Raw genomic sequence first — 57,671 nt, 5'->3', positions numbered from 1 at the left:
ACTTAATTGCCCAATTAAATCCTAGTGTTGAGTCACGGGATTTGATGAAATTAATTAATGAAAAGATGAAGTAGGAGGAGAAAAATGGCTTGGTGGCAAATATTACTGCTTACTTTGTATGCAGGATTAGAAATTTTAGATGAATTGCAAATTTATTCATCATTAAACACACCAGTTGGTGCTGGATTGATCGCCGGTCTGATCATGGGAGATCTGCCTACCGGTTTGTTTATCGGCGCGTCAATGCAGTTGACAGTTTTAGGTATCGGTACTTTTGGTGGTGCTTCAAGAATTGACGCTACTACCGGTACAGTTTTGGCAACAGCATTTTCAACTAGTATTAAAGGTATGAGTCCTCAAACAGCTATTTCTTCAATTGCTGTTCCAGTTGCTGCTATTATGATTGAATTGGACGTTTTGGCAAGATTTGCAAACACTTACTTTTCACACAGAATTGATCACTTGATTGATCAAGATAAGATTAACTATAAGGCAGTTGAAAGAAATGTTTTATATGGTGCAATTCCATGGTCACTTTCACGTGCAGTTCCTGTCTTTATTGCATTAGCCTTTGGACAAGGATTGGTACAACAAATTGCAAATGCCTTAAATGGAGACTTGTTGTGGCTGGGTAATGGTTTAACTGTTGCTGGTGCTACATTACCAGCTGTTGGTTTTGCTGTTTTGCTTCGGTACTTACCAGTTAAGAGACATGCAGCATATTTGATACTTGGCTTTACAATTACGACTTTGTTCTCAGTTTTGTTTAGTGGAATGCAAGCTTTGGGTACAGGCCTGTCGGCTGTTAACAAAGGTTTCACCACTATTTTCAATGGCTTGCCAATGCTTGCTATTGCAATGTTAGGATTAGCTCTTGCAATCTTACATTACAAGAATATTCCTATAAATAAAGGTACTGCTCAAGTACAGAGTACTGAAAGTCAAAGTAATGATACAAGTTCAAGCTCTGATGATGATGAAGGAGAGATTACTGATGACGAACTCTAAACCAAAATATAAATTAACTGATCAAGACTTTAATCAAATTAACCGCAGATCTTTGTTTGGCTACCAGTTAGGTTGGAACTACGAAAGAATGCAGAATAGTGGTTACTTGTATACTATTTTGCCGCAATTGAGAAAAATTTATGGTGATGACACCCCCGAATTAAAGGAAATGATGAAGACTCATATGCAGTTCTTCAACACTTCTAATTTCTTTAACACTATTATTACTGGTCTAGATCTTGCTGTTGAGGAAAATGAAGGTATCGAAGGGAAAGATACTGTTACGGGTATTAAAGTTGGTCTGATGGGTTCTTTCGCCGCAATCGGTGACTCAATCTTTGCCTCTTTAATTCCAACTATTTTCGGTGCGTTGGCTGCTTCCATGGCTACTCAAGGAAACCCAGTTGGTGTATTTATTTGGGTAATTGCCTGCCTTTTGATTTGTGTCTTCCGTTGGAAGCAACTACACTTTGCCTATGATAAAGGTGTTTCTCTTGTTACTGACATGAGAGACCGTTTAAACGCTTTAACTGATTCCGCTACAGTTTTGGGTGTATTTATGGTTGGTGCACTTGTTGCCACTATGGTTAATATCAAGTTCTCTTGGGCACCACAAATCGGCAAAGTTACTATGAATGTTCAAAATAATTTGGATATGATCCTACCTAAGCTTTTACCTGCTGCTGTTGTTGGCTTTATATACTGGCTACTGGGTAAGAAAGGCATGACTTCAACCAAAGCAATCTTTATTGTTTTAGTACTTTGTATTGTTTTAGGTGGTCTTGGAGTTATTGCTAAGATATAATTCAGATATTGTAATAGCTCTAAACTAAATAGTATTGAGTATTAAATGGAAAGATAGAGAATGGCAGAAAAAGAATTAATTTTAATTAGTCATGGGAAAATGGCAGAGGGCGTAAAAGATAGTGCCGAATTGATTATGGGCAAGCAAGAACATGTGCATACAGTGTGTTTGCTCCCATCTGAAGGCCCAGATGATTTTAAGTCGAAGCTTGAAGAAAAAATTTCAGGAATGAATATCGAAGATATTACGGTTTTTGCTGATTTAATGGGTGGAACCCCAGCTAATGTAGTTAGTCGCATGATTATGGGTGGTCAAAAGATTCGTTTAATCTCGGGAATGAATTTACCACTGGTAATCGAATGGCTCAATAGTCAAATGAGTGGTGCGGAAACTGATTTTGTAACTGCTGGTAAAGCTGGAATTGTCGATGTTACTGAAATGTTGGCTAATATGAAAAAGTAAACCTATAAACAAAAATAGCGCCTAGTTTTAAAACTAGGCGCTATTTTTTATATTAAATTTAAAACAGTATTTGGATAGTCTCTAATGGTGCTAGAGTTTCATTAATAATAGCAATACCATTTTCAACATTAATGTGGACTTTTGTTTTCCTGACAGAGTTATTGACTTTCCTAATAATTGTAGCTTCATTACTTGTTAGTGGTGCAGATAAGTGCCATTTTATTTGTTGATAGCCATCTAAAGTAAAGTTGGCTAACCAAGCTTTTTGACCATCATTTTCAATAAACAGCTTAACATTTGGCGTTCCCAATAAATAGTCTACTGGCGTAACACTATCAAGTATTTGTTGCAACAGACCCTGTTTGTATGTAGTAAATTGAGATTCCCAGCCATAGCGTGGATCTTGATCCATTGGGAGGATAACGATATGCTGGTCAATAACGGCCATGACGTTACCTAATTTTTCATCAATTGCATTATAAGCAAAAGACCACACTTTTACAAAACTTTGCGGTTGATATTCAATTTTTAAATAGTTTCCTGTTTGCTGCAACATTGTAATTCGCGGACTTTCAACTCCGTCAACAATCTGTCCATCTGCCTGTTCAAAAACTTGATAGTTTGAACGAACTGGATGCCACTCGGCTTTTTCAATATGCAGTAAATTGCCTAAATTTCTGTCTAATAAAACTTGGACACATTCACCATCAAGCAACACAAAATTATTTTTAACTAATTCATTAATTTGTGAATTTGACAAATTACGTAAAAGCTGACCAGAAATAGCAACTACTTCATTTTTCAATGAAGTTTTTTTGCTGATAGGCAGAATCGTTGTAGCAAAACCAAAAGCCCCCAAAAGACTGGCCCAATTCTTTTCGTGAGGTAAAAGTTCCTCGACATTTTTACCAGTTTTAGTTTGCAAAAAGTAACTAGAGTCTTGATCAACCAAAACTTTTATTCCTCTTAAGTGGTCTATCGGCAAGCGATTTGCTAATAGCTGGTTAACAAACGGTTTAATTTGAGCGAGCATTTCTGCATAGTGCCAACTATCATTGATACCGTTGCCCATCATGTCAAATAAATTAAGTAAAATTCCCTGGCTTCCAATTAGGGCGGAAGTAATAATCTGAAATGCGGTAAACGCTTTTGACTTAACTAATGGAGAATACATATAGCTTTCCAATTCAGGGTATAGTTCGGCATTTTCCCCTAAAAATGCAGCAGTAATGCGAGTATATTCTTCAAAATATCTGCCGTATTGTAATGGTGCAACTTCATTATAAGCAGGTAAATGCGGCCGAGCTACCTTGGGATGACCTTCTCCAGCCTGTGCCTTAAATAAATTGTCCCAATCACGACCTTCAAGAGCATGCCAATCAGGATAGGAAGTCATTTGTGCCAGATCTGTCTCAGGACTAACCTTGTGAACAGCTTGTTCAATTATACGCTCGGTTTCAATCATCTCTTGACGAGCCTGATCAAGGTAAATCTGTCTTTCCTCAGTTGGTTCACCAGGCTGCAACATCTTTTTAACAAATTCTGCACGCGTTTCCTTTTTGCCTAATTTTTCGTTATATAGTTGCATGTGATAATCACAAAAGCACATTAATTTGAGGGGTGAATGGTTGTAATGACGAAAATCATCTTCCAGCCATAACCTGCGGGGATGGATGCTGGCATATTGTGCGTAGGTATTTGCTAAATATTTACGCCATGTTGGATCAGCTGGGCAAGCCATATCTTTGGCTTTATTACCATCAATATCAACAAAAGTATTAAAGCCGATTTCAGGATTAACTCGGTATCCTCGATCTGAGTGCATAATGGTTGTCCAGGGATTTAAACTAGTTGTTACACCAATTTTAGAAAGTTCCTTTTGTAAGGGCTTTATAGCATTCAACCATACTTGAGTCTCATTTTTAGTTAAGTGACTATGGTTTAATTCTTCACCGTTTATAAAAAAGGCAACATCATCGATTTTGGCTTTTTTTACAAATTCAATTAGTTTTTCGTTTTTTGCTGGAGTATTTGCTCTTGGATCGAGCATGTATCTTAAAGTATAAATAAAAGTCATATTTGTGTACCTATATAAAACTAATAACTAAGAATAATTTTATCACAGAGATAAATAAATTTCCTTTAAAATTCAGATAAGAAAACTATACTTCAATAGTTTAAATTGTTAATTTTTCTTAAAAAATAACAAATAATATATAAATAAAATTAAAGCATGGGTGGACAAGATATTAAAAATAGCTGTTTATTTATAGAACTAAAGATAATATAATATATTTGTAAAACGCTTTCTAGATAACAAATAATAATTAACAAAAGGGGAAAAATAATGTCGAAACAAAATAATTTTAATAATACAGCAAAAATAAGAAATAAGGACAGACATAATTCTTTTAAGCGAATTGGAGTGGGTGTTGCTTCAATAGCACTAACATCGATTTCTATTGGGATTATGTATTGTCCTTCTCAAGTTGTTAGTGCCAAGGTGGTTACTCATCAGTCTACAAAAAATAAAAAGCATGTAAAGAAGAATAAGAAGATTTTAAAAAAGGCTAGAAAAAATAAGAAATCAGTTTCCGTTATAAAAACTAAAAAAGTAACTAAAAAGATCATTGCTAACAATAATGAAACAATAGAAAACGATCAAAACAATGATACTAATAGTGAAACAATAGAAAATTCTCAAAACAATAATGCTAACAAACAAACTGAAGAGACACAAAGTAAAGTAAGTACTGATGAAACTGGTCAAAATGTCATTACTAGCATTGAAAAGAAAGATAAATATTTTGAAGTTACTTATACTAATGGACAAGTAGCACGACTATATGTATTAAGTCCAAAGATGTTTCGTTATTATATAGATCCCAAGAAAGAATATGGCGATCCTGAACAATCTCAAAAAGATTTAAATGCAAAAATGCTACAAGAAGATGCTTATGGAACGGGTGGATTAGAAGCTACAAAATATGAGGAAACTGAAAATGGTTGGAAGTTGTCAACTGGTACAATTGATATTAACTTTGATAAGACAGCGGGAACTATGAGCGTAAGTAAAGGAAATAGGGTGATTTTACAAGAGGATAAGCCAATTTCTATTACTGATGATTCAAGTACACAAACACTAAAAGACGATAAAGGTAGTAATTATTTTGGTGGAGGAACTCAGAATGGTAGGTTCAATCTGACCGGTGACAAAATTCAAATTGTAAATACCAATAACTGGGTTGATCAAGGTGTAGCGTCTCCTAATCCATTTTACTGGTCATCTAAGGGATATGGTGTCGTGCGTAATACTTTTGCACCAGGTAGTTATGACTTTGATAGCATGTCAGATGGAAATATAGCAACAACTCATAATGAAAATAGATTTGATGCAATTTATTTCTTTGATGACTCCTCTTACGACCTGATTCATGATTACCAAGAGCTAACTGGATTACCTGCTTTGACACCAATCTATGGTTTCTACGAAGCGCACCTAAACGCATATAACCGTGATTACTGGGTTGAAGTTCCCGAAGGAACTTCTGGTGCCATAAAATATCCAGATGGAAAATACTATAAGGAATATCAGCCTGCTGATCTTCCGGCTGATTTGAAGGATAAAGCAATTCGCGAAACTTTAAATGGTGAAAATGGAGGAACTAGTTATCAATTCAGTGCACGGGCAATGATTGATCAATATTTATCTCATGATATGCCCATTGGTTGGTTCTTACCTAATGACGGCTATGGCGCAGGTTATGGTCAAACTGACTCGTTAGAGGGCAATCTAGCAAATTTAGCAGAATTTATTGATTATGCTAATTCGAAAGGGCTGCAAGTAGGTTTGTGGACTCAGCAAAATCTATCACCTGTTGATCCTGCAAATCCTAAGCCTAGTGACCGCGACTTTGAAAAAGAAATTCAAAATGGTGTTACTGCATTAAAAACTGATGTGGCTTGGGTAGGTTATGGTTATTCCTTTGGCCTTAATGCAACTCAAACTGCTGCAAGCATGATTAACAAGATTAAGGGTGATCTTTTACGACCATTTATTATTACTGTGGACGGTTGGGCTGGTACGCAAAATACGGCAGCTGTTTGGACAGGTGATGAAACAGGAGGAGAATGGGAATATATTCGTTTCCAAATACCTACGTATATTGGATCAGGACTTTCAGGTCAACCTAACTCTGCATCAGATATGGATGGCATTTTTGGTGGTGAAAATCCAATTGTTAACGCTAGGGAATATGAATGGAAAGCATTTACTCCGATTCAATTAAATATGGATGGCTGGGGTTATAATCCTAAAAATCCATTTGCATTTGATGAAAATACTACTAATATTAATAGAGCTTACTTGAAACAAAAATCAATGTTAATGCCATATATTTATAGTATAGCTGCAGATTCAACTTTTGCTGGCAAGCCAATGGTTAGAGCAATGTTTCTTGATTACCCAGATTATCCTGAGGCCTACACTAATTTGGTAAAATATCAATATCTTTGGGGTGATAATTTCCTGGTTGCGCCGATTTATCAAAACACGGCAAGTGATGAAAAAGGAAATGATGTTCGTAATGGAATATATTTACCTGATAAAAACCAAATATGGATTGACTATTATACTGGGAAAGAATATCAAGGTGGTCAAGTTCTTAATGATTTTGCTGCTCCAATTTGGAAATTGCCTGTTTTTGTTAAGGCAGGAGCTATTATTCCAGTTGCACCAGCAACGAATACGCCAAAAGATTATCTAAATCTGAAAGAGAATAGACGTGAATTTGAAATTTATCCTTCTGGAAATAGTAATTTTACTGTTTATGATGATGACGGAATTTCTGCACAATACAAAAATGAAAAATACACACGAACTCAGATTCATTCTGCGCTAGATGGCTCTAAGCTGACAATTACAGTCGATCCTACAAAGGGTACTTATCAAGGTATGAATCCTAATAAGACTACAGAATTTGATATCAGAACTAAGTCTAACCCTACTACTATTACTGTTAAGATAGGTTCAAAGGATGTCAAACTACGGCAAGCAAGTGACCTAGAGGATTATCAGAAATCTACTAATGTTTATTTCCTAGATAATTCTTATTTAACAAATTCATATTTGAAAGATATGGGTGAAGGTCTTAAACAAAGCTTTTTACGTATTAAACTTGATAAAACTGATGTTACTCAAAATGGAATTGTAGTGTCACTTGACGGTATCAGTGAAGATGCAAATCCTGTAAATAAAATTCCTGATGAAAGCTCGGAAGTAAAAGTCCCTTCGGATATTAAACAAGATTCTGATAAGACTACACAAAATACTATTGCTATATCATGGACTCCAGTTGACGGAAGTCAAAGTTATAACTTAAAAGTTGATAATGTTTTGTATACTAACATTAAGAAACCGGAATTTATATTAACTGACCTAAAGCCAAATTCACAGCATACATTCCAAGTACAGACTGTAACTGAAACAGCTGTTTCTCCTTGGAGTGATATTCAAACATTTAAGTCAAATGAAGATGAACTTAAAAATGCTGTGAAAGTTACTTATGTCAATACAGAGTCAAATATTAAAGGTACTAATATCTGGCAATCTGGTACACCTGGTGAAAATTTATTTGACGGCGATCTAACTAGTCAAGCACATACCAATTGGTTTACATCGGGTCCAGAACAAGATGCTACACCAATGACTATTACAACTCATTTGGATGGAATTACTGATCTTGACCGTTTTGTTTATGTACCAAGAGATGATGGTGGTAAAAACGGCATGATAAAGGCCATGAATATTCAAACTAGCGTTGATGGCATTCATTGGAAAGAAGCAGGAAGTGGTTCAAACTGGTCTTATGATAAAGATAAAAAGGAAATAAAATTTGCACCTGGTACAAAGGCTTATTGGGTAAAATTTATAATCCCACAAAACAGCACATATAATAAATTTGTCTCTGGTCAAGAATTTTTGCTTTACAAAAAAGATGGTACTAAAGCTGTACTTCCTGGAGATATTAATAATGATGGCGTAATAGATGATAATGATGTAACTTCCTTGTCCAATTATGCGGGAGAGACGCGTGGTAAAGATAATGATTTTGATGGCTATGTTGAAAATGGTGATCTTAATCAAAACGGAATGATTGATGCGTTTGATATCAATTATGTTTTGACTCAATTAGGAAATCCACCAGCAAATATTGATGAAAGTGCCAAAGTTACCCCTTCAGGTAAGCTTACTATTTCTACAGATAAAAACAGCTATAATGAAGGTGATACAGTCACTGTAACTATTAGTGCAAGTAATTTGAAAAATGTCAATACTCTGTCTGCTAGACTGCCATATAGTTCGCAGGAATTAAAATTTGAAGGCATTCAAAATGGAAGCCTAACAGGAAGTATGACAAGTTTCTCTAAGAATAAGACTCATTCAGATAATAGCACGGATATATTTGTAATTTATGGTAATAGAGGAGAAGCACCACTGCTTAATGGTTATGGAACTGTTGCCACAATTAAGTTTACTGCGTTAAAACCATTGAACGGGAAAACTATTACTTTTGGTCTTAAAGATCAAATGCTGGTGAACAAGGGGTCTTTGGAATATGAGCCGGAAGATACTGAAGCAATTAGCATTAAAGTTAAAGAAAAAGCTGAGAATCAGCATAATGATACAGGTAACTCTGGCAATACAGGTAATATCACAAATAGCAATATCACTTCTCCAACAGCAAATACATCGGATCAGACAGAACCAAATAAGGACAAGGATAAAGAAAACACAGACAATAATAAATTTAAGACAAGTAAAGTCTTGATGCATAATGCATATATTTATGATGAAAACAGTCAAAGAAAAGATGATAGTGTTCTAAAAGCTGGCTCTAAGGTAATGGTCCTTGGTAAAAAAGTGATTAATAATAAAGAATACTATGATTTAGGAAATAGTCGCTTTATAGCAGCTGGCAATATTGATGGATTGGATCGCAAACTTCGTCATAATTCATACATATACAATAGGAAGGGAAAGAGAGTAGGACATAAAGTTTTGAAAAAGGGTAAGAAAGTAGAAACTTATGGTAGTGCAATAAAGATAGGATTTAAGAAGTACTACACAATAGGTAAAAACAAATATGTAAAGAAAGTTAATTTCTACTCTATATAATATAAAAACTAAATTAAATCTATCAATTTTTTAAATTACTTAAGTTCCTAAGCGACTAAAATGTTCCCCATAATTAGAATCACTAATTATGGGGTTTTATTTTTCTAACTAGTAAGAGAAAAAATGTTATGACAAAAACTTATCATAAATCTATTTATCCTTACGCAAATTTAGCTTATAATCAGCTTTATCAAACATTTTAAGAAAGATTAATTTTCTTCTAATATGAAGGAGGAGAGAAAAATTAATAAAGCAAGAGTTACACAAAAAAATGTAGAATCTGAAAATTTGAAATTGCAACACATCACTGAAGTAATTAGACAATCTGGTTATTTTGAGATCCACTATGCACATGGATTGACTGGTCGCCTCTACATACTTGATTCAAAAACATTCAGGTTATATATTGATCCAAGCCAGAAATTTCAAGAGCCAGAACAATCAGAAAAAGGATTGCATGCTCAAATTTTCTTGAAAGATATATATAGCGCCAAAGGAATGAATGCTACCAATCTCCATGTAACCAAAAAAGGCTGGCAAATTGATACAGGTGCAGTTGAAATCAATTTAGTTAAAAATGCCGCTACTATGAGTGTTACAAAAAAAGGTAGATTAATATTAAAAGAGGCACGGCCGATTGAACTGACAAATTCGGCAACTGTTCAAACTTTAATTGATCATAATAGTAATTACTTTGGTGGAGGTACCCAAAACGGCCGTTTCACACTAGCAGGAGAAAAAATCGAAATTGTTAATACCAATAACTGGGTTGATCAAGGTGTAGCTTCACCTAATCCTTTTTACTGGTCAACTGCCGGTTACGGTGCAATTCGCAATACTTTTAAGCCCGGACATTATGACTTTAATAGCAATTCGAACGACGAGATTACGACTGTTCATGAAGAAAATCGTTTTGATGCTATTTATTTCTTTGCCGACTCAGCATATGAATTGATTAATGCATATCATAAGCTGACTGGCAGGCCTGCCCTAACACCAGTTTTCGGTTTTTATGAAGCTCATCTAAATGCATATAACCGTGACTATTGGGTTGAGGTCAAATCTGATGAAAAAGGAGCTATCAAATATCCTGATGGCAAGTATTATCGTGAATATCAGCCAAAAGATTTACCGGCAGAATTAAAACCAAAGTCAATCAGAGAAACGTTAAATGGCGAACACGGTGGTATTTCTTATCAATTTAGTGCAAGAGCCATGCTAGAACAATATTTGCAAAATGATATGCCTTTAGGCTGGTTTCTGCCTAATGATGGTTATGGAGCTGGATATGGTCAAACTGATACATTAGCAGGCAACCTTAAGAATTTAGCTGAGTTTGTTAAATATGCTAATAGCAAAGGTGTTCAAGTAGGACTTTGGACCCAGCAAAATCTTGCCCCAGTAGATCCTGAAAATCCTAAACCAGATGATCGTGATTTTGAAAAAGAACTCGTTGCTGGTGTCACTGCACTTAAGACTGATGAGGCATGGGTTGGTCACGGCTATTCGTTCGGCTTAAATGCCACTCAAAGTACTGCCAAGATGATTGCCAAAATCAAAGGTGATCAAGTGCGACCATTTATTATTACTGTTGATGGCTGGGCAGGAACTCAAAATACCAGTACGGTTTGGACTGGAGACGAAGTAGGTGGTGAGTGGGAATATATCCGCTTCCAAATACCAACTTATATCGGCGAAGGACTTTCAGGGCAGCCTAATGTTGCGTCAGACATGGACGGCATTTTTGGAGGTCAAAAGCCAATTATTAACACTAGAGATTATCAGTGGAAAGCTTTCACCCCAATTCAATTAAATATGGATGGCTGGGGCAAGAATCCTAAAAACCCATTTGTATTTGGTGGTATTACAAATAAACTTAACCGTGCATACCTCAAACAAAAGTCAATGATGATGCCATATATTTATAGCATCGCAGCGCAAGCAACCTTTACCAGTAAACCTATGGTGCGTGCAATGTTCTTGGAATATCCTGATGTACCTCAATTTTATACTAATTTGGTCAGATACCAATATTTGTGGGGAGAGAACTTCTTAGTAGCTCCGATTTATCAAGATACTGCCAGTGATGAAGTGGGAAATGATATCAGAAACGAAATTTACTTGCCTGATGAAAAGCAAATCTGGATTGATTACTTTACTGGTCAAGAATATCGTGGCGGTCAAGTAATTAATAACTTTGATGCACCATTATGGAAATTGCCTGTATTTGTTAAAGCAGGAGCAATCGTTCCTGTAGCACCAGCAACTAACACACCTAAGGAATACCTTGATCTGAAAAAGCAGCGGCAATTTGTAGTTTATCCAAGTGAAAACAGTAGCTTTACAGTTTATGAAGATGATGGCTTTTCTGCTAAGTACCAGCAGGGCGATTATGCTCAAACCAAAGTAAGCAGTCATTTGCTGAACTCAGACCTGACTATCAAAATTGACAAAACCAAAGGTACATATGCTGGTTTTGATCCGGAAAAAGCAACAGAAGTTGATATCAGAACTAAAAAGGCACCGGAAGCGATCAAAGCTTTAGTAGGAAATCAAGAAATTAATTTGACTGAAGTAAATAGTATAGCTGAATTTCAAAATCAAGAAAATTGCTATTTCTTTGATCAAAACTACTTAGTTAACCCTTATCTAAAAGAATTTAGTACAGATTTAAATCAGACATTTTTGAGAATAAAAATAAGTCAAATTAATACTAGTCAAAACGAAATAACTATTAAAATCGGTGGTATCGATATAAGTACAAAACCGGTTAACAGTTTGCTAGCAGAAGATGATTCTTTGACAACTCCGACTAATTTAGCACAAGATGATGAAAAAACTACTGCAGATTCCATCACGGTATCATGGCAACCTGTATCTGATTGCGATAGTTATCAGCTCAAAATTGACGATGTCTTATATACTAATATTAAAAAAGCAAGTTATACTTTAAGCAGCCTGAAGTCTGAATCTGAACATACTTTTGAGGTAAGAGCAGTTAAGGACTTAAAGGCATCTCCTTGGGGAACAAGATTTAACTGTAAAACTAAAAAAACTGACAAAGTTGAGCAGAAGTAATTTGCATAAAGCAAGGTAAATGTTTTCTGAATTATTTATAATTGTGAAAAAGTTTACTAAAATTCTTGCTTTTCTTTAAAAGGCAACTTTATCAGTATATAATAATAGTTGTGCGATTAAAGAAAATGTTAAAGGAGATATATAATGAAAACAATTTCTGCAGCAGTTGCCAAACATATGGCAAACTTGTCAACAACTGATGGTATAATCAGTGCTTTGGCAATCGATCAACGTGGCTCTTTGAAAAAGATGTTAGCAGAGGCCGCTAATAAACCTGCTGATGAAACAACTATTGTTGATTTTAAAAAAGCAGTTTCCAGTGAGTTGACTCCTTATGCTTCATCGATTTTGACTGACCCAGAATATGGTTTGCCAGCAACAAAAGTGAGAGATAAAAATTGCGGATTATTACTTTCTTATGAAAAAACCGGGTATGATACAACTGAACCTGGCAGAATGCCTGACTTAATTGCTAATCAGTCTGGATTAAGAATTAAAAATGAAGGCGGAGATGCCATTAAGTTTTTGGTTTACTATGATCCTGATGAAGGTCAAGAAATTAATGATAAAAAGCAAGCTTTCGTTGAAAGAGTTGGTGCAGAAGCTAAAGCTAATGAATTACCATTCTTTTTGGAAGTTTTGACTTATGACGCAAATATCGCTGACGCTAAGAGTGAAGAATTTGCGAAAGTTAAAGCTGATAAGGTTTTGAAGACAATGAAAGAATTTTCAAAGCCTGAATATGATGTAACTGTACTTAAAGTTGAAATTCCGTTTAACATTAAATTTGTTGAAGGTTTTAATGGTGACAACAACGTTGTTTACACTCAAGAAGAAGCTAAGGATCTGCTTAAAAAGCAGTCTGAGATAACTGATTTGCCTTATATTTTCTTATCTGCTGGTGTAACCAGTGAAGAATTTATTGCTGAAATTAAAATGGCTGAAGAAGCAGGGGCTGACTTTAACGGTGTTCTCTGTGGTCGTGCTACCTGGAAACCGGCTATCAAGCCATTTGCTGCTGAAAGTGAAACAGCCGGTAGAAAATGGTTAGCTACTCACGGCAAAGAAAATATTGAAAACTTGAATGAGGCTCTGAAGGGAGCTAAATCTTGGCGTGATAAGCTAGAAGTTGCTGAATAATTTTACTAACTTTGATAATAAGAAGCTAAAAAAGCTTTCTATACTTTGATTAGTATAGAAGGCTTTTTATTTGCTCTTGTAAAAATCGGTTCTAACTGAATAAGCATCACAAAAGATGCGGGTTATTATTTGTAGTGGTAGTCGCGATCTAACCTCATACTCGGGAAAATAATTGGTTTTAGATTTGTAGCCTAAAAAGGATAAAGTTGAAAAAGGCAAAATGCTGCCTGAAGAATTAGTAGTAAAAGTCAAAATTGGGACTTCATTTTTATTTAGCTCTTTAGCTGCGGTAACCAATTCCTCAGTTTCTCCGTTAAGAGTAATAAAAATTACTAATGAATCTTTCTTGATCTTACAGGCAATCGTCTTAATAATATTTGGGTCTGAATGAAATTCGCAATATTTTCCAGTTAATTGTAATTTAACCATCATTTCGTGAGCAATTGATTCAGATAATCCACGAGCAAAGATAAAAACGATTTTAGCTTGTTTAGTCAGCGATATGCTGTCTTCAATTGTGCTGTAACTTAGGTTATGCAGCGTATTATTCATTTCAATTTCGTTTTTAGTAATCACGCTTTTAATTTTATCGTCAGCATCATTTAACACACTAAAAGTAGAATTTGAATTGCTTTTTAGTTTCAAAGATTCGCGGTAAGAGGTGTAACCACTGTAACCCATTTTTTGCATGGTGCGCACAATTGTTGCAGTCGAGACATTTGCAAATTGACTTAGTTTTACTATCGACATATTAGCAATCTTTTGGGGATTATTTTCTACGATATTCCAGAGATGTAATTCTGCTGAGGAAAGTTCTTTATTTGGCATATATGTGCTCCTTTTGTAAATATTTTCCCATTAATTATAGTAAACGCTATCAATTTGGAAAAACGTTACACTTTTTAACTTCTATAATAATAATGCAAAAGGCAAAAAAAGGGGAGAAATCTTTGATTTACACAATAACGTTGAATCCAGCGATTGATTTGGTAATTGTAACCAAAAAGCTGGAACCAAAGGTAGTTAATAGAACTGAAAAATTTGAATTGCAACCTAATGGTAAAGGGGTCAATGTTTCGTTCGTTTTAAAGAAATTAGGCATTGATAGTGTAGCTACTGGTATTGGTGGAGGCTTTACATTAGATTATGTCATTTCAGGTTTAAAGGAAAAGGGGATTCAAACCAATTTCTTGAAGGTAAAAGATCCAACCAGAGTTAATGTTTTTACAGACGTTTTAGATGAAAAAACAGAGTACAAACAAGTTAACCCGGGTCCAGAAGTTAGCTTGGAAAAACAAAACCAATTTTTGGATTATCTTGAAAGCACGCTAACTAAGGATGATATGGTAGTTGTTTCCGGCAGTTTTTCTCGGGGAATTAAACCTCACTATTTAGTACAACTGGCTGAGCTAGTTCAAAAACAGGGGGCAAAATTCGTAGTTGACAGTAGTTACCTTGAAGTAATCGATACTTTAAAATATCGACCGTTTTTACTTAAACCCAATGACGCAGAACTGGCAGCTTTCTTTAATTATGAGGGTAAAATGACAGACGAGAAAACAGTCGCTTTTGCTCAAAAGCTAGTTAAACTAGGTTGCCAAAATGTGTTGGTTTCTTTAGGTGCTGCTGGAGCAGCTTTTATTAATGAACGGCATATCCTGTTTGCCAATGCTCCTAAAATACAAGTGGTTAATTCAGCTTGTGCAGGGGATACAATGCTTGGTACCTTCATTGCCTTTTTGGAAAAGAAAAAACCTATTAGTGAGGCTCTCAAAATAGCTGTAGCTGCAGGAAGCGATACTGCTAGTCGCACTGGTCTCACAGATTTTTCTTTAAATAATTTATTACCACAAATTTCAGTAACAGAAAGGATGAATTAAAGTGGCTAAATATGATTTAGTTGGTGCGACTGGTTGTGCAACTGGCGTTGCCCACACATTTATGGCAGAAGAAGCGCTGGAAAAAGCTGCAGAAAAGCTTGGCTATACCATAAAAATTGAAACACACGGTCAAACGGGTATTGAAAATAATTTAACAAGTGCAGAAATTGCAGATGCGCAAGCCGTAATCGTTGCCTCAGATATTGATGTTGGACTTGATCGTTTTGCGGGCAAACGCTTAGTTGTAGTTCCTGTTGCAAGAGGTGTCAAAGAACCAGATGATTTAATTAAGAAAGCATTAGCGGCTCCTATTTATAAAGAAGGGCAAACAGCTAAAGGTGCAAATACTGAGAATGTTGGGAATCAAAAACTGGGTAATAAGATTTATACATCATTAATGAATGGTGTGTCTCATATGCTGCCGTTTGTTGTTGCCGGCGGTGTGTTGATAGCTATCTCATTTTTCTGGGGAATTGATTCGGCTAATCCTAAAAGCAGTGAATACAATCAATTTGCAGCAATGTTAAACACCGTTGGTAGTACTACTATGAACTTGATGGCTCCAGTTTTAGGAGCTTATATTGCTGAGGCTTTGGCTCAACGGACCGGTTTCGTAGTCGGATTGTCTGCCGGCTTTATTACTTTTAATGGCGGCGGTGGCTTTTTAGGAGCCATCGTTGGCGGTTATCTGGCAGCAATTGTTGTTTTAGGACTGCAGAAACTGTTTCAGCCTCTACCAGATGATAAATTTAGAGGCTTAAAATCAATCTTTCTTTTACCTGTTGTTGGCGTACTAATTACAGGATCAATTATGTACCTGTTAAATACTCCAATTAAAGCACTTAATGTAGGTCTAATGTCCTGGCTTAGAGGTTTTGAAAATACTAATCCTGCCCTGCTAGGAATTATTGTTGGCATAATGTGTGCGGCAGACTTTGGTGGTCCTATTAATAAGGCTGCCTATGTTACAGGTACGGTATTACTGGCTCAAGGAAACTACTACTTTATGGCCGGAGTTTCTGCTGCTTGTATAGCTCCGCCACTTGCAACAGGTTTTGCAGTATTAATGAATCCCAAAGCATATTCTAAAAGTGAAAGAGCAGCTGGTTATGTCAACTTTTTACTGGGATCAACTCATATTACTGAAGGTGCAATTCCATTTGCTGCTAAACACCCGTTATGGAATATCCCGGCTTTTATGATTGGTTCTTCAGTGGCGTCAGTTTTAACCTACCTCACAAAAATCAGTGTGCCTGCTCCTCACGGTGGCTTTATTGTTTTGCCGTTAGTTAATAAACCATTCTTATGGGTATTGTGGATTCTGATTGGATCGGCTATTTCTGGTGCCTTATTAGCTCTAATAGCTGGCAGGTTTGCTAAAAAAGATGCTTTAGCAACTGCAACTGACTCTGCAATTGCGCCTAGTGTTGATAGCCCAACTGACCAACAAGCAGAAAGCAAAGTAGAAACTTTTGATCCAAGTGATATTCTTGACTTACAAAATATTAAAGTTGGTGTTGATGTTGGAAATCGTGAGGAAGCGCTAAAGTATTTAGCAGATTTTGCTGTTAAAAACAATTTGGCTAATGACAGCGAAGCTGTTTACAATAGTTACATTAAACGTGAAAAAGAAGGTTCTACGGGGATGACGGACGGTTTTGCCATTCCCCATGCCCAATCAGCAGCAATTGCCAAGTCTTCAATGATCGTTTTAAAACTCAAACAACCGATTGATTGGCAATCATTAGATGGTAAGAAGATTGACACGGTTATTTCTTTTCTGATACCACAAGTCGATAGTAATGCTCACTTGCAATACTTATCAAATACTGCCAAGCTTTTGACTCACGCAGACTTTATTGCCAAGTTAAAAGCAGCTAATACGCCTGCAGAAATTCAAAATTTGTTTGAAAATAATTAATATATAAAAAAGCACAAGGCTAAATAAAGTGAGGTCCGCAAGTTTTCTAACTTACGAACCTCATTTCGTTTGCACTTTTAAATTTTATAGTCGGACCTATTCATATTAATTTACAGGTAGCTGTTATACTAAAAGCACAAAAAAAGAAAGCATATTAATGCTTCCTGGTTTAAACAATTAGTCTTCAACCTTTTTTGCTTCATTTAATGCCTTCATAATTGAAGGATTTTTTGAATGGCAATCTTCAAGCATCTGCAAATCTTTTTCGTCCAATGTGACTTCAAACTTACTCATTCTGTAATTTCCTTTCTACCAAATTTTAAATTAACTATATCACTTTTATAGCATAAATATGCAAAGCTAGCTAATGTTTTTCATTTATGTTGCAAAGGTGATTTCTTTTTCTTTAAAGAGTGGTTTACAAACAAATGTTCTTAAAACCAATAATTAGCTTTGTGACCCTGTTCTAATTACATTTTTTGAATTAAATAGCAGTTAACTTTGTATTACAATTGTGACATTTTTAACAATTTAGGTAATTAATTCTTAAAGGTTGAGTGATATTCTTGTTATGATTCTGCAATTTTGAGGTAGTACCATATATAGTATCAAATTGAATAATATTTTACTATACTCAATTTGAGAAATATATTATAGATTTTTGTTTAAGGAGAGAATTTTTTTGAAGGTAAAATCTATCTTAGTTAAATCAGCAGCAGTAGCAGCATTATCTGCTTCAGGTGTTGCAATTATGACTAGCGTTAAAGCAAATGACGTTCAAGCAGCTACAGTAGAAAATGATGCAGCAGTTGTAACAGTTAACTACGTTGATGGCAATTCAATTCGCGTGTGGAACAGTTACAAACATCCTGAAGCTACTGGGCAAATTTTACCAAGTAATTCTTCTTGGAAAGTCATTAAAACTGCTTACGATAAAAAGGGTCACAAGTGGTATGACTTAGGCAAGAACCAATGGGTTAAGGCTAAATACGTTAATAAAGGCTATCATCCAGTAAATGAATCTCAAAACTTTGCAACTAGCAGTCAAACAGAAAACAGTACAGTTTCTAATGCTAATAATGTAGAAACTACGAATTATACTAACAATACTGCAGCTACAAATATTAATTACACAACTGCTTCATCTGATTCAGAGGCTGGAGCAAAGTCGTGGATTGCCAGTCGTGAATCTGGTGGCTCATACAGTGCACAAAATGGTCAATATATTGGTAAATATCAGCTTTCTGCTGCATACCTTAACGGAGACTATTCAGCTGCTAACCAAGAACGTGTTGCTAACAACTACGTTACTAATCGTTACGGCTCATGGGCAGCAGCTAAACAATTCTGGCAAGCTAATGGCTGGTACTAATTAGTTAGTCAGTTTAAAAACAGAATATTTAAAAAAGTAAGCAGACACTGGTTGAAAAACTGATGTGAACACTAAAATTAGGATACTTTATTAGTTGTTAATTGAGGACTAACTGCCGATATTTAATCGGAGTTAGTCCTTTTAGTTTGATCTTACTTCTTTTCTGATTGTAATACTCAATGTAGTCTCTGATTACTTCTTTAAGTTCATTGAAATTTTCAAACTACTTTTCAAAACTGTAAAACATTTCATTTGAATTTGCCGAAGAAACTTTCTCATTATTCCCTCATTATGAAAATTGCTTTTTCGTGCCGTTGATTGGCTAAAGACATGATTTTTGAGCTACTCTTGAAATTAGGTGCTTAAGTATTGTCAACTTGCTCGTTTTCCGAGGGCTTGCTCCTTAAAGTCATTTATATAAGTCTGGTCTAAAATAGCTAGGGCATGAGGTGCAATCATTGCTAGCAAGTAAACAATATTGGCCCTTCTAACTGGATAACTTCGACTTAATTCACCAAAATTAATTTGATAAAAATGAAAAGTGATAGATTTCAACTTTAACTTGCTTAGATAGTTTAGCAAAAAATATCTCCTAAATTTAGAGGCCTTATTAATAAAACCCAATGCTTGTTTTTAATTTAGTTTGTGTAAATTAATTTCGTTTTAACAATGTATCTCCTATTTGTTAAGTCAATAATATAACCACTTTTAATACCTGCAATAGCTAGTTATTGCATTAACTGATAGAGCAGATTTCTAATAAAGCCTAGCACGTTTTTTGAAAATTTTGTTAGTTTTATAGTTTAATTACACCGCAATTCGTCAAAACATCCATGCGCTTTCGATATATATATATATATATATTTCAAAAACTGACTAAAAAATTATTTACTTTTGCACAAATATATAATAGTATAGATATATAACAGCTGTTATTATTAAGCTTGTAGGAGAAATAAATGAAACATATTAGTCGTAAGAATATTATTAGTTTTATCGGAAGTATTACTTTAGTTTTCCTTAGTTTATTTTGTGTCACTACTGTAATGGCACGTACAACTAAATTTGGAACAGCACATAGAGGTGCATGGAGTACTGAAACTTTGAATGTATATTATCATGGTGGCGTATACTTCTATCCCCACTATGCTACTCATACTAAGAGAGGATTTGCGAAATATACTAGAGGGGGTAAGACCATCACAAAAAATAAAACTTCATCCGTTGGTAACCTTGGTAAATATCGTAAACACTACCCAAAATCTGAAAAAATTCAAGTTAAGATTCATTGCTGGGACAGCTTTAATCCGCATGCACCAAAAACGAGATTTTATTATAAGTTTAAATAATTTATTATTGTAAGTAAGGTTTTGATTTATTAGTGAATAAAAATGTTTTAAAGTCAACTGATTTTTGTTATAGCTTTTTGACGGAATTATTAAACAACATTGTAATTGCATTATATATTTTGAATAATCTTGCTCCCAAGTATATTCCTGGTACTTTGCAACTGATTTTTAATAGCAATATTCTTGTCCTATTTATCCCAATATTTCTTAACACTGTTACTCTTCTCTTCATGTATCACTTAGATGAACATACAAGAAAAGAGAAACAAGTGCGAATTATAGTTGGATCAACAATACGACGCATGAAGTATCAAAGCACGTCATTATTAATGATTACTAATTTTGTTACTGTAATTTTCATTTGCATAATTATTATGTGTATATATTCAATTTTTGAAAAACTTTACTTAATTTTTATTGTGACAAGCATGCTTAGATTAAGCATACTAGTGATTATTACTCTTATTAAAACTTAATTTATAAAAGGGAGCTCAAAATAGTGTATAGTGAATTTATTAAAAATGTATTTTTAAAACGTGTGGTTTTAGTCCTCTTAACTTTGGTTACTATGGTGTCCTTTAGTTTCATTTCCTATACTCTTATCCGTTCTAACTTACATGTCTTACAAAGCAAGAACGATTTACAACAATTAATTAAAAAAGATGTATTTATGGGAAATGACCAAACGAGTAGTGATCAAATTGATTATATTTTTGACGAAAAAAATTCTAAAAGATCGAATAAAAAAGCACAGAAATTGTTTAATTATATTGATCATAACTATGATTATTCATCTAGTTGGTCAGATCAAATTGATATGCCAAATGGATATAGAAACATAGAAATATATACAATTAATAGTAATTTCTTTAAATTTTATCCTCTTAAAGTTAAAAAGGGGAGATTGTTTTCAAAATCAGATTATATTGGTAATAAAAAAGAGATACCAGTGATAGTTGGTGCAGGATTAAGGAAAGTAAAACTCGGATCAACTTTTAAGGATTTAAATCAGCCAGTTGGGAAAAAAGAAACTTATAAAGTTATTGGCATCTTGAAAGAAAATACAAGATTACCATCGGCTTACATGTTGGATGGAAGTTATATGCTCAATAAAACTATATTTAGACCGTTGACTGATAAAGATAAGAAGCATATTAATGTAGATCAACTAACTGGAATGTATCAAGATTTATTAATCTACAATACTTCTAAAACTAAAGTTTCAAAACTATCTAAAACTATTAGAAAAGAAAACCTTGGTAATGTTAAGTTTTATTCAATAAAAGAAAACATTAAATTTTTCTATTCGACCTACAACTCAAGAGCTTTATTATACCTAGTATTATCATTGGTCATGTTGATAATTTTCATAGGATTATTCTTATGGAATATTTGGAAAAGTTTATCAGAATCAAGACAAGAAATTGCAATTAGAATTTCACTTGGGTTGAGAAAATATCATTTGTATATCATAACTTTTCTGTATCAGTTATTGCTTACAATATTTTCATTCATACCAGTTACTATCTACGCGGTTAGAAATTCCTATGTATTAGCAACAGATAGCTTTGATGATCAAACACAAATAATTTTATCATCTCCTCTTCCTAGAATAGAATCAATCAGCTTAATTCTTAGTTTTTTAATATTATTGGTTATAGGTACTTTTTCCTCCATGTTAATTATTTATAAATTTAATAAATCACCTTTAACCTTAAGAATGGGGAGCGACTCATGAGTAAAGTAGTAAATATTAAACATTTAAGTAAAAGCTTTGAAAAAAATAAATTTATTTTAAAGGATATTGATTTTTCTTTAGAAAAAGGTTCTATGACAGCATTAATTGGTGCTTCTGGTGAAGGTAAGACAACTTTTTTGAATTTGATCGGTTCACTAGATAATTCATACAATGGTCAAATTATTGTTGCAGGGCAAGATTTATCACTGTGCAACGATAAAAAATTATCACATTTACGCAATACAAAAATTGGATTTGTATTACAAGAACCAATCTTAATTCAAAGACTTTCAGTAGAACAAAATATTTTATTGCCCACAGTTTATTTGCCTTCAAAAGCAAAGAACAAAGCAAAAATTATAAGTAGAATGCATAAGTTGGCTCAATATTTAGATATAGATTCTCTCCTCCCAAGAAATCCAAATACCTTATCAGGTGGACAAAAGCAACGAGTTGTTGCTGTTAGAGCTCTAATTAATGATCCAGAAATTGTATTAGCAGATGAACCTACTGGGTCCCTAGATGAAAAAAACGCTAAAACTATCATAAGGCTGTTTAAAAAGATAAAAGATGAAGGTAAAGCAATTTTGACAGTGACGCATGATAAAGAAGTTGCTGCACTGCACGAAAATATATTTAGACTTAGTAATGGGAAAATTACGAAAGTAAATTAAAGAAAGTGGCGTAACTATGGGATTTGGAATAATGAGCCTATCTTTTATACTAGGACTGATATTAGTTATTCTCTGTTTAAAGAAGAACTTTGCTAAGGAAATTAGGTTAAGTTTATTATTTGTAGGAATTATACTGATAGCATTTGCAGTATATTTAGCTTTATAGCTCATATAAGAGAGAGATTTTCTAAAAGAAATCTTTCTCTTATTCATTTTATAGTATTAATAGTGTTTAATTTTTTTAGTTTTTAAACTTAATGATTAACTGCATATGTAAATTTATCACTGCGAATAATTTCTCGCGTTATGTGTAAAGGAAGTTGTGATCATTATAGACTAGATCCTTAATTCGCATTAATGGTGTTTTTTGTCAACACTAAGCAAAAAAGATTCTTCTCTGTTTGCAACCGCAATTTTAAAAGTTCTCTTACCCTTACTAGGAATATGAAATTTGTTTTGTGAAATTTAGTATAATGGCATGTTAAGATCTCCCGTTTTAATGTTTTCAAATTTTGGACCAAGATAAATCCATTCAAGGCAGAATGGAATGTCATCGATATATCTCAAACGTTTAATTTCTATTTTTTGCTGTTCACTAGTAGTTTAGAGAAATGTATTTTGTTTATCATTACTCATAACACTTTTGATGTTACTTAGACGATTAGAAATTTTTTGCCAGTCCTAGCGGTACTGTCTGTTAAACTTGAAAATTTTTGATTTTGAATTTTAATTTCATTACTTTTGTCAGAAACAAAAGTTATTTTATCAGAAAGCTTAATAAAGTAATTTTCTTCACTTAAAATTTTAAGAGTCTTACGAACAGTCGTGAGGCTAACGAAAGTTTTAAAGCCAGTGCACAAGTAATTAAGGTAAAAAAGTAGAATAACCAGGCAAAATAAAATCAAGATTAAAAGCAAAGACGGCTCTTTATATTGAACGAATGGTTAAATTTAGGTAATGGTGAACCTGTGTTATTAGAATGCAACTACTTTCCTTTGCTTCGCTTTATTGGACTGGAAAAGGTTGACTTAAGCAAGTCTTTATATTAGGTTTTACACAGCCAATATCACATAAAAGAAGTAAAGCCGCGGGACATAGCTATTAGTATTGCCATAGCAAGTTTGAGTGAAGCTAGATTTTTTGCAGAAGTCTGTTGGTTTTCGTTTTCCTTTGTTATTATCAAAAATAGGCTTTAAAGATGGAAATAAGAACATTGTACATATAGGAAAGCAGTATAATATTTCTGAGAGGTATAAATTTCAGTTGTAAGACAAAAAATAGATCAATTTTGGGAGATTTTGCAACTTAATATTTGCTTCAAAGTTTTGTATCTGGTCAATACTTCTATTTAGGTAGAGGTAACTTAATCTTAAAAAATCATTTTGGAAACTAGTATGTTTGGTAATCGACATTTACTCATAACCGCTTTTATTTAAAATAAGCTAAAAATATTACAAAATGTTTCTTAATTGAAAAAATAATTTAATTGGCAATCTCTCATAATAAGTTTAGAATTAAAATGTGTACCATAAAGAGCCAATTTAGAAAAACTCTCGAGGAAGAATATGAAGAAAAGCAAATTTGCTATTGCCGTAGTTAATATTATTTTTTTAATCACTATTCCAGGAATAACTATAGGCGAAGCTGAACAAGTAACAGCAGCCACTATCAAGGGCTATGTTAAAGTAAAAAAGAAGAAAAAAGTTCGCCTGTATAAAATTTCAGGAAAACATTCTAATTTTTATGCAGAATCTAAATACAAGTATCCATATAGTGCCAAGAAAAAAATTGGTAAGAAAAAAAGAACGGCCTATAAAATTGGTAACAATTCGCATTGGATTTTAGCTAAAGATGTTAAAGTAGTTAAAAAGAGCACCAAAAGAGTATATACCCAGGCAAGAATGAAATTACCGAAGGGTTACACTAAAACTGAGTTGCTACTCGCTTATCATGGTAAACCCAGCAAGAATTTTATTAATGCTTCAATGCAAGGGATGAAAACTAATGATTTTAGTCGTCTCAAAGTATCTGAAAGTAAAGCTGATGATGCAATTCAGGTTGACCTAAATCAGCTTACACCTAAGCAAATTGGAGATTTAACTGCTTTTTCTCTTCGCCTTATTAATGAAGCAAGGAATGATTTGAATTTATCTCCTTGGGTTGAAAGCAATGGAACTGGTAAATTAGCAGCTGATATTGCTTTGGAATATAGCAAAAATAATAAAACAATTAAAGACAGTCACTATGTTCCTGGAATTGTTCGTGCTTGTCATGCCAATGGACTTAACCTTGACGATAATTTTGTTGAAGACATGGCCGGTTTTTATAATATTAGTCCTACAATGACCATGACTGAATTAAAGAAAAGTGTTTATTTTGGCTTGAAACAAATGATTTTTGGTTACGTTGGCAGTGGTGAAGAAGAAAGATCTGACCAAAATTATTACCAGGAATGGGAACATGCTGGGGATTTGTTTAACACCCAAGGTACACTTCATGATGGTGATTACAACTATTATGGATTTAGTATTTCTCATAATGATAATATTTGTTCTATGCATTTTATTAGCGTTCCTACATATGTAGTTAAAAGTAAAAAGTATAATAGCGGTTTTCAGCCATAATAAGAGCAGTCTATGTGATAGACTGCTTTTATTGTATAATTACTTTTAAAATAAAATTTTGAAAGTAATGAGGAAAATAAAATGTTAATTTATATTCGCCTGGCTGAAAAAAAAGACTTGGACCAAATTATGAAAATTATTGATCAAGCAAAAAAATTGCTAAAAGAAGACAGCAATCCTCAGTGGCAAAATGGCTCTCCTAACCGTGAAATGCTTGCAGAAGATATTGCTTTAAAGCGTGCATATTGTCTTGTTGCCAATAAAGAGATAGCGGGAGTTGCTGTTTTGTTAACAACGGCTGATCCCAATTATAGTGAAATAGATGGTGCTTGGAAAAATAATGATGAACAATATGCCACTATTCACAGAATTGCAATTAGCACAAAATTTCGCGGTCAGCACCTCAGTCAGTTTATGATGTCAAACTTGATATCGAGAGGATTGATGCTGGGCATTCATAATTTCCGCATTGATACACATGAGGTCAATAAGCGCATGCAGAGTCTGATTAAAAGTTTAGGGTTTGAATATCGGGGAATTGTTCAGGTTGATCAAACTGAAAATGGCGCTAGAAACGCATATGAACTAAATTTATAGCAAGAAAAAAGCTGTTTTCTCTTGACTTGCAGAGCACAATTTCCTATACTATTAAATGTTGAGCATACAAGTAAAAGCTCAGATGGTATTGGGTTATAGCCAAGCGGTAAGGCACTAGTTTTTGGTACTAGTATGCGCTGGTTCGAATCCAGCTAACCCAATTGTTCTTACGAACACCCAACCCGAAAGATGATAGTTCTGAAATAAGAACTATTTCTTTTTTTGTTTAGAAAATGCACAAAAAATTTTTTATTTTTTAGCTTTTACTATTTAAAAATCAGGGAAAAGGGTTTATGATATCCTCTATGTTTGGTTTGTAATGTTTTATTTTTATGAGGTTTAACCAACACAAAAGTATGAATAATGACAAAAATAAAACCGTAGTATTTGGTCATAGAGGATATCCCGTGAAGTTTGCAGAAAACTCAATGGAGGGCTTCCGCAATGCTGTTCAAAATGGAGCAGAGGGGATTGAATTTGACGTTCACTTAACTAAAGATGGCATACCGGTAGTAATGCATGACGAAAAAGTTGACCGGACAACGGATGGCTCTGGGTATATTAAGGATTTTACGCTTAAGAAATTGAGGCAGCTGCACTTGTCAAATGGTGAGCCGGTTCCAACTCTGCAAGAATTATTTGAACTACTTGAAAATAAAAATATTCAAATAAATTTGGAACTTAAAACTGGAGTGATTCATTACCGTGGTATTGAAAAAACTGTATTAAGCTTAGCACAGCTTTATCACTTCGTTTATCCGATCATTTATTCTTCATTTGATTATGTCACACTAAAAAATTGCCAGGAAATTGATCCTAACCAGATCTATTGCTACCTGACTGACGAAGAAGTAGTTAATTCGGCTAAATTAGTCAAGGATAACCATTTTGCTGGTATTCACCCAGGCAAATTACTGCCAGCTCAGGAAGCAGTTACAGAACGAATTTGGACTGTTGATGACCCGCAAATTGCTAAACAATATTTTCAAAAACATGTTGCAGGAATTTTTACTAATAACTACCCTATGATGATTAAATTACGTGATCAAATTCAAGGATAAGCTAACCTATACGAAATATTAAAATAGTTGATTTTTAAACACCTTTAACTTATACAGTTTAAAGGTGTTTTTATATGTAAAATTAGTTAATAATTAGAAAAATATTGTAGAAAAATAATTTTATTAAAGGTATAATCTATATAATTGAAAAGAAAGTTTGGTGAAAAATATGGTAGATTTAATTAAATACGTACGAAAAGGTTTAGCTGATGCTCCCTCTAATCCAATTTTGAAGTTTTCAGATTACGCCGGCAAGATTCCAGATGTTGTAAAATTCACGCTTGGTGAGCCTGATTTTAACACTCCTGATCATATCAAAGAGGCTGCCAAAAGAGGAGTTGATGAAAATCACTCTCACTATGCTCCTTCAAATGGAACTATTGGCTTACGCAAGGCAGCCAGCCAGTTTTTGAGAAAAAAATATGGGCAAAACTATGATCCAGAAACTGAGGTTTTGGTTACCAATGGCGTAACTGAATCAATTTTTGATTCTGTGTTGGCTACTTTGAATCCTGGCGATATTATGGTTGTGCCAACTCCATTATTTCCACTTTATATGACTGACGAGGGCGTTATTAATGAAGGCGTTGAAATCGTAAAAGTAAATACAGCAAATGACGGTTTTAAGCTGACACCTGAAAAATTGCAAAAGGTAATTGACAAGTACGGAGACCGGGTACGGATGTTGGTTATGAATTATCCTACAAATCCAACTGGGGTAATGTATAGTCAAGAAGAATTGGATGCTTTGGCGGATGTCATTCGTGATAAGCCAATTTTTGCACTATGTGATGAAATTTACAGTGAATTGAACTATGATCAACCACATGCTTCAATGGAAAAATCATTGCATGACCAAGTAATTTTAATGAACGGCGTTTCCAAGTCATGGGCCATGACCGGTTACCGAATTGGTATTGTTTGTGCGCCTAAAAATATTTTGCAACAAATTGCAAAAGTTCACCAAGCAATAGTTACTACTGAGCCAACACCTATGCAAGATGCAGCTGAAGAAGCCTTTAAAAACGGTATGGATGACGCACTGCCAATGAAAGAAGAATTTCAAAAGCGGCGTGATGCTTTGTATTCCGGCCTAACCAAAATAGGTTTTGAGTGTGCTAAACCCCAAGGCGCATTCTACATTTTTGCTAAAATACCAGATGGTTTTGAACAGGATGATAATAAATTTATTTATGAGCTGGTTGACAAGGCAAAAGTTGCTGTTACAGCAGGTTCCAGTTTTAGTGAAGGCGGAGAAGGTTACATTAGATTTTCTTACGCTGTTTCAATGGATCAAATTGAAGAAGGACTGAAGCGACTAGAAAAGTTCGTTAAAAAAATAAGAAGTAATATTTAAGAAAATTTTGCTTGCAATCACGTACGTTTTTCGGTATTATAATTAACGTGCGTGACGGAGGAGTAGCGAAGTGGCTAAACGCGGCGGTCTGTAAAACCGCTCTCTCTGAGTTCGGCGGTTCGAATCCACCCTCCTCCATTATCACTGGGTTATAGCCAAGCGGTAAGGCACTAGTTTTTGGTACTAGTATGCGCTGGTTCGAATCCAGCTAACCCAATAAAAAAGGCGACTCGTTAGAGTTGTCTTTTTGTTTGTTTAAGCTATGTTATTAACTTTGATATACTTATTCTTATCAATTACGTAGTAAAGCTTCTTTTTAATTTTGATCGGATTGCCATAAACCCGAACTGATTTGCCTTTCTTTACCAGCAATTTGCGGATTCTTTTGCCTTTTTTGTTATAAACGTATGAATTATGCTTAATTTTTTTCTTTTGTCCAGTAACATCTTGAGTGTTAACGTATATATTTTCACCAAGTTTGTAAAACTCTAATTCATTAATTTTTTTAGTACCAAAAGTTTCAACAATCATTCCTGCTTTAAGTTTAAACCCTTTAACGGGTTGGCCATTTTTGTCATAAACTTGAGCTGGATAATAAAGTGTAAAAGGAGTTTTAACTACCTCTTTAGCTTGTTGCGCTTCGGAACTAGAAGAATTAGCTACTCTTACTTCTGGAGTCACTGTTTTATTATTAGCCAAGGCTGGTTGCTCTCCATTAACTGCAGCAGGGAACGAACCAGTATTTGGAATAGACTTACTGCTCCCATGATTAATATCATTCTTATTTACTGGAATATGAATATCATTAACAGTATCATCTAAATCAATATTTCCGGTTGTCCATGAAATAGGTTGAGTCACATAAGTGTCAGCGGGGCATTTAGCATCTTCTTGGTCATATAATTTAGCTAATTCTGCAACTGTAATAGGTTTTCCTGCAGGTTGAGCGACATTGCCACCAGCTACTGGTATAAACTTTTCATTTCCTATATTAGTAAAAGCGTCAGACTTGAGTCTATGTTTGCCTAAGCTAAGAATAAAGCCATTTAAATTTTTTCCCATGCCTTCAAACATGTTAGCCATTTCAAAGATGTTGCCAGTGTCCCAAAAACTCAAATTTAATTGATTTATGTTGGAATTTTTGAACATATAACTCATGTTGGTTACGTTGTAAGTTTGCCATTTTGTAATATCATTCAAATCGGCTGCACAAATCCCACTAAACATGTAACTCATGTTCTTAACGTTGCCAGTTTTCCAGTTAGCAAGTTTTAGAGTTGCTAATGAACTTGCACCTTCAAACATATGACTAAAATCGAAAACACTATCTGTTCTAAAGTTATCCATATTAACTGTGGTTAGACTTACATCATTTTTAAACATGCTGTTCATATCTCTGTTATTGATTGTAGTCCATGTACTTAAATCCAATGCTGTAAGTTTGGAATCATTTGCAAATAAACTACTCAAATCACTAGTTTCGGAAGCATCTACATTTTCAATATTAATGAATCCTTCTAAATTAGGTAGATTAGCAAATTTGCCACTTGAATTGTAGGCGAGTTGAACTTTAAGGGGTAAACCATAATCTGCTATTACCTGTTCGAAAGCAATATAGTGAACTTCATTAGCGTTAATTATCTGACTAATTGGCTTAGAAGACAGTATTCCACCTTTAATTGTCAGTGTTTTAGTACTTGGATTAAAAGTCCATTCACATTCGTTATCCTTGCCATGATTGTTATTCTTTTCCTCTTGTGAATTAATTTTTTTGTTATTTTTCACGAATGAATAATTTGTGTCAGTAGAAATTTTAGTCGTAGTAGAAGTTTCACTAGTATTGGCATATACCGATTTTTCACTAGCCGCTAACGAAACTCCTAACAAAGCACTTGCAATTATACCATAAGAAAATAATTTAAATTTGTTATTTATTGCAAAATAATAATTGTTATTTTTCCCCATTCTGTGTTTTGACTTTAGCATAATTAAAACCTCTATATGTAATTTATACATTTACCTTTATAATAGGGTATACAGTATTTATTGATGTTGGTCAAACTTTTTATTTGGTAAAATAAGAGCTTTTTGTTATTTTAAATAATTGAAAAAAGTTATTATTACTTATGGTTAAATAATATTTAAAAATGCTATTTTGTATAAAAACGTTATTTATAAAAATGTATATATTTGCTATGAAACAAAATTTTTAAATAATCATTTTTGAATACATATGTTAAAAAATATAGAATAATATTATTAGAAATTATGATTTTTATTTATTTAAAACTAATCGTTAAGTTTAACCTTTTTTTGTGTAGTAATAGTACAATAGAGGAGCTAACTTTGATTAAGAAGGGAAATATATGTCAAGACTTGTGCGAGTTGGTGCCGGAGGTAAAGAAATTAGCTGGCATAATGCCTTAAATGATTTGCGTGCTGATGATGTATTGCTTTTGGAACCAGGATTTTATGAAATACCTGCGGGAATTTTTTTATCTGATATCACTATTAAAGGAACTGGCAATCTTCCTGAAGACACAACAATTCTGGGTTATCTGAATGTAGATGCCGGCAGTCAATTTGTTAATTTAGAAAATTTGTGTGTTAATACTGTAAATGATGCCAACAGCTTGTTTATACCTGCTGAAGCTAATACTTTTTTGTCGTTACGCAACTGTATTGTCAAAGGCTTTGGTGGTGATACGGCTACAATAGCTGCTAACGGTAAAGTAACACTGGAGTTATTTTCGACAGTAATTATGAATGGCTCTGTTTCTTTATTTGCTGATTCCAATTTTCGCTTGGAAATGAATGATTCGACTATCAAGAATGTTGTTCAGGATATTGGAGCTTTGGCACTGGAAGGGCATGGCACTGCTATTATCAATAATTCTCGTATTCATGGCAGTATTGATACTTTTAAAAAATCAAATGTTGAATTAGATATAAATAACACCGTTGTTTCCTCACTTCTTATTCAGGGACAGGCTTGGGTAAACATGCTTAACAGCAAGCTTTTGTCGCAAGAGGATACAGGAATGTTTATAACCGATGAGACTTGGATTAATATCATTGGCAGTGAGTTTAAAGGTGGCTTTTACTGCGAGAAAAACCCACATATCATAATCCAGAACAGCAGAATAAACCGCTTAATTGCCACAGGTGAAGCGAAGATCACACTTAACAATTCTGTTATTGCCAATCATGCTGATTTTCAGAATGAGGTTGAGTGCAATTCAAGACGTGTAACGTTCAATGGTGGCAATGAGTATGAGTATTTCTTAGCTCTAAGCGATCAGGCTCAGTTTGAAGGACATGATCTTATCTTTAATTCTAATGGTGCAAATCTGGCTGTGGAAAATCAGGCACACTTGCATGCCAGCGTGATTGCTACAAGTGATGATTCAATAACGGTAGAATGTGGGCAAAATGCTGAATTTCGCTTATGGGGTATGAAGTGGACCACTAAAAAGAATTAAGTTGATTATTTTTAATTTGTAAGGTATCATGCAGAGTAGACCAATTTGAATTATAAAAAGATGTGTAATGGGGGTGCATTCATGGAAGAACCAATGTACATCAAGATTCATAATCAAATTAAACGTGAAATAGAAAATCATAATTACAAAGTTGGGAGTAAAATTCCAGCCGAAAGGCAGTTAGCCCAAAAATTTGGTGTTTCCCGCATGACGTTGCGACAGGCAATTAAAACTTTGGAAGATGAAGGTATTTTAGAGCAACGTGTTGGTAGCGGTACATATGTTGCTAACCAAAAAGTGCAGGAAAAAATGTCGGGAATCATGTCCTTTACCGATATTACGCATGCAAATGGTCAAACACCCTCTAGTAAGTTGATTTCTTATCGTTTTGGCAAACCTTCTTTATCAGAGATGGAACGACTGGATTTAGATGATACACAAGAAGTTTTGCGAATGGAACGTATTCGTTATGCAGATGATGTTCCAATTTGCTATGAAGTAGTATCTATTCCGCATAGTTTGATTTTAAATATGTCAAAAGCTGATATTTCTTCACATTTATATCAAACTTTAGAAAAAAGTGGTTATACAATAGGACGTGTAACCGAATATATTTCTGCAGCTGTAGCAAACGAGAATGCAGCTAGATTGCTTGATGCAAAAAAAGGTGAAGCGTTAATTACTCGTTTGCAAGTAACAGAGCTTTCTAATGGCGTACCTTTTGAGTACACTAGAGCCAGCTATGTTGCAGATCGTTTTGAATTTACTTTTGCAAAATAAAAACTCTGAATTAACTTTGTTAGTTAGTTCAGAGTTCTTTTTTATTTTAAATCATCTTTAATTTTAGTAGTGGAAATTCCTGGAGTGCGAGGCAAATAGACTACATTGCAGTATGATTTTAAAAAATCAAATTTACCACTCCAGTCATTACCCATTACAAAGGTATCAATATCATATTTTTGGATATCACTTGTCTTTTGCTCCCAATCTTTTTCGGGAATAACCTGGTCCACGTAACGAATAGCTTCAAGAATATATTTTCTTTCAGCATAGCTATTATACGATTCCTTGTGTTTTTGGAGTTGATTGAACTCATCGGTAGATAATCCCACAATAAGATAGTCCCCTAATTCACGGGCGCGTTTCAGCAGGCGGACGTGACCATAATGCAGTAAATCAAATGTACCATAAGTAATTATTTTTTTCATAGTTCCAGTACTCCTATCAATTTGACGAGTTAATAGTATCATATTTATAGAAAAGGTAAAGCGTATCCTCAATTTGATATTATTTTGATAAAATAAAGTAAATTGAGGATTAGGAGATATAGTTATGACTAAAGTAAATGTTTTAGGAGTTAGTTTCGATAATAAAAGTTTTAACCAGTTTCAAAATGAATTCGTTGGTAGAATCAATGCACATCAGTCAACCTTTATAGTTACTGCCAATCCTGAAATTGTTATGTCAGCTAATGAAAATCCTGAATTTATGAAGATTTTAACTTATGATGCTGACTATATCACCGCTGATGGCATTGGAATTGTAAAAGCAAGTCACATATTAGGAGAGCCGCTTAAAGAAAGGGTAACAGGTTATGATCTATTTTCTTGGTTAATGAAGTTGGCAAATGAACGCAGCTTAAGAGTATATCTTATCGGGGCTCGACCAGAGGTAATTCATGATATTCAAGGAAAAATTGCCAGGGACTATTCTGATATTCAGTTGGTAGGAGCTGAGGACGGCTATTTTAAGGAAGATTTGGAACTTGTTGCCTACCAGATAGAACGTACAGAACCTGACCTGGTTTTTGCTGCATTGGGTTCCCCTCGTCAAGAACAGCTCTTGTCTGTTTTGCGGAGAAATCTGCTACCTGCGCTTATGATGGGAGTGGGAGGCAGTTTTGATGTCTTTTCAGGCAAAGTCAAACGAGCTCCTCAAATTTGGCAGACTGTTCATTTAGAGTGGTTTTATCGTCTTCTTAAAAATCCTTCTCGGTTAAAGCGAATGATGGTTTTACCACATTTTGTTCACGAAGTTTACCAGTCGAAAAAAGGGAAAGAATAATTATGAAAGTTTTGCACGTTAATGCTGGACTTGAAAATGGCGGCGGCCTGACCCACATCATTAATTTGCTAAAAGAAGCTAAAAATGAGCAACAAAACTTTACTTTATTATGTTTAGCCGATGGTCCTGTTGCTCAAGCTGCTCGCACGGCAAAGCTGGATGTACAAGTTTTGGGGATAAAAAGTCGTTATGATTTAGGTGGCTTGAATAAGCTTGCTAATTTCATTAATCAGGGAAACTTTAATATAGTTCATACTCACGGACCTAGGGCAAATCTTTTCCTGTCTTTAATTAGGCGAAAAATTACAGCTAAATGGTGCATAACTGTTCATTCCGACCCCTATCTTGATTTTGTTGGTCGCGGTTTAAAGGGCAAAATATTCACCAAAGTTAATTTGCATGCAATTAGCCAAGCAGATTGTATTTTTGCTGTCACCAAAAAGTTTGCTAATTTATTAATTAAAAAAGTAAAAATTAACCCGGAAAAAGTACATGTAATATATAATGGCACTTTTTTTCATGAAGACAGCCAGATTCCTGCTAAATATGAACATCCCAATTTTAATATAGTAAATGTTGCCAGAGCCGAAAAAGTTAAGGGTCAGGCGTTGCTGCTACAAGCATTAAAAAAACTAAATAATGCCAATGTTCATTTATTTATTGTTGGGGATGGTACGGAGTTAAACTCCCTAAAAAATCTGGCGCAACAATTAAAATTGGGTCCACAAGTAATTTTTCAAGGGTTTATGACGCATAAACAATTAAAAAATTTATATCGACGTATGGACCTAGCAGTTTTAACTTCATATTCAGAAAGTTTTCCCTTAGTGCTACTGGAAGCAAGTGACAATCTTTTGCCACTGCTGTCGACTGCTGTAGGTGATATTACGGTAATGATACCGGATCAAAAGCATGGTTTTGTAGCTAATATTGGTGATGTAGATTCGATTTGCACTCAGTTAAGGCGAGCTATAGACACGCCTAAAGAGCTGCTTAAAGAAATGGCTCAGCGTGAAAAAAATTATGTTGAACGACATTTTTCATTAAAGAAGCAGTTGGAAAGCATTTTGCAGGTATACAGCACGATCGCATAGATTGACAAGATTGTTAAAAAATCCACAAATGTTTATAATAAGACAAAAAATATTAGTGGATTAATAAGAGGACAGAATGTTTTATCAAGAATTGGATAAAGATGATTCGTTAACCCTTCATACAGATTTGTATGAAATTAACATGATGTATACCTATTTTAAAAAAGGAATTTCAGAACGCAATGCGGTTTTTGAGGTTTACTACCGCAAAGAACCTTTTGGCAATGGCTATTCTGTTTATGCAGGACTAGAACACGTAATTTTATACTTGCAAAACTTAAAATTTAAAGAAAGCGATTTGAAGTATTTAAAAGAAGAGATTGGCTATGACGATGATTTTATTGATTATCTGCGCCAATTGAAAATGAAGCTTACGGTGAGGTCGATGCCCGAAGGGGAAATAGCTTTTGCCAACGAACCTTTGCTTCAAGTTGAAGGACCATTAGCTCAATGTCAATTAGTTGAGACTGCCATTTTAAATATTATTAATTATCAAACCTTATTAGCGACTAAAGCAGCTCGTGTCAAGCTGGCCGTGCAAGGCGACGGTGTCATGGAATTTGGTACTAGACGGGCACAGGAAGCAGATGCTGCAATTTGGGGTACTCGTGCAGCTTATATCGGTGGTTTTGACTCAACAAGCAATGTTCGTGCAGGTAAGTTGTTTGGGATTCCTGTTTCTGGTACACATGCTCATTCATTGGTGGAGGCATTTGGCAGTGAATATGAAGCATTCAAAGCTTATGCAGAAACGCATAAGGACTGCGTTTTTCTTGTAGATACATATGATACTGTCAGAAGCGGCGTACCAAATGCTATCCGTGTTGCCAATGAAATGGGAGATAAGATAAACTTTCAAGGCGTGCGTATAGATTCTGGTGACATGGCTTATATTTCTAAGCAGGTTCGTCGCGAGCTGGATAATGCCGGTTATACCAGTGCCAAAATTTTTGCTTCAAATGATTTGGATGAGACCACGATTACAAGTTTGAAAATGCAAGGTGCCAAAATTGATGTTTGGGGTATTGGCACTAAATATATTACTGCTTATGACCAGCCCGCTTTAGGAGCCGTTTATAAGTTAGTCTCAATTGAAGATGATCAGCACCATATGCGTGATACTTTAAAAATTTCTTCGAATGTGGAAAAAGTCTCAACTCCAGGTAAAAAGCAGGTTTGGCGTATTTCAGCCAATACTGAAAAGAAAAATGAAGGTGACTGGATTGCACGGGCTGGTGTGGATCCGCGAAAATTTGATTCACTTTACATGTTTCATCCCCAGTATACTTATATCAATAAAGTGGTAACTGATTATACTGCTGAGCCGCTTTTAAAAGATATTTTTGTAAATGGCCAATTGAAATATCACAAGCCTAAATTAACAGATATCAAAAACTTTTGTGCTGCTAATTTAGATGGTCTTTGGGATGAATATAAAAGAAGTTTGAACCCACAGGAATACCCTGTTGATCTTTCTCAAGATCTGTATGACAGTAAAATGAACATCATTCAGGATATTCGTGCAAGTATTAACAAAGGAGATACCGTACATTGAGGCCATTGCAAGAACAAATTATAAAATATGAACATGTTTTACCCCAAATTGATCCTCAAAAAGAAATTCGACGCTCAGTTAATTTTTTGAAGGATTATCTTAAAGAAAATACATTTTTAAAATCATATGTGCTGGGTATTTCAGGGGGGCAGGATTCTACGTTGGCAGGAAAACTGTGCCAAATGGCAATTTCCGAAATGCGTGATGAAACGGGCGATAGTTCATATCAATTTATTGCAGTTCGTTTACCTTATGGCGTTCAAACAGATGCTCAAGATGCAGCTGATGCTGTGGCATTTCAAAAACCCGATCAGGATTTAATAGTCAATATTAAACCTGCTGTTGATGCTTTGGTAGCCAGTTTGAATGAAGCTGGACAGCAGATCACAGATTTTAACAAGGGTAATATTAAGGCTCGTGAACGTATGGTTGTACAGTACGCTATTGCTGGTGCTCACAATGGTGCGGTAGTTGGTACAGATCATGCGGCTGAAAATTTTAGCGGTTTTTATACTAAATATGGCGATGGTGCAGCAGACCTGACACCGCTTTTCCGTTTAGATAAACGGCAAGGCAAGCAGATGCTTAAATTTTTAAATTGTCCAGAGCACTTGTACCAAAAAGCGCCAACGGCAGATTTGGAAGAAAATAAGCCAGGCTTACCGGATGAAACTGCACTGGGAGTTAGCTACAAGGATGTAGATGACTACCTAGAAGGTCGTACTGTATCTGAACTGGCTGCAGAGAAGATTGAGTCGCTCTGGCGTAAAAGTGAACATAAGAGACATTTGCCTGTAACAGTTTTTGATGATTTTTATCGCAGGTAGATTTGAAAGCAGAATACTTTAAGGCATTCAAATTTAGCTGCACGTTGACAAAAACTGTGCAAGTAGTACAATTACTGATAACTTAAGATATGTTTTTTAAGATTAGCAGTTCAAAGAGAGAATCGCATGGTGAAAATGATTTACTGCTATTTAAAAAATGCTCCTTATGGTTTAACAAATAAAATTAATTAAGAGGTAACAAGCACTGTTGCAATTAAGGTGGTACCGCGTTTAAAGGCGTCCTTAAGATAAGCAATAGTGTTTTTATTTTTGCAAAAAAGGGAGATATATTTGATGAAGAAACTGACAAGTTCACAATTTAGACAAATGTTTTTGGATTTCTTCAAGCAGCACGGACACATGGTATTGCCCAGTCAATCATTAATCCCACAAGATGACCCAACATTGCTGTGGATAAATTCCGGTGTGGCAACGATGAAGAAATATTTTGACGGTTCTGTAGTCCCTAAAAATCATAGGATTACCAGTTCGCAAAAATCAATTAGAACAAATGATATTGAAAATGTTGGTAAAACGGCCAGACACCAGACTTTTTTTGAAATGCTGGGCAACTTTTCTGTTGGTGATTATTTTAAAAAAGAGGCAATTACTTGGGCCTGGGAATTTTTAACGAGTCCGGACTGGCTTGATTTAGATCAGGAAAAGCTTTATTGCACGGTTTATCCTAAAGATACCGAAGCATACAAAATTTGGTTAGAAGTTGGGATGCCTGAAGATCATATCGTTAAACTGGAAGAAAATTTCTGGGATATTGGCGAAGGTCCTTGTGGTCCTGATTCCGAGATCTTTTATGATCGTGGTCAAGAAAATAACGATGTAGCGGAAGATGATCCAGAAAACTTCCCTGGTGGTGAAAATGCCCGTTATTTGGAAATTTGGAATATCGTCTTTTCACAATATAATCACTTAGCAAATGGCAAGTATGTTGATCAACCGCATAAGAATATTGATACCGGTATGGGCTTAGAGCGCGTTTTGTCTATTTTGCAAGATGCGCCAACTAACTTTGAAACTGATCTCTTTTTGCCGATTATTCATGAAACAGAAAAAATGACTGCTGCTAAAAAATATGGCACAAATAAAGCAGATACCACTGCTTTTAAGATTATTGCAGATCATGTGCGGACTGTCAGTTTTGCTATTGCAGATGGTGCATTGCCATCAAATACAGGGCGCGGCTATGTTTTACGGCGCCTAATTCGGCGTGCCGATTTAAATGGTCAGCGCTTAGGCATTAAGGGAGCTTTTCTTTACAAACTAGTTTCGGTAGTTGGCAAAATTATGGAGAGTCATTATCCGGAAGTTACACAGCAAAAAGATTTCATTGCCAAAGTAATTAAGAACGAGGAAGAAAGGTTCCAGTTAACCCTTGAGTCGGGATTAACTTTACTTGATGACCTGATTGCAAGTGCACAAAAGTCAGAAGATAAAACAATTACTGGTAAAGATGCATTCAAATTATTTGATACTTATGGTTTTCCTTATGAACTGACTTTTGAAACTGCACAGGATGCAGGTTTAAAGGTTGACCAAAAAGGTTTTGATGCCGAAATGGCAGCTCAAAAAGAACGTGCCCGTAAAGCTCGTGGCAATTTGCAATCGATGAGCTCTCAAGATGAAACTCTGATGAACTTAAAGGATAAGTCAGAATTTGAATATGGCGTTTATGAAGAAAAGCACGCAAAATTAGTTGATATTATAGTTGATGATCAGTTAGTTGATAAAGCAGATGGCGATAATGCTGTTTTGATTTTTGATAAGACTCCTTTTTATGGTGAACGTGGTGGCCAGGTAGCCGATCATGGTAATATCTATAATCAGGAAGGAGAACTTGTTGCTCAAGTAACCGATGTGCAACATGCGCCCAATGATCAAAATATGCACTTTGTCGATGTGATTTTACCTCTGACAAAAGGTGAGGAATATACTCTAAAGATCGACAGAGTTCGCCGCGAAGGTCTGCGCCATTCTCATACTGCCACGCACTTATTACATGCAGCTTTGAGAAGCGTACTTGGTGAACATACTCATCAAGCAGGCAGTTTGGTTGACCCTGATTATTTACGTTTTGACTTTACTGCGCTTGAGCCAATGACCGAAAAGGAACTTAAATCAGTTGAGAACCTGGTAAACCAAAAAATCTGGGCAGCAATTGATGTCAAAACTACTATTACTGACCCTGATACTGGTAGAAAGATGGGTGCTCTAGCTTTATTTGATGGTAAATATGGTGATAAAGTCCGGGTTGTCCAAATAGCAGATTTTTCTATTGAATTCTGTGGTGGTACTCATTGTGCCAATACTAACCAAATAGGTATTTTTAAGATTATTTCTGAATCTGCTATTGGTGCAGGTATGAGAAGAATTGAAGCAGTAGTTTCCAAGAAAGCTTATGAGTACTTGGCCAGCAGATCAGAATTGTTAGATGAAATCCAGGCAGAAGTAAAATCAACCAAACCAGAAGATATTATTGATAAGGTTGATTCGCTTGAAAAAGACCTGCATGACAGTCAAAAGCAGGTTGAGGACTTGAACTTGCAAATCAATCAAAGTAAGGCCAACTCTATTTTTGATAATGTAGAGCAAGCAGGTGATCTATCAGTTATTGCACAAAAAGTTGATGTTAACGGGATGAATGATTTGCGTGAATTTGCTGATACTTGGAAGAGTGGCAAAAAGTCAGATGTGCTGGTTTTGGCTACCGCTAATGACGGCAAGGCAAATATGATCATTAGTTTAGGTGATAAAGCCTTAGCAAAAGGCCTTAAAGCAGGTGATTTAATTAAGCAAGCTGCTCCAATCTTTGGCGGAGGCGGAGGCGGTCGACCAGATATGGCTCAAGCCGGAGGTAAAAAACCTGGAGGCCTTGAAAAGGCTATTCAGACAGTGATCACAGCGATTTCAAAAAATTAATTGATTGAGTTTATACTGTTTTTCAAGTAAAATTGTGCTAGGAGGAATGATTATGAGTTCGCTAGATAAGACAATGCACTTTGACTTTAATGAAAATAAAGGCAAAAACGTTCATGACACTCTGCAAGATGTTTATAATGCTCTGGAAGAGAAGGGCTATAATCCAGTTAATCAGATTGTCGGGTATTTATTGTCTGGCGATCCAGCCTATATTCCACGGCATAATGATGCTCGTAAACTAATTTTAAAACACGAACGTGATGAAATTATTGAAGAGCTTGTCAAAAATTATCTTGGAAAAGATAAATAATGCGATTAGTTGGTTTAGATGTTGGATCAAAGACAGTAGGCGTTGCAGTTAGTGATGAATTAGGCATCACTGCGCAAATGCTTGAAACTATCCCTATCGATGAAACGCGTTATAATTTTGGTATGCGTGCAATTAAAAAGATTGTGCGACAATATGAACCAGCGGGTTTTGTTTTAGGTTTGCCCAAAAATATGGATGGATCTTCTGGCGTTGCGGTTGCGCGAAGTAAGGCATACGGTGAAAGGCTTGAAAAGAAGTTTGGTTTGCCAGTGCATTATTCTGATGAGAGACTAACTACAGTTGAATCTGAACGTGTTTTAGTTGAAGAAGCAGATATGCACAACCGCCACCAACGTAAAAAAGTGATTGACCAAATGGCCGCTGTCTTGATTTTACAAAATTATTTGGATCTAAACCGAAAGGATTAATATGACACAAGAAGTTAACGGTGATGACCGTCAAATTACCTTGATTGATGATCAAGGCAACGAAGAATTATATGAAATTTTATTTACATTTCATTCTGATGATTATGATAAATCATATGTTCTGCTTTATCCGGCAGCTGCCAGTGATGATGAGGAAATTGAAGTTTTGGCTTTTAGTTATGACTCCGATTCCGAAGGTGATGTCACTAGCAGTGATTTACACGAGATTGAAGCAGATGATGAATGGAATATGGTTCAAGGAGTTTTGAACACATTTTTGGACGATGACCGATTAAGTGGTGAATAAAAGAGACTGGCTGGGCCAGCCTTTTTTATTCAAGATTAATAATTTAGAAACTAATGAATGATAAGATATTAGAAACTTTAGAATTTGCAAAAATTACTGAACAACTGCAACAAATGGCGATTACTACACCAGCTAAAATGGCAGCTTTTAATCTTGTACCAAGTGATGACTTTGCTCAAGTAGAACTTGCACTGAAGCAGACTTTGGCGGGTGCTGATATTTTGCGGATTAAGGGACAACTGCCTTTAACGGATTTTGCTGATGTTGGACCGAGTATTAAGCGCTTGCGGATCAAAGCTAATTTGAATGCAAAGGAATTAGGCAACTTATTGCTGGTTTTAGCACTTGCTAATGAAATCAATGACTTTTTTAGTGAAGATGATAAAGAAAAACTGAATTTAGCAGCAATAGACTCCATCTTGGCAAAACTAGATGTGCCTCAATCACTGTTCAAGCAGCTTAGTCGTTCGCTGGATTTTGACGGGGAAGTTCTTGATACTGCATCTGCTGAATTATCCCATTTACGTCACGAAATCAAAAATAATGATGCAGAAATTAAAGATAAAATGGACAGCTACACAAAAGGAAATAGTAGCAAGTACTTATCCGAGCAGATCGTGACTATTCGTGATGACCGTTATGTTATTCCGGTTAAACAAGAGTATCGTAATAAATTTGGTGGTGTCGTTCACGATCAGAGTGCTAGTGGTCAAACTTTATTTATTGAACCAAGTGCAGTTTTAAATCTCAACAATCGTCAGCAAAATCTTTTGGCGCAAGAAAAAAGGGAGATTAGTCGGATTTTACGTAATCTGTCAGATTTAGTACGTCCCGAAGCTGACAGCATTAATACGATTGCAAATTCTTTGGTTGAACTTGATTTTATCCAGGCAAAAGCAAAACTGGCTCATGTCATGAAAGCTACCGAACCAAAGTTGACTCATAACCAGTCATTACTATTTTTGCAGGCACGACATCCTTTAATTGACCCTAAAAAAGTCGTTGCCAACGACATACGACTTGGTGAAGATTACGATACTATATTAATTACTGGCCCCAACACTGGTGGGAAAACCATTACATTAAAAACAGTAGGGATATTGCAGCTAATGGTGCAATCAGGTCTGTTTATTCCAGTTGCAGAGGGAAGCAAAGCAGGTGTGTTCAAAGACATTTGTGCTGATATTGGAGATGAACAATCTATTGAGCAATCGCTTAGTACTTTCTCCTCACATATTAACGGTATTGTTAAAATAATGAAAAGCGTCAATGCTGAAACTCTTGTTTTGATTGATGAAATTGGAGCTGGGACTGACCCAGAAGAAGGAGCAAGTCTTGCAATCAGTATTTTGGATTTCTTACGTCAAAAGAAGGCCAAAATAATCGTCACAACACACTACCCAGAACTCAAACTTTATGGTTATAATCGGGAAAGAACGACTAACGCTTCAATGGAGTTTGATCTAAAAACACTGTCTCCAACCTATCGTTTACAGATCGGTATTCCAGGTCACAGTAACGCCTTTGCTATTGCCCGCAGGCTGGGGATGCGTGAGGATGTGGTTAAAAAAGCTCAGGGATTAATGAGTGATGAAAATGTTGATATTAACCAAATGATTACTGAGTTGACAAAACAAACCAAAGCTGCTTCGGATGCTCGCAGTCATTTAACAACTAGTCTTGATCGGGCTAAAAAACTTGAAATAAAATTGCAACAGGCTTTGGATTGGTATAATCAGCGTGTGCAAAAGCAACTGGAATTTGCACAAGAAAGAGCTAATGAAGTAGTCACAAAAAGTCGTAAGAAGGCTGATAAAATCATAGAGCAGCTTGAACAGCAAAAGGGCAAAGTTAAACAAAATGAAATTATTGCTGCTAAAGGTGAATTTAATCAGCTTGAACGGCAAAATGAAAATTTGGCTCATAATCGCGTTTTGCAACGCGAAAAGAGACGTCACCATGTCAATGTAGGTGATAAGGTAAAAGTACTTTCTTACGGACAAACTGGCACTATTACCAAAAAATTATCCGAACATGAATATGAAGTCCAAATGGGTATCATTAAAGTAAAAGTTAGTGATCGAGACATAGAAAAAATCGGATCACAAAAAGAATCACAATCTACTAAGCAAGTTCGCGCTATTAGTGCAAGCAGGCGGAGCAATGTGAGAAGTGAGCTTGACTTGCGCGGTCAGCGTTATGATGAAGCGATGACTAATCTAGATCGCTATATAGATTCTGTACTGCTGGCAGGACTTGATGTTGTCACGATTATTCATGGAATTGGCACTGGCGCAATTAGAAAAGGAGTTTGGAAGTATCTAAAATCAAGCAAGCATGTGAAAAGCTTTAACTACGCTCCGGCAAATGAGGGCGGCAACGGAGCTACTATCGTGCATTTGCAATAAACTGATTTACTTGTAAAAAGTAAGTCTGCTTGCTATAATTAAAATATCAATAGATAACTATTTTTTCCTTAAAGGAGGTTTTTTCATGGTTGATGAGCTTACAGATCAAAACTTTGAAGAAGAAACAAAAGACGGCGTCGTTTTAACAGACTTTTGGGCAACCTGGTGTGGACCTTGTAAAATGCAATCACCAGTAGTTGATGAACTGGCTGAAGAGAGGCAAGACGTTAAATTTACTAAGATGGATGTTGATCAAAATAAAGAAGTACCTAGTTCCTTAGGAGTAATGGCAATTCCAACTTTATTAATTAAAAAGAATGGTGAAATTGTTGATCGTATTACCGGTTATACTCCAAAAGCAAAACTTAGTCAGATTTTGGATCAATATACAAAATAAAAAATTCCTGCATTTGCAGGAATTTTTTAATTGCTTTTTTCTTTTAATAAATCACGTATTTCCTTGAGATAGTCTTCAGCAGATGGACCAGCAGGTTGCTGCTTCTCATTGTGTTTCATTACTTTATTGACAGCTTTAACTAGTAAGAAGACTATGAAAGCGATGATTAGAAAGTTAATTACAGTATTGATAAATTCACCGTATTTAAATGTGGCACCACCAGCTTTAAATACAAGATTAGACAAATCAATTTTACCGATGAACAAACCTATAAGCGGGTTAATTAAATTGTTTACCAGAGAATTAACAATGTTAGTAAAAGCCCCACCAATAATTACACCTACAGCCAGATCAATGACATTACCACGTTGAATAAATTCTTTAAATTCTTTTAGCATTTTATTTCCTCCATTCTTACTTTAATCATATTGCAAAAATGGTAAAAAACTAAATTATTTGTTTCTGGAAGTTTAATCAAACTTAGCAATTAATTTAACTTCTTTTTTCCGTTCATCAACTTTGATCTCGCACTCCGTTGTGCGACCTGTTTCCTTTTCAACTGCTTCTGCAATAATGCCAGCTTCAAGAGAAAATTCTCGACTGCCACTATTAATTCGATCAGTTATATTTTGTCCCTTGAGCATAAATATTTCTTCGCTGTGATGGCTTCTTGTTTTTTCTAAGTTGCCAAATTCAGTGGTTGCAAAAAAACTAACCACATCTTCAAATGATAACAGATCGTATTTACGGGCGATTCGCTTGCCACCCCAATAAAGAATCGCTTCATTGTCTTCGCCTAAAATCGTCGGCAGTAGGAAATCACGATAAAGTTGATTCACAAAATAAACATGTTCGTGTTGCTGGTTATTGTTTTGCATACAGAAATTCATCCCTTTTATTTTCTTATATTTTACCGTAAAATTGATTGAAGTATAAATTATTTAGGGGAGACTTTTATAATGGATAATCGACCAATTGGTTTGCTAGATTCTGGAGTTGGTGGATTGACAGTAGTCAAAAAGATCGTTGCCAAAATGCCACATGAAGCGACCGTTTTTATTGGAGATAATGCTCATATTCCTTATGGTGATAAGTCTAAAGCGGAAATTATCGCGCTTACTAAGCAGAGTGTTAACTTTTTGCTGAGCAAAAACGTCAAATTGATTATTTTTGCTTGTAACACGGCCACGGCAGTGGCTATGAAAGCTATTCAAAAAGAAATTGAACCGCAAATTATTGGCGTAATTCAGTCAGGTGCGGTTGCAGCTGCAAATGCAACAAAAAACAAAAATGTTGCAGTCGTGGCTACCAAGATGACTGTCGGCTTACATGCATATCAAAAGGAAATTCAGACACGTGATCCCGAGATAACGGTGAGCGAACTAGCTACCCCACAAATTGTACCTCTAATTGAAGCCAATGCGGGACATCAAGCTTATGTTTTTGCTCTTAAAAAGATTTTATTGCCAATAAATAATTTAAATATTGATACTCTAGTCTTAGGATGTACTCATTATCCAATTATCCGCAATGAATTTGTCCAATGCTTGAAACCCGGTATACAAATAATAGATCCAGCAGATCAAGTTGCCAACTATACATATAATATTATGAAACGTAATCAGATGTTCACGGATAGCTCAGCTAAAGGAAAGCATAAATACTATACTACAGGTGATGTCAAAATGTTTGATGAACTTGGTAAAACGGTATTACAGGATCAGAAATTTAGTGCACAGCACCTTTAGTAAAGGAGAAAAAATGGAGATATTATTTGCTACTACCAATAAAGGAAAAGTCAAAGAGCTAAAATCAGCATTTAAATCTGCTGCAATTAATGTTAGCCTCAAAACAAATGCTGATTTAGATAGACCACCTTTAGTTGATGAGTATGGAATAACTTTTGAGCAAAACGCTAAGTTGAAGGCCCACGAATTAGCAGATTACAGTCATATGTTGACAATAGCTGATGATTCTGGATTAATCGTTGATGCACTTGATGGTGCTCCTGGAGTTCATTCTGCACGTTTTGCCGGTCCCGAGCATAATGACCAAAAGAATAATGCCAAATTGCTAGCAGAACTTGGCGGAGTACCTTTAAAAAAACGGACAGCCAGGTTTAATACTACAATCGTAGTTTCTAAGCCAGGTCATTTTGACCAGGATTTAGTTGTTTCAGGTCAGTGTGAAGGCTTAATTTTACCCGCGCCTCAGGGCGATGATGGATTTGGCTATGATCCACTTTTTTATGTGCCTGAAAAGCAAAAAACTTTTGCAGAGATGACAGTTGCTGAAAAAAATAGTCTTTCTCATCGGGGAAAAGCGATATCTCAATTGCTTAAAGAGTTACCCAATTGGCTGGCTCAGTTTGAATAAATGAAAAAACTGATGAAAATCTTTAGTCATATCTCAACAAAAATAATAATAAGTTTGTTGATTTTACCATATTTGATTTTTATCAGTTTTTATTTTTATTCTGCCAATAAAATTTTATTTTCGGGTAAAATTTTTAAATATTGTGTCAGGTACTCATCTTGAACTTCTTTTTCATGGCCAGGTTTGACTTGAAAATGAACAACATAATTGACAGTTTGTGCTGTTTGTTCTGTGATACCAACTATTTTAGGTTCTTGCACTAGAAAATCAAAATTAGTACTCAATTTATTATTAATTTGGTTAATAATATCGTGAATTTTTGCAAAGTCATTATTGGCTTTAAGCTGCATTGTTATATCCAAACCAATGCCGCCGTGAGCTAGATTTTGGACTATTGAAATGTTGCGATTGGGGATGTAGATAATGGAGCCATCGGATCCTTTAAGTCTGGTAGTTCGTAGACCCAACTGAACTACAACTCCCGTTTGATTGTTAATGGAAACAATGTCACCTACATCAAACTGGTCTTCGCTTAAGATGAAAAAGCCGTTGACCAAATCACTGACAAATCCTTGCGCTCCCATACCTAAAGCTAATGAAAAAATACCGGCACTTGCAAGCAGAGTTCCAATTGGAATGCCTAAAATAGATAATACCGCAAATAAGTAAAAGAAGATTACTGTATATTCAAAGATACTGTTAATTAATGCCGTAACAGTTTGTGTTCTCTTATTTTGCTTTCTTTTACTGCGCTTTAAATAATGGCTGATAATTTTTTTGCCAAAATGATCAATTAAGTAAAAAACTATGGATGAAATTGCTAACTGCCAGACAATTGCCAAAACTTGTTCACCCAGTCTGTCCCAGTTGAATTTGAGGACATTTTTGTTGATTTGAAATATTTTATTCATTGTAATTACCTTTCGTATATGCATATTAACTATAACAAAATATGACATATAGATTGAGATTAAAGAATTTTCATGCTAGACTTTTTTTAGGTATAGAATTGGAGGTAAAAGATGAAATTTTCTTATGGTGCATTAGCAGGGTTGATTGCTGCCATTGCATTATTAATTTTAGTACTTTTCACAATTCCAGTGCTTATTCGAGCCGCAAAAGCTACTAGAGAAGCAGAAAAAACGATCCGAAGTGCTAATGAGTCGATTCAACAAACTTCTGAAGATGTGAATGATTTACTTCATCAGACTGGGGATTTGCTGGATAAAACCAATGTCTTGCTAACAGATGTTAATGTTAAAATGAAAACTATTGATCCTGTTGTTCAGGCAGCAGCTGATCTAGGCAAAAGCGTTTCAGATGTTAATACCTCTACCAGAAAAATGGCAAAACGTTTCAATAATTTTCATTGGAAACGTAATGGATTGATGTCATCTGCTTTAGCATCGGTGTTCGCACGGCATAAGCGACGAAAAGGTGAAGATTAGTAAAAGGAGTTACTTTTATGAAAAAATTTGTAAGTTTTGTTTTAGGTACTATTGTTGGGACCGCAGCAGGGTTTCTTGCTGGTTCTCTATTAGTAAGTGATGACCAAATCGATGAATTGAAGAAAAAAGTTAAGAACAATGAAACTGTTCAAGACTTAAAGAAAAAATATGATAACGGTACAGAAATAGTAAAGAATCAACTGGCTTCATTCCCTAAGAATGTAGAGGATGATTCAGAACTAAAGGATTTTGATGATATCGTTATTGATAATTCAAAAGATGATGACGCGCAGGATAAAGATCATGCTCAAGATGTAGCGAATGATCTGCATCATGCAGAAACAAATGATGATTTTAATCATCCGGAACCTCCAAAGCCTGAAGGTCCATCTGATCCGTCTGATGCACCAGTCGACCCATATTCCAGACCATAAAATTAATTAAAAATGGCGCTAGCAGAAAAGATATTGCTGCTAGTGCCATTTTTGTTTAGTCAAACAATTTAAGTTCTTGTTTAAAGAGGCAGAACTTTGAGTTCCTTACTGGTGTGAGTAAATGGCTTATAACCATCTTTAGTAACGACTCCACAATCCTCAATTCTGACACCCGCAACATTTGGAATGTAAATCCCGGGTTCAATTGAAAAACACATTCCCTCTTCAATTATGAGATCATTACCTTGGACAATTGAAGGATATTCGTGAACTTCTTTTCCGATTCCATGACCTAAACGGTGAATAAAATATTCTCCATAGCCGGCTTTTGTAATGATATCCCGGGCAACACTGTCGAGTTCAGAAGCTGTCATACCTGGTCTGACCGCATCGATAGCAGCTTGTTGAGCTTCACGATCAATTTCATAAATTTCTCTTTCCTTAGCCGTTGGCTCGCCATAAGCAACGGTTCGACTGGAATCTGAAGCATAACCATTGTGCATAGTACCCAGATCAAAAAGAACTAATTCATTTGGCTTAACTTTATTCATAGTAGGACCTAGATGAGGATTGGCAGCATTGGCACCAGCCTGCACAATAGTTTCAAAACTTTCATGCATTACTCCTTTTTGCACTTTGAGCTGATACTCAATTTGTCCTGCTATATATCTTTCAGTTACGCCCTCTTTAATTGCGTCGAAACCAATTTGAAATGCAAAATCTGCTTCACGTCCTGCGGCCTGCAATTGTTTAATTTCCTCAGGAGTTTTATAAAGACGAATTTTATTAACAAAATTTGAAAGGTCACCCTCAAAATTTGCATCTGGAAATTGTTCATGAATGAGTTGGTAGTGGGAAACAGAAAGGTTATTTTTCTCTAAAGCCCATTTTTGATATTCTTTTGTTTTACTTTTTACCTTGTCAGCAATAATTTCCCACGGATTTTCTGAATCCAGATAGCCGTATACATCACCGTTCCAGGCTGAGTTTTTTGCTTCTTCAACGTTTAAAGCTGGCACGAACACAAATGGATCTTGGTCCTTGAATGCTAAAAGGGCAAAAATTCGTTCGTGAGGCTCCATATCATATCCGGTAAAGTAGGCAATTGTAGTTGGGTTAGAAATATAGGCAACATCGTTGTCAGAACTTTGCAGCCATTCTTGTAATTTTGTTAAATTCATAGCTTCTTCCTTCCATTTTGAATTCGTAGTTAAAGAAAGTATATCATGTTCTCGACTTGAAAAAATGAAAGAATAGTTGTAAACGTTTGCACTTTCCTAAAAAAAATGATAAATTTTATACTAGTAAAATTAAGATGGGGGAACCAAGAATGCGTAAACAAGATATTACAATTTATGATGTAGCTCGTGAGGCTAAAGTATCAATGGCCACAGTTTCACGAGTAGTTAATGGCAATACAAATGTGCGTAAAGATACGCGCGATCGAGTAATGAAAGTAATCAACCGGTTGCACTACCAACCTAATGCCGTAGCTCAAGGTCTTGCGTCCAAAAGAACTACTACGGTTGGGTTAATTGTACCGGATTTAACCAACCTTTATTTTGCAGAGTTGTCAAAAGGTATTGATGATATTGCTCTTTTGTACAAATACAATATCATCATTACCAGTATTGAAAACCGTTTGATGAGAGAAGACCAGGCGATTCAAGGGTTGCTTAATAAACAGGTTGATGGGGTAATTTACATGTCAGATACACTGCCTGAAGAAGCGGTTGAAGCTTTTAAGCGTACTGATACTCCAGTGGTTCTGGCAGGGACTAAAGATAGTCACAGTGAATTTCCGTCAGTTGCCATAGATTATAAAAAGGCAGATACAGAAGCCTTAAATCTACTTTATAATGATGGCAGAAAGAATTTGGCTTTGGTATTAGACAATCCTGATACTGTAGTTAATGTACAAAACAGAATTCCAGCTTACAAGAAATTTATGTCAGATCATAACTTAGGTGAAGGTCATATTTATTCTAATGTTAAGGATCATTCTGACGGATATAATTTATTGTCACAATTAGATCAGGATGGTGTCGATGGCGTAATTGTAACCAATGATGTTACTGCTGTTGGCATTTTGAATTCCGCAATTGATGCTGGTAAAAATGTGCCTGAAGAATTAGAAATAATTACTGCAAGTGCTACGCAAATTGCCTCAGTTGTCCGTCCCGCTTTGACAGCTATTCGGCAACCACTTTATGATATTGGTGCAGTAGCAATGAGAATGCTCACAAAGCTAATGAATAATGAAGAAGTGCCGGAAACACAGATTGAACTTCCTTATGAAATATTAAAAAAGCAAAGTACAACAAATGAATAAAGATTGTTTATCATATAAAAAGTGTTGCAAGTTAGTCATGCAACACTTTTTTAGTTGTTAATTTTTGAATTTGCCTTATTTGTTCCCATGTATTGAGAGGCTCGGCAGATTTCAATGGTAGGTAAGGAGTTAACGCAATATTAGAATAACGACTCATCCGTGGTAAATGACGATAATTTTGCCAACTAGCTTCGTCAAAAAAGCCATAAAATAGAATGTCACGTGCTTTGACCCACCCCAAGGATGTATATAGCCATAAACTTTTGGGACTGCCATTGAAATTCTCTATTTTAAACAAAGTATTGGCAGGTAAAACTTTGTTTGTCTGGGATTGGTTATCCGGAAAACGGTAAAGGTGAGCTCCCCTCTGCGATTTAGTTAAAATTTGCTTACTTTGATAGGGTGCAATATCTTCAGGCTTCAAATCCATATTAACAAATTCTGCCGAGATAAAGGTCTGGTTGGCAATTTGATAATAAAGCTGATTATGGGCTCTGACCCCATACATTACCTCAAATTTTTGCCCCGGATAAACAAACTTATCTTGTTTATCCCGCATATAAGGATTCATCATTGTTTTAGTCTTTTTTTTGCCAAAATAACTGCCACTACGGTGAATGTCATATTTCTTAGTACCTTCTTTTGCCAGTTTGTATTTAAAACCAGTATTAGGGAAATTGGTTACGACACCATCAACATTTTTATTAATTAGCCATTGCCATAAATCAGGGGACTCATCCATTTCAGTCCATACAAAAACCTGCTTATTTAACTGGTGCAGCCAATGTATCAGCCAAGCATGATTTAAAATCAAATCAGAGGAAACATTAACGGCATTTACTTGCGGTAAATTACTAAAATTCATTCTTTTAAGGCTGCCGACAATTAAAATTAGGTAGGCATCGGGCATAATCTTACGGAAGTGAAACAAGCTGGCAACTGAAAAAGAATGGATCATAACCCGTTTCTCCATATGATACTTTTTGACAGTTGCTGCAATTTGGTCTTCTAATTCATAAGACGGATCTATCGAATGATCTATTTTAGTTTCAAGAATAAATTTTGTATTTGGTCTTTTTTGATAGTATTCAAATAATTGTGGTAAACTCATGACATGTTCACCGTTGTCATAGGTTAACTCGCTAAGTGCCCGCCAATTATTTTGTGATACAATTGCATGTGTATGGGTCACGCGAAACAAGTCATCATCGTGTGAAACAACTAACTCTCCATCTGCAGAAAGATGGAGGTCAAGTTCAACGTAATCAGCACCCGAATTAAAAGCAGAGTTGTCACTTTGAATAGTTTCTTCAGGATATTTGCTGGGGTCGCCCCGATGGCCGACCACAGTGAAACCACAGGTTGTAATAAAAATGATGCTAAAAATGAGAGCCCTGATTAATTGGCTTTGATATTTCATGTGTACACCTCTATTGTTAATTACAATAGCATGGTTGCACATTTTTTGCTACATGTCACAGATTTAATTTATGCGGGGGATATTGATGAATGAACAATATGAAGAGTTGGATTTAATTGAAGAAATTGTGCGCAACGATGGCAGTAAGTATTTTGAAATTTCCAATATTGATCAAAATGGAATAGCTGAACTTGCCGCAGATCGTGGAAAAATTAAAAGCGTGCGAATTTTGCAATTGAATATTCCACGTACTAAGGCCCTTATTACCTATGAAAAATATATTAATGAAAACTACAAACTTGAAACTTTGACTAATGAAGAAGACTGGAAAAATCCTGATTGGGTGGAATGGAAAAAGCCAAAGGGGAAAGTCCTAGATGCATATAATATGGTTTTGAAATCTAATCAAATTGGATAGAGAGCAGGATAATGGAAAAAATTCGCATTTTACACACTAATGATTTACATTCACATTTCGAACATTTCCCCAAAATTGGTCGTTATTTAAGAGAAGCTCAAAAAGATAAATCTGTCGATCAGATTCTTACTTTTGATGCTGGTGACTTCATGGATCGTTCTCATCCTTTGACTGATGCGACATATGGTCAAGCTAATATTAAGTTAATGAACTCTTTTCATTATGATGCAATTACTATTGGCAACAATGAAGGAATTTCCAATTCACATTGCGTAGTGGAAAAATTATTTGACCATGCTAATTTTCCCGTTATTTTAGCGAATTTGCGAGAAGAAGACGGTTCAATGCCCCATTGGGCTGTTCAAAATAAAATTTTGCTTACCAAAAAGGGTACTAGAATTGGTCTAATCGGTCTGACTGCAGCTTATCCTCTTTCTTATGAACCTAATCACTGGCATGTTAAAATGTTGAAAGAAACAATGGACGATGTTTTGCCCAAAATGAAGGGCCAGTATGATGTGTTAATTTTAATAACTCATATTGGCTTAAATATGGATACTTTTTTAGCTAGAAATTATCCTCAAATTGACTTGATTGTGGGTGGACACAGTCATGACCTGTTGCCACGTGGTAAAAAGGTGGAAAATGTCTGGATTACTCAAACAGGTAAATGGGGTAATTATGTGGGGGACACTTATATGGAAATCGATGATAATCATCACGTGCAAAAAATCACTCCACATGTTGTGCCCACCAGTTTGATGAAGTCCAATTTAGATGATGAGGAAACCATTTTAGGTTACAGGCAAAAGGGAAAAGAAATCTTAAGTCGCGAACTTGTGGCTGATTTGCCTGAGAAATATGATAATGATCGTGAAGCTGCTCTTCAGGTTTCCATGAATGCCATTGCAAATTTTGCAGGAACAGATTTGGCTATGCTCAGTTCAGGTCTTTTTTTAACACCTTTTAAAAAGGGCATTTTGACTAAATATGATTTGCAAAAAGCATTGCCACATTCAATGCATGTTGTGCGTTCTACTTTGAAAGGCAGTGACTTGTGGCGCCTAGTTATGGAAATCGAAAAAAATCGACATTTTTTGGATCAGTTTCCTTTGCAAGGCATGAGTTTTCGAGGAAAAATTTTTGGTCAAATGTACTACAAAGGAATCAAATTTGATCCTATAAGCAGAGTTGTTTTTGTAAATGGCAAGGAAGTTGATCCGTACCAGGAATATCAAATTGCTGTTTTGGATCATTATGTCTTAATACCATTTTTCCCCACCCTAGCAATTGTTGGTGATAATGACTTTTTGTTCCCCAAATTTTTGCGTGAAGTGGTTGGGGATTATTTAGCAAAAAAGTATCCGTTAGCGGGAAGTGAAAGTAATGGTAGAACAAACCAGCAGTAAAAAAGAAAAAGATAATAAATTTGAGCAAGTTCAGCCATTGCGGCATCCTCTGGCTGTTGTTAGCTTGGATGATGATCAACTAAAAATAAACAAACAGCTTTATCAAGTTATGGTTAATAAGAATGAGGCTCTTGATCTTGAACTTTTACGCCAAAAATATGATCCGTATTTAGATCAATATGATTTTATTGTTGGTGATGTGTCAAGTGAACATTTGCGTTTAAAAGGCTTTTACCAGGATAATGCACAAACAGCAATAGATCGAAAAAAGCAGACTATTGCCGACTATTTACTGGAATACTGCAATCCGGGTGGACCATATTTTGTTTTACAACTTTTAAGTCCGGTTCATCATTATCATTATAATAAAAGAAAAAGGCGAAAAAATTCGTTCAAGAATAGGACGCAGAGCTCGAATCGGAGAAAACTGAATAAACCTTTTAAAAGCTATCATATACGTCCGACCAGAATAAAAAAGCCCGAAACAGTTACTGTAAAAAAAGAACGAACAAACCAACATTCTTTTGTAATAAAAAAAAGAAAGGGCAGCAAATAAGTGAAAGATTACCGTTTATTTTTAATTGATCTTGATGGCACAATTTATCGCGGTAAAGAAACTATTGCTTCTGGGGTTCGTTTTGTTAAGCGCCTTGAAAAAGCGCATAAGGATTATATTTTTCTAACTAATAACACTACTCGCACTCCCCAAATGGTTGTAGATAAGCTTAAAGTTCATGGCGTTCAAACCGATGTTGCGCATATTTATACGCCGTGTATGGCAACAGTAAGTTATATTCTGAAAAATGAAAAAGAACGAACAGACAAAATTGGTGTTTATATAATTGGTCAAATTGGCTTGTGGCGTGAATTCATGCAAAATCCAGCTTTTGAACTTAACGATACTAATCCTGAATACGTTGTGGTTGGAATGGATACAGATTTGACTTATCACAAAATTCAAGTGGCCGTGAGTGCAATAAGAAAAGGAGCTACCTTTATTGGTACTAATGCAGATTTAAATTTGCCTAGTGAAAAAGGTTTAATGCCTGGCAACGGTTCTCAGTGTGCAATGATTGCAGCTTCCAGTGGACAAGAGCCGTTTTTTATTGGAAAGCCTTCTTCTGTTATTATTGATATGTTGTTAGCCAAGTTGCATTTTGAAAAAAAGGATGCGCTTTTGGTAGGTGACAATTACGATACTGATATCAAGGCAGGGTTTAACAGTCATGTTGACCAATTGCTGGTAACTACTGGTATTACACAAGTTGCGGATATTGAAGGTAAAAAACAACCTACAATTTTGGTTGACAGCTTAGATCAGGTTAAATTATGAACAAAAGAAATAATATTCTAACTATTATTTATAATTTTATTTTTGCTGTTTCTACTAGCGTTGTAACGGCTCTAGTTGCTAGTTGGCCCTTATTATTTGTATTTGTTTTGGTACAAAAAACAAATAAAACTGTGAATTTATCAGTTGGTCAAGTAATGAGCAACTATAATCAATTAATGTGGTATTTAATTTGGCCCTTTAAACGTAAATTGCGAATGAGTAATTTGCATACTTCATCTATGGCCGCAGGTCATTTTGTAGATGTCAAAAAATTATTTGTTTTGGCAATTATTGCTTTTTTATGTTGTTTAATAATACTTTTTTGGTGCAAAAAGCAAAATAAAAAATTTTTGCGTTTAAATAAAGTATGGGCATTGTTGTTCTTATTGTTACCAGTTGCCATTTTGCCGTTTGCTCTGACTAATTTTGATAATTTTTTTATTACTTTTCATCATTTGTTTTTTGCAGGCAGCAATACCTGGCTATTTGATCCAGTAACAGATCCAATTATTAATGTCCTCACTGAAGGTTTTTTTGCGTCTTGTTTTGCAATTGCTGGTATTGTTTATGAACTGTATTTCGCTGATAAATTATTGCAAAAATAAAAAGGAGTTCTTAATGGAACTCCTTTTTGTTTTTAATTCGTTTTTTTAATGCAACTATTAAAATCGGCAAAACAGAAATTAGAATAATTGCGATTAGTAACATTGAGAAATGCTCTTTCACAAATGGTATGTTACCAAAGAATGCACCCAATATCGTAAATAGGCCACTCCAGATTATTCCACCAATTATGTTATAAAGAGCAAATTTGCCATAGTGCATATTGCTGCCACCGGAGATAAAAGGAACAAATGTCCTAATAAAGGGAATGAATCTGCCGATAACAATGGTAATTGGTCCGTGCCTGTTAAAAAAGTTTTCAGCGGCCAGGCGATTTTTTTGGTTAATTAGCCTGTTAAACCAAGTATGTTTTGTACCTTGCTTTACAGACCAGGCCCCTATTTCATAATTGCAAGCATCGCCTAAGATAGCCGCAAGCAATACCGCAAAATAAATCCACCAAATGTTCAAATTATATTCTGGGTTAACTGCTAAAGAACTCGCAGCAAAAATTAGTGAATCACCAGGTAAAAAAGGGAAAATAACTAATCCAGTTTCTATAAAAATAATGGCAAAGATAATCAAGTATGTCCAATTGCCAAACTGATTAACTATTTCAATCAGATGATGGTCGATATGCAGAATAAAATTGATTATTGTCATAAACATCTCCTAAATACTGGTTGAATGAATTGTTAAGGTTTTTTCCGGAAAAAGTGAGCGCATGATTGTAGTGATTGCAATTTGTGCTTCTCCAAATCCAAGCCCAATAAGAGGTACGCGCCCAGGATAAGTTGACACATCACCAATTGCATAGATGCCGGGTATATTTGTTTCCATAGAGCGTGATACTTCAATCTGGTTATTGTTTAAGTTGACACCCCACTTTTTTACAAATTGGTTATTAGCACGGAAGCCATACCCAACGATTATTTGATCAAATTGTTCGTAAATAATGTTGCTGGTTCCCATTTCTTTTAAACCGATATTAAGTAGATTATCTCTGATTTGAATTGAATTAGGAAGATAGGGAGTCTGTACTTCAACATTTTTTAAACTTTTAAGTTTTTGAACACTGGATTCTAAACCACGAAATTCATTTCTTCTATGAATTAAATTGATTTTTGTTCCTGGCTGATCTGCTAGTTCAGCCGCCCAATCAAGTGCAGAATCTCCTCCACCGAAGACTCCTATTTTTTGATTTTTAAATTTTTGAGGATCTTTAACATAGTAATGAACTTTTTTTTCAATATCATTATCCATTTTTAGCGGAAACTTTTTAGGAGTAAACGATCCGGTTCCTGTTGCAATAATTACGCTTTTTACAGAAAAGCCATTATCAATAATAAATTTCTTGTCTGCTTTTTTAAGATCTACGACAGGATGATTTAAGATAAAAGTTGCGTTTTGGCTGTTTTTATTTTTCAATTTTTTGATTAATTCATAAGAAGAAATAGAACTAAAAGCTGGGATGTCCAAAATCTTTTTAAATGGATAAAGTAGTTTTGGCTGTCCCCCAACTTCTGCAAGTGAGTCAAAAACTACAGTTTTCAGACCATGAAGATGGGCAAAATTAGCACAGAATAATCCTATCGGACCAGCCCCAATAATTGCTAAATCAAATTTTTTTATTTTAAAAACTCCCCTCTAAACCTTGATATAACAACTTTATCATAAAAAAGGAACTAAGTCTTTTCAATAAATCGTAAAAAAGACTTGCAAAAGGCAAAAATAATTGCTAGTATTAATAACTGTCGTCGGGCAATGAGCCGCAAGGCAAGAGGCCCCTAAGGCCGACAAAAAAATCGAGCAAAAGCAGTTGACAAAAACGAGCTGCTTTAGTAAGATA

51 protein-coding genes, 3 tRNA genes and 1 pseudogene (1 of these 55 running past the window's edge) are annotated in these 57,671 nt (G+C 35.1%); 42 read left to right on the top strand and 13 right to left on the bottom strand.

Annotation, left to right across the window (positions count from 1 at the left end):
• The 4 genes in view from LDM90_RS07735 to LDM90_RS07720 are tightly spaced (at most 60 nt apart) and all read left to right on the top strand, a layout consistent with a single transcriptional unit that may run on beyond the window.
• On the top strand, positions 1–74 hold the final stretch of the coding sequence (locus tag LDM90_RS07735) for a PTS sugar transporter subunit IIB (RefSeq protein ID WP_223897469.1). It extends 415 nt beyond the left edge of the window; the window shows 74 of its 489 coding nt (coding positions 416–489); the start codon falls outside the window, past its left edge; it ends in the stop codon at positions 72–74.
• Positions 75–84: 10 nt separating this feature from the next.
• Positions 85–1,008 (top strand): PTS mannose/fructose/sorbose/N-acetylgalactosamine transporter subunit IIC, encoded by a 924-nt coding sequence (locus tag LDM90_RS07730; RefSeq protein WP_198213907.1) that lies wholly within the window; start codon positions 85–87, stop codon positions 1,006–1,008.
• On the top strand, positions 995–1,813 hold the full coding sequence (locus LDM90_RS07725) for a PTS system mannose/fructose/sorbose family transporter subunit IID (protein WP_198213909.1): 819 nt from the start codon (positions 995–997) through the stop codon (positions 1,811–1,813). The genes LDM90_RS07730 and LDM90_RS07725 overlap by 14 nt, the downstream gene beginning before the upstream one ends.
• Before the next feature lie 60 nt (positions 1,814–1,873).
• Positions 1,874–2,275, top strand: a complete 402-nt coding sequence (locus tag LDM90_RS07720) for a PTS sugar transporter subunit IIA (protein WP_187155070.1) — start codon at positions 1,874–1,876, stop codon at positions 2,273–2,275.
• A 58-nt stretch (positions 2,276–2,333) separates the two neighbouring features.
• On the opposite strand, the gene LDM90_RS07715 is transcribed toward LDM90_RS07720, so the two are convergent.
• Positions 2,334–4,352: a hypothetical protein gene (locus LDM90_RS07715; protein WP_223897471.1), complete on the bottom strand. Its 2,019-nt coding sequence runs from the start codon at positions 4,350–4,352 to the stop codon at positions 2,334–2,336.
• 270 nt (positions 4,353–4,622) lie between these two features.
• Here LDM90_RS07715 and LDM90_RS07710 point away from each other — a divergent pair, with 270 nt between their 5' ends.
• The 3 genes from LDM90_RS07710 to LDM90_RS07700 all read left to right on the top strand — a co-directional run bounded on the left by LDM90_RS07710 (position 4,623) and on the right by LDM90_RS07700 (position 13,670).
• Entirely contained in the window at positions 4,623–9,452 is a 4,830-nt protein-coding gene (locus tag LDM90_RS07710) for an SLAP domain-containing protein (protein WP_223897473.1), read from the top strand.
• Between the two features lie 225 nt (positions 9,453–9,677).
• The gene (locus LDM90_RS07705; RefSeq protein WP_223898751.1) at positions 9,678–12,530 is read left to right on the top strand and encodes a TIM-barrel domain-containing protein; all 2,853 of its coding nucleotides are present in this window, start codon (positions 9,678–9,680) and stop codon (positions 12,528–12,530) included.
• 144 nt (positions 12,531–12,674) lie between these two features.
• Positions 12,675–13,670: a tagatose 1,6-diphosphate aldolase gene (locus tag LDM90_RS07700; RefSeq protein WP_187161120.1), complete on the top strand. Its 996-nt coding sequence runs from the start codon at positions 12,675–12,677 to the stop codon at positions 13,668–13,670.
• Positions 13,671–13,736: 66 nt separating this feature from the next.
• Here LDM90_RS07700 and LDM90_RS07695 read toward each other — a convergent pair whose 3' ends face one another.
• The gene (locus LDM90_RS07695) at positions 13,737–14,498 is read right to left on the bottom strand and encodes a MurR/RpiR family transcriptional regulator (protein ID WP_223897476.1); all 762 of its coding nucleotides are present in this window, start codon (positions 14,496–14,498) and stop codon (positions 13,737–13,739) included.
• Positions 14,499–14,620: 122 nt separating this feature from the next.
• Here LDM90_RS07695 and pfkB point away from each other — a divergent pair, with 122 nt between their 5' ends.
• The 3 genes from pfkB (at position 14,621) to apf (ending at position 18,843) form a co-directional block, all read left to right on the top strand.
• A complete protein-coding gene (gene pfkB / locus LDM90_RS07690) occupies positions 14,621–15,550 on the top strand; it encodes a 1-phosphofructokinase (protein ID WP_223897478.1) in 930 nt (309 codons plus the stop codon).
• 1 nt (position 15,551) lies between these two features.
• Entirely contained in the window at positions 15,552–17,471 is a 1,920-nt protein-coding gene (locus tag LDM90_RS07685; protein ID WP_223897480.1) for a fructose-specific PTS transporter subunit EIIC, read from the top strand.
• A 682-nt stretch (positions 17,472–18,153) separates the two neighbouring features.
• Positions 18,154–18,843 (top strand): aggregation-promoting factor, encoded by a 690-nt coding sequence (apf, locus tag LDM90_RS07680; RefSeq protein ID WP_187155078.1) that lies wholly within the window; start codon positions 18,154–18,156, stop codon positions 18,841–18,843.
• Positions 18,844–18,940: 97 nt separating this feature from the next.
• Here the strand turns inward: apf and LDM90_RS09510 are convergent.
• A pseudogene (locus LDM90_RS09510) lies at positions 18,941–19,054 on the bottom strand (IS3 family transposase); the annotation flags it as partial.
• A gap of 748 nt (positions 19,055–19,802) precedes the next feature.
• Between LDM90_RS09510 and LDM90_RS07670 the strand changes: the two are divergent.
• The 3 genes from LDM90_RS07670 (at position 19,803) to LDM90_RS07660 (ending at position 22,604) form a co-directional block, all read left to right on the top strand.
• Positions 19,803–20,192 carry a hypothetical protein gene (locus LDM90_RS07670; RefSeq protein WP_223897482.1) on the top strand — a complete coding sequence of 130 codons (390 nt, stop codon included), beginning with the start codon at positions 19,803–19,805 and terminating at the stop codon, positions 20,190–20,192.
• 499 nt (positions 20,193–20,691) lie between these two features.
• Positions 20,692–21,930: an ABC transporter permease gene (locus tag LDM90_RS07665; RefSeq protein WP_223897484.1), complete on the top strand. Its 1,239-nt coding sequence runs from the start codon at positions 20,692–20,694 to the stop codon at positions 21,928–21,930.
• A complete protein-coding gene (locus LDM90_RS07660; RefSeq protein ID WP_198213921.1) occupies positions 21,927–22,604 on the top strand; it encodes an ABC transporter ATP-binding protein in 678 nt (225 codons plus the stop codon). Before LDM90_RS07665 ends, LDM90_RS07660 begins: the two co-directional genes overlap by 4 nt.
• 465 nt (positions 22,605–23,069) lie before the next feature.
• Here the strand turns inward: LDM90_RS07660 and LDM90_RS09505 are convergent, their stop codons facing one another.
• Positions 23,070–23,186 carry a hypothetical protein gene (locus tag LDM90_RS09505; RefSeq protein WP_223897530.1) on the bottom strand — a complete coding sequence of 39 codons (117 nt, stop codon included), beginning with the start codon at positions 23,184–23,186 and terminating at the stop codon, positions 23,070–23,072.
• A 983-nt stretch (positions 23,187–24,169) separates the two neighbouring features.
• On the opposite strand from LDM90_RS09505, the gene LDM90_RS07650 reads away from it, so the two are divergent.
• From LDM90_RS07650 to LDM90_RS07620, 7 genes are all read left to right on the top strand, one after another.
• On the top strand, positions 24,170–25,228 hold the full coding sequence (locus tag LDM90_RS07650; protein WP_223897486.1) for an SEC10/PgrA surface exclusion domain-containing protein: 1,059 nt from the start codon (positions 24,170–24,172) through the stop codon (positions 25,226–25,228).
• Between the two features lie 81 nt (positions 25,229–25,309).
• Positions 25,310–25,825, top strand: coding sequence for a GNAT family N-acetyltransferase (locus LDM90_RS07645; protein WP_198213924.1), 516 nt, complete (start codon positions 25,310–25,312; stop codon positions 25,823–25,825).
• 89 nt (positions 25,826–25,914) lie between these two features.
• Positions 25,915–25,986, top strand: a tRNA-Gln gene (locus tag LDM90_RS07640).
• Between the two features lie 171 nt (positions 25,987–26,157).
• Complete coding sequence (locus tag LDM90_RS07635) at positions 26,158–26,886, top strand: glycerophosphodiester phosphodiesterase family protein (protein WP_370520803.1); 729 nt, start codon at positions 26,158–26,160, stop codon at positions 26,884–26,886.
• 169 nt (positions 26,887–27,055) lie between these two features.
• Positions 27,056–28,243 carry an aminotransferase class I/II-fold pyridoxal phosphate-dependent enzyme gene (locus LDM90_RS07630; protein WP_223897488.1) on the top strand — a complete coding sequence of 396 codons (1,188 nt, stop codon included), beginning with the start codon at positions 27,056–27,058 and terminating at the stop codon, positions 28,241–28,243.
• 56 nt (positions 28,244–28,299) lie between these two features.
• Positions 28,300–28,381: transfer RNA gene (locus LDM90_RS07625), tRNA-Tyr, on the top strand.
• 7 nt (positions 28,382–28,388) lie between these two features.
• Positions 28,389–28,460 (top strand) — tRNA-Gln (locus LDM90_RS07620).
• 38 nt (positions 28,461–28,498) lie between these two features.
• Here LDM90_RS07620 and LDM90_RS07615 read toward each other — a convergent pair.
• Positions 28,499–30,229 carry a BspA family leucine-rich repeat surface protein gene (locus LDM90_RS07615; protein ID WP_223897490.1) on the bottom strand — a complete coding sequence of 577 codons (1,731 nt, stop codon included), beginning with the start codon at positions 30,227–30,229 and terminating at the stop codon, positions 28,499–28,501.
• A 380-nt stretch (positions 30,230–30,609) separates the two neighbouring features.
• Here LDM90_RS07615 and LDM90_RS07610 point away from each other — a divergent pair, with 380 nt between their 5' ends.
• Positions 30,610–31,725 carry a hypothetical protein gene (locus LDM90_RS07610; RefSeq protein ID WP_223897492.1) on the top strand — a complete coding sequence of 372 codons (1,116 nt, stop codon included), beginning with the start codon at positions 30,610–30,612 and terminating at the stop codon, positions 31,723–31,725.
• Positions 31,726–31,806: 81 nt separating this feature from the next.
• Positions 31,807–32,505, top strand: a complete 699-nt coding sequence (locus LDM90_RS07605) for a GntR family transcriptional regulator (RefSeq protein ID WP_034980690.1) — start codon at positions 31,807–31,809, stop codon at positions 32,503–32,505.
• Positions 32,506–32,546: 41 nt separating this feature from the next.
• Here LDM90_RS07605 and tagD read toward each other — a convergent pair whose 3' ends face one another.
• Positions 32,547–32,933: a glycerol-3-phosphate cytidylyltransferase gene (tagD, locus tag LDM90_RS07600; protein WP_223897494.1), complete on the bottom strand. Its 387-nt coding sequence runs from the start codon at positions 32,931–32,933 to the stop codon at positions 32,547–32,549.
• 124 nt (positions 32,934–33,057) lie between these two features.
• Between tagD and LDM90_RS07595 the strand changes: the two genes are divergently transcribed.
• The 10 genes from LDM90_RS07595 (at position 33,058) to trxA (ending at position 44,049) form a co-directional block, all read left to right on the top strand.
• Positions 33,058–33,789, top strand: coding sequence for a WecB/TagA/CpsF family glycosyltransferase (locus LDM90_RS07595; RefSeq protein WP_223897496.1), 732 nt, complete (start codon positions 33,058–33,060; stop codon positions 33,787–33,789).
• Positions 33,790–33,791: 2 nt separating this feature from the next.
• On the top strand, positions 33,792–34,883 hold the full coding sequence (locus tag LDM90_RS07590; RefSeq protein WP_223897498.1) for a glycosyltransferase: 1,092 nt from the start codon (positions 33,792–33,794) through the stop codon (positions 34,881–34,883).
• Between the two features lie 76 nt (positions 34,884–34,959).
• Positions 34,960–36,438 carry a nicotinate phosphoribosyltransferase gene (locus tag LDM90_RS07585; RefSeq protein ID WP_223897500.1) on the top strand — a complete coding sequence of 493 codons (1,479 nt, stop codon included), beginning with the start codon at positions 34,960–34,962 and terminating at the stop codon, positions 36,436–36,438.
• Positions 36,435–37,265 (top strand): NAD(+) synthase, encoded by an 831-nt coding sequence (nadE, locus tag LDM90_RS07580; protein ID WP_034980699.1) that lies wholly within the window; start codon positions 36,435–36,437, stop codon positions 37,263–37,265. Before LDM90_RS07585 ends, nadE begins: the two co-directional genes overlap by 4 nt.
• A 294-nt stretch (positions 37,266–37,559) precedes the next feature.
• Positions 37,560–40,199 carry an alanine--tRNA ligase gene (alaS, locus tag LDM90_RS07575; protein WP_223897502.1) on the top strand — a complete coding sequence of 880 codons (2,640 nt, stop codon included), beginning with the start codon at positions 37,560–37,562 and terminating at the stop codon, positions 40,197–40,199.
• Positions 40,200–40,251: 52 nt separating this feature from the next.
• The gene (locus LDM90_RS07570) at positions 40,252–40,509 is read left to right on the top strand and encodes an IreB family regulatory phosphoprotein (protein WP_034980704.1); all 258 of its coding nucleotides are present in this window, start codon (positions 40,252–40,254) and stop codon (positions 40,507–40,509) included.
• A complete protein-coding gene (ruvX, locus tag LDM90_RS07565) occupies positions 40,509–40,937 on the top strand; it encodes a Holliday junction resolvase RuvX (protein WP_034980707.1) in 429 nt (142 codons plus the stop codon). Before LDM90_RS07570 ends, ruvX begins: the two co-directional genes overlap by 1 nt.
• A gap of 1 nt (position 40,938) precedes the next feature.
• Positions 40,939–41,244, top strand: a complete 306-nt coding sequence (locus tag LDM90_RS07560; RefSeq protein ID WP_034980709.1) for a DUF1292 domain-containing protein — start codon at positions 40,939–40,941, stop codon at positions 41,242–41,244.
• 53 nt (positions 41,245–41,297) lie between these two features.
• Positions 41,298–43,652 (top strand): endonuclease MutS2, encoded by a 2,355-nt coding sequence (locus LDM90_RS07555; protein ID WP_223897504.1) that lies wholly within the window; start codon positions 41,298–41,300, stop codon positions 43,650–43,652.
• 85 nt (positions 43,653–43,737) lie between these two features.
• Positions 43,738–44,049: a thioredoxin gene (gene trxA / locus LDM90_RS07550; RefSeq protein ID WP_034980713.1), complete on the top strand. Its 312-nt coding sequence runs from the start codon at positions 43,738–43,740 to the stop codon at positions 44,047–44,049.
• Between the two features lie 26 nt (positions 44,050–44,075).
• Here the strand turns inward: trxA and mscL are convergent, their stop codons facing one another.
• Positions 44,076–44,447 (bottom strand): large-conductance mechanosensitive channel protein MscL, encoded by a 372-nt coding sequence (gene mscL, locus LDM90_RS07545; RefSeq protein WP_034980715.1) that lies wholly within the window; start codon positions 44,445–44,447, stop codon positions 44,076–44,078.
• Between the two features lie 72 nt (positions 44,448–44,519).
• Complete coding sequence (locus LDM90_RS07540; protein ID WP_223897506.1) at positions 44,520–44,927, bottom strand: YslB family protein; 408 nt, start codon at positions 44,925–44,927, stop codon at positions 44,520–44,522.
• Between the two features lie 81 nt (positions 44,928–45,008).
• Between LDM90_RS07540 and murI the strand changes: the two genes are divergently transcribed.
• Both murI and LDM90_RS07530 read left to right on the top strand, forming a co-directional pair.
• The gene (gene murI, locus LDM90_RS07535; RefSeq protein ID WP_223897508.1) at positions 45,009–45,797 is read left to right on the top strand and encodes a glutamate racemase; all 789 of its coding nucleotides are present in this window, start codon (positions 45,009–45,011) and stop codon (positions 45,795–45,797) included.
• Positions 45,798–45,810: 13 nt separating this feature from the next.
• The gene (locus LDM90_RS07530) at positions 45,811–46,425 is read left to right on the top strand and encodes an XTP/dITP diphosphatase (protein WP_187161102.1); all 615 of its coding nucleotides are present in this window, start codon (positions 45,811–45,813) and stop codon (positions 46,423–46,425) included.
• 95 nt (positions 46,426–46,520) lie between these two features.
• Here LDM90_RS07530 and LDM90_RS07525 read toward each other — a convergent pair whose 3' ends face one another.
• A complete protein-coding gene (locus tag LDM90_RS07525) occupies positions 46,521–47,336 on the bottom strand; it encodes a mechanosensitive ion channel family protein (protein ID WP_223897510.1) in 816 nt (271 codons plus the stop codon).
• Between the two features lie 111 nt (positions 47,337–47,447).
• Between LDM90_RS07525 and LDM90_RS07520 the strand changes: the two genes are divergently transcribed.
• Both LDM90_RS07520 and LDM90_RS07515 read left to right on the top strand, forming a co-directional pair.
• Entirely contained in the window at positions 47,448–47,873 is a 426-nt protein-coding gene (locus LDM90_RS07520) for a DUF948 domain-containing protein (protein ID WP_223897512.1), read from the top strand.
• 17 nt (positions 47,874–47,890) lie between these two features.
• A complete protein-coding gene (locus LDM90_RS07515) occupies positions 47,891–48,307 on the top strand; it encodes a DUF1269 domain-containing protein (RefSeq protein WP_198213956.1) in 417 nt (138 codons plus the stop codon).
• An 80-nt stretch (positions 48,308–48,387) separates the two neighbouring features.
• Here LDM90_RS07515 and LDM90_RS07510 read toward each other — a convergent pair whose 3' ends face one another.
• Positions 48,388–49,488 carry an aminopeptidase P family protein gene (locus LDM90_RS07510; RefSeq protein WP_223897514.1) on the bottom strand — a complete coding sequence of 367 codons (1,101 nt, stop codon included), beginning with the start codon at positions 49,486–49,488 and terminating at the stop codon, positions 48,388–48,390.
• 149 nt (positions 49,489–49,637) lie between these two features.
• Here LDM90_RS07510 and LDM90_RS07505 point away from each other — a divergent pair, with 149 nt between their 5' ends.
• Entirely contained in the window at positions 49,638–50,639 is a 1,002-nt protein-coding gene (locus tag LDM90_RS07505; RefSeq protein WP_223897515.1) for a substrate-binding domain-containing protein, read from the top strand.
• A 31-nt stretch (positions 50,640–50,670) separates the two neighbouring features.
• Here the strand turns inward: LDM90_RS07505 and LDM90_RS07500 are convergent, their stop codons facing one another.
• Complete coding sequence (locus tag LDM90_RS07500) at positions 50,671–52,059, bottom strand: glycerophosphodiester phosphodiesterase (protein WP_223897517.1); 1,389 nt, start codon at positions 52,057–52,059, stop codon at positions 50,671–50,673.
• Between the two features lie 85 nt (positions 52,060–52,144).
• On the opposite strand from LDM90_RS07500, the gene LDM90_RS07495 reads away from it, so the two are divergent.
• Genes LDM90_RS07495 through LDM90_RS07475 form a run of 5 tightly spaced genes read left to right on the top strand, consistent with a single transcriptional unit; the run spans position 52,145 to position 55,824 of the window.
• A complete protein-coding gene (locus LDM90_RS07495) occupies positions 52,145–52,477 on the top strand; it encodes a hypothetical protein (RefSeq protein ID WP_034980737.1) in 333 nt (110 codons plus the stop codon).
• Between the two features lie 11 nt (positions 52,478–52,488).
• Entirely contained in the window at positions 52,489–53,886 is a 1,398-nt protein-coding gene (locus LDM90_RS07490) for a bifunctional metallophosphatase/5'-nucleotidase (protein ID WP_223897519.1), read from the top strand.
• The gene (locus LDM90_RS07485; RefSeq protein WP_034980741.1) at positions 53,864–54,442 is read left to right on the top strand and encodes a YutD family protein; all 579 of its coding nucleotides are present in this window, start codon (positions 53,864–53,866) and stop codon (positions 54,440–54,442) included. Before LDM90_RS07490 ends, LDM90_RS07485 begins: the two co-directional genes overlap by 23 nt.
• Positions 54,443–55,219: a TIGR01457 family HAD-type hydrolase gene (locus LDM90_RS07480; RefSeq protein ID WP_034980743.1), complete on the top strand. Its 777-nt coding sequence runs from the start codon at positions 54,443–54,445 to the stop codon at positions 55,217–55,219.
• A complete protein-coding gene (locus LDM90_RS07475; protein WP_223897521.1) occupies positions 55,216–55,824 on the top strand; it encodes a TIGR01906 family membrane protein in 609 nt (202 codons plus the stop codon). The genes LDM90_RS07480 and LDM90_RS07475 overlap by 4 nt, the downstream gene beginning before the upstream one ends.
• Positions 55,825–55,834: 10 nt before the next feature.
• Here the strand turns inward: LDM90_RS07475 and LDM90_RS07470 are convergent, their stop codons facing one another.
• Both LDM90_RS07470 and LDM90_RS07465 read right to left on the bottom strand, forming a co-directional pair.
• Positions 55,835–56,485 (bottom strand): VTT domain-containing protein, encoded by a 651-nt coding sequence (locus LDM90_RS07470; RefSeq protein ID WP_223897523.1) that lies wholly within the window; start codon positions 56,483–56,485, stop codon positions 55,835–55,837.
• 9 nt (positions 56,486–56,494) lie between these two features.
• A complete protein-coding gene (locus tag LDM90_RS07465) occupies positions 56,495–57,415 on the bottom strand; it encodes an NAD(P)/FAD-dependent oxidoreductase (RefSeq protein ID WP_309294905.1) in 921 nt (306 codons plus the stop codon).
• Positions 57,416–57,671: the final 256 nt, after the last annotated feature.

It is taken from the genome of Lactobacillus huangpiensis (genome assembly GCF_019972815.1).
GTDB lineage: Bacteria > Bacillota > Bacilli > Lactobacillales > Lactobacillaceae > Lactobacillus > Lactobacillus huangpiensis.
The sequence above is the reverse complement of the archived record's forward strand: the minus strand, read 5'-3'. Positions and strand labels throughout refer to the sequence as shown.

Bases quoted from the DNA above. Each gene is read 5' to 3' on its own strand.
- LDM90_RS07595 (WP_223897496.1), top strand. From the start codon at position 33,058: ATGACTAAAGTAAATGTTTTAGGAGTTAGTTTCGATAATAAAAGTTTT.
- LDM90_RS07520 (WP_223897512.1), top strand. From the start codon at position 47,448: ATGAAATTTTCTTATGGTGCATTAGCAGGGTTGATTGCTGCCATTGCA.
- LDM90_RS07725 (WP_198213909.1), top strand. From the start codon at position 995: ATGACGAACTCTAAACCAAAATATAAATTAACTGATCAAGACTTTAAT.
- LDM90_RS07605 (WP_034980690.1), top strand. From the start codon at position 31,807: ATGGAAGAACCAATGTACATCAAGATTCATAATCAAATTAAACGTGAA.
- trxA (WP_034980713.1), top strand. From the start codon at position 43,738: ATGGTTGATGAGCTTACAGATCAAAACTTTGAAGAAGAAACAAAAGAC.
- LDM90_RS07570 (WP_034980704.1), top strand. From the start codon at position 40,252: ATGAGTTCGCTAGATAAGACAATGCACTTTGACTTTAATGAAAATAAA.
- LDM90_RS07510 (WP_223897514.1), bottom strand. From the start codon at position 49,488: ATGAATTTAACAAAATTACAAGAATGGCTGCAAAGTTCTGACAACGAT.
- LDM90_RS07530 (WP_187161102.1), top strand. From the start codon at position 45,811: ATGGAGATATTATTTGCTACTACCAATAAAGGAAAAGTCAAAGAGCTA.
- LDM90_RS07700 (WP_187161120.1), top strand. From the start codon at position 12,675: ATGAAAACAATTTCTGCAGCAGTTGCCAAACATATGGCAAACTTGTCA.
- LDM90_RS07515 (WP_198213956.1), top strand. From the start codon at position 47,891: ATGAAAAAATTTGTAAGTTTTGTTTTAGGTACTATTGTTGGGACCGCA.
- LDM90_RS07650 (WP_223897486.1), top strand. From the start codon at position 24,170: ATGAAGAAAAGCAAATTTGCTATTGCCGTAGTTAATATTATTTTTTTA.
- LDM90_RS07635 (WP_370520803.1), top strand. From the start codon at position 26,158: ATGAGGTTTAACCAACACAAAAGTATGAATAATGACAAAAATAAAACC.
- LDM90_RS07540 (WP_223897506.1), bottom strand. From the start codon at position 44,927: ATGCAAAACAATAACCAGCAACACGAACATGTTTATTTTGTGAATCAA.
- LDM90_RS07525 (WP_223897510.1), bottom strand. From the start codon at position 47,336: ATGAATAAAATATTTCAAATCAACAAAAATGTCCTCAAATTCAACTGG.
- LDM90_RS07670 (WP_223897482.1), top strand. From the start codon at position 19,803: ATGAAACATATTAGTCGTAAGAATATTATTAGTTTTATCGGAAGTATT.
- LDM90_RS07505 (WP_223897515.1), top strand. From the start codon at position 49,638: ATGCGTAAACAAGATATTACAATTTATGATGTAGCTCGTGAGGCTAAA.
- LDM90_RS07730 (WP_198213907.1), top strand. From the start codon at position 85: ATGGCTTGGTGGCAAATATTACTGCTTACTTTGTATGCAGGATTAGAA.
- LDM90_RS07500 (WP_223897517.1), bottom strand. From the start codon at position 52,059: ATGAAATATCAAAGCCAATTAATCAGGGCTCTCATTTTTAGCATCATT.
- LDM90_RS07555 (WP_223897504.1), top strand. From the start codon at position 41,298: ATGAATGATAAGATATTAGAAACTTTAGAATTTGCAAAAATTACTGAA.
- LDM90_RS07490 (WP_223897519.1), top strand. From the start codon at position 52,489: ATGGAAAAAATTCGCATTTTACACACTAATGATTTACATTCACATTTC.
- LDM90_RS07645 (WP_198213924.1), top strand. From the start codon at position 25,310: ATGTTAATTTATATTCGCCTGGCTGAAAAAAAAGACTTGGACCAAATT.
- LDM90_RS07715 (WP_223897471.1), bottom strand. From the start codon at position 4,352: ATGACTTTTATTTATACTTTAAGATACATGCTCGATCCAAGAGCAAAT.
- LDM90_RS07495 (WP_034980737.1), top strand. From the start codon at position 52,145: ATGAATGAACAATATGAAGAGTTGGATTTAATTGAAGAAATTGTGCGC.
- LDM90_RS07695 (WP_223897476.1), bottom strand. From the start codon at position 14,498: ATGCCAAATAAAGAACTTTCCTCAGCAGAATTACATCTCTGGAATATC.
- LDM90_RS07630 (WP_223897488.1), top strand. From the start codon at position 27,056: ATGGTAGATTTAATTAAATACGTACGAAAAGGTTTAGCTGATGCTCCC.
- LDM90_RS07470 (WP_223897523.1), bottom strand. From the start codon at position 56,485: ATGACAATAATCAATTTTATTCTGCATATCGACCATCATCTGATTGAA.
- LDM90_RS07475 (WP_223897521.1), top strand. From the start codon at position 55,216: ATGAACAAAAGAAATAATATTCTAACTATTATTTATAATTTTATTTTT.
- LDM90_RS07485 (WP_034980741.1), top strand. From the start codon at position 53,864: ATGGTAGAACAAACCAGCAGTAAAAAAGAAAAAGATAATAAATTTGAG.
- murI (WP_223897508.1), top strand. From the start codon at position 45,009: ATGGATAATCGACCAATTGGTTTGCTAGATTCTGGAGTTGGTGGATTG.
- ruvX (WP_034980707.1), top strand. From the start codon at position 40,509: ATGCGATTAGTTGGTTTAGATGTTGGATCAAAGACAGTAGGCGTTGCA.
- LDM90_RS07660 (WP_198213921.1), top strand. From the start codon at position 21,927: ATGAGTAAAGTAGTAAATATTAAACATTTAAGTAAAAGCTTTGAAAAA.
- LDM90_RS07615 (WP_223897490.1), bottom strand. From the start codon at position 30,229: ATGCTAAAGTCAAAACACAGAATGGGGAAAAATAACAATTATTATTTT.
- alaS (WP_223897502.1), top strand. From the start codon at position 37,560: ATGAAGAAACTGACAAGTTCACAATTTAGACAAATGTTTTTGGATTTC.
- LDM90_RS07585 (WP_223897500.1), top strand. From the start codon at position 34,960: ATGTTTTATCAAGAATTGGATAAAGATGATTCGTTAACCCTTCATACA.
- LDM90_RS07590 (WP_223897498.1), top strand. From the start codon at position 33,792: ATGAAAGTTTTGCACGTTAATGCTGGACTTGAAAATGGCGGCGGCCTG.
- LDM90_RS07710 (WP_223897473.1), top strand. From the start codon at position 4,623: ATGTCGAAACAAAATAATTTTAATAATACAGCAAAAATAAGAAATAAG.
- LDM90_RS07560 (WP_034980709.1), top strand. From the start codon at position 40,939: ATGACACAAGAAGTTAACGGTGATGACCGTCAAATTACCTTGATTGAT.
- LDM90_RS07610 (WP_223897492.1), top strand. From the start codon at position 30,610: ATGTCAAGACTTGTGCGAGTTGGTGCCGGAGGTAAAGAAATTAGCTGG.
- tagD (WP_223897494.1), bottom strand. From the start codon at position 32,933: ATGAAAAAAATAATTACTTATGGTACATTTGATTTACTGCATTATGGT.
- LDM90_RS07720 (WP_187155070.1), top strand. From the start codon at position 1,874: ATGGCAGAAAAAGAATTAATTTTAATTAGTCATGGGAAAATGGCAGAG.
- mscL (WP_034980715.1), bottom strand. From the start codon at position 44,447: ATGCTAAAAGAATTTAAAGAATTTATTCAACGTGGTAATGTCATTGAT.
- LDM90_RS07705 (WP_223898751.1), top strand. From the start codon at position 9,678: ATGAAGGAGGAGAGAAAAATTAATAAAGCAAGAGTTACACAAAAAAAT.